The 57,671-nt window shown below is 42.0% G+C and carries 44 protein-coding genes and 1 tRNA gene (1 of these 45 running past the window's edge); 22 read left to right on the forward strand and 23 right to left on the reverse strand.

Features of this window, described 5'->3' with window-relative positions:
* From OFN67_RS06905 to OFN67_RS06945, 9 genes are all read right to left on the reverse strand, one after another.
* Window positions 1-4,695, reverse strand: a 4,695-nt coding sequence (locus OFN67_RS06905) for a hypothetical protein (protein ID WP_270868777.1), incomplete at its 3' end; no start/stop codon positions are given.
* Window positions 4,696-5,426: 731 nt separating this feature from the next.
* Window positions 5,427-5,993, reverse strand: a complete 567-nt coding sequence (locus OFN67_RS06910; RefSeq protein WP_270862991.1) for a PAS domain-containing protein — start codon at window positions 5,991-5,993, stop codon at window positions 5,427-5,429.
* Between the two features lie 96 nt (window positions 5,994-6,089).
* Entirely contained in the window at window positions 6,090-6,686 is a 597-nt protein-coding gene (locus tag OFN67_RS06915; protein ID WP_270868778.1) for an IMPACT family protein, read from the reverse strand.
* A 47-nt stretch (window positions 6,687-6,733) separates the two neighbouring features.
* Entirely contained in the window at window positions 6,734-7,537 is an 804-nt protein-coding gene (locus OFN67_RS06920; RefSeq protein WP_270868779.1) for a TPM domain-containing protein, read from the reverse strand.
* Window positions 7,534-8,142: a hypothetical protein gene (locus OFN67_RS06925; protein ID WP_270868780.1), complete on the reverse strand. Its 609-nt coding sequence runs from the start codon at window positions 8,140-8,142 to the stop codon at window positions 7,534-7,536. Before OFN67_RS06925 ends, OFN67_RS06920 begins: the two co-directional genes overlap by 4 nt.
* Entirely contained in the window at window positions 8,143-8,853 is a 711-nt protein-coding gene (locus OFN67_RS06930) for a LemA family protein (RefSeq protein WP_270868781.1), read from the reverse strand.
* Window positions 8,850-9,860, reverse strand: coding sequence for an alanine racemase (locus OFN67_RS06935; RefSeq protein WP_270868782.1), 1,011 nt, complete (start codon window positions 9,858-9,860; stop codon window positions 8,850-8,852). Before OFN67_RS06935 ends, OFN67_RS06930 begins: the two co-directional genes overlap by 4 nt.
* Window positions 9,853-10,089 (reverse strand): CmeU family protein, encoded by a 237-nt coding sequence (cmeU, locus tag OFN67_RS06940; RefSeq protein ID WP_270859962.1) that lies wholly within the window; start codon window positions 10,087-10,089, stop codon window positions 9,853-9,855. Before cmeU ends, OFN67_RS06935 begins: the two co-directional genes overlap by 8 nt.
* Window positions 10,089-11,453, reverse strand: a complete 1,365-nt coding sequence (locus OFN67_RS06945; protein ID WP_270868783.1) for a phosphomannomutase/phosphoglucomutase — start codon at window positions 11,451-11,453, stop codon at window positions 10,089-10,091. The genes cmeU and OFN67_RS06945 overlap by 1 nt, the downstream gene beginning before the upstream one ends.
* A gap of 73 nt (window positions 11,454-11,526) precedes the next feature.
* On the opposite strand from OFN67_RS06945, the gene OFN67_RS06950 reads away from it, so the two are divergent.
* The 13 genes from OFN67_RS06950 (at window position 11,527) to OFN67_RS07010 (ending at window position 27,383) form a co-directional block, all read left to right on the forward strand.
* Window positions 11,527-12,009, forward strand: coding sequence for a CreA family protein (locus tag OFN67_RS06950; protein WP_270868784.1), 483 nt, complete (start codon window positions 11,527-11,529; stop codon window positions 12,007-12,009).
* Window positions 12,010-12,479: 470 nt separating this feature from the next.
* On the forward strand, window positions 12,480-15,593 hold the full coding sequence (ccsA, locus tag OFN67_RS06955) for a cytochrome c biogenesis protein (protein WP_270868785.1): 3,114 nt from the start codon (window positions 12,480-12,482) through the stop codon (window positions 15,591-15,593).
* A 180-nt stretch (window positions 15,594-15,773) separates the two neighbouring features.
* Window positions 15,774-16,289 carry a ubiquinol-cytochrome c reductase iron-sulfur subunit gene (petA, locus tag OFN67_RS06960; protein WP_270859958.1) on the forward strand — a complete coding sequence of 172 codons (516 nt, stop codon included), beginning with the start codon at window positions 15,774-15,776 and terminating at the stop codon, window positions 16,287-16,289.
* Window positions 16,290-16,299: 10 nt separating this feature from the next.
* The gene (locus OFN67_RS06965) at window positions 16,300-17,559 is read left to right on the forward strand and encodes a cytochrome b (protein WP_270868786.1); all 1,260 of its coding nucleotides are present in this window, start codon (window positions 16,300-16,302) and stop codon (window positions 17,557-17,559) included.
* 1 nt (window position 17,560) lies between these two features.
* Window positions 17,561-18,586, forward strand: a complete 1,026-nt coding sequence (locus tag OFN67_RS06970; RefSeq protein ID WP_270868787.1) for a c-type cytochrome — start codon at window positions 17,561-17,563, stop codon at window positions 18,584-18,586.
* 243 nt (window positions 18,587-18,829) lie between these two features.
* Window positions 18,830-20,836: an FTR1 family iron permease gene (locus OFN67_RS06975; protein ID WP_270868788.1), complete on the forward strand. Its 2,007-nt coding sequence runs from the start codon at window positions 18,830-18,832 to the stop codon at window positions 20,834-20,836.
* Window positions 20,833-21,354, forward strand: a complete 522-nt coding sequence (locus OFN67_RS06980; protein ID WP_270859954.1) for an iron transporter — start codon at window positions 20,833-20,835, stop codon at window positions 21,352-21,354. The genes OFN67_RS06975 and OFN67_RS06980 overlap by 4 nt, the downstream gene beginning before the upstream one ends.
* A gap of 375 nt (window positions 21,355-21,729) precedes the next feature.
* Window positions 21,730-23,112: a Fe-S-containing protein gene (locus OFN67_RS06985; protein WP_270868789.1), complete on the forward strand. Its 1,383-nt coding sequence runs from the start codon at window positions 21,730-21,732 to the stop codon at window positions 23,110-23,112.
* Complete coding sequence (locus OFN67_RS06990; protein WP_270868790.1) at window positions 23,112-24,356, forward strand: ABC transporter permease; 1,245 nt, start codon at window positions 23,112-23,114, stop codon at window positions 24,354-24,356. Before OFN67_RS06985 ends, OFN67_RS06990 begins: the two co-directional genes overlap by 1 nt.
* The gene (locus OFN67_RS06995; protein WP_270868791.1) at window positions 24,343-25,479 is read left to right on the forward strand and encodes an ABC transporter permease; all 1,137 of its coding nucleotides are present in this window, start codon (window positions 24,343-24,345) and stop codon (window positions 25,477-25,479) included. Before OFN67_RS06990 ends, OFN67_RS06995 begins: the two co-directional genes overlap by 14 nt.
* A gap of 1 nt (window position 25,480) precedes the next feature.
* Entirely contained in the window at window positions 25,481-26,149 is a 669-nt protein-coding gene (locus tag OFN67_RS07000) for an ABC transporter ATP-binding protein (protein WP_270868792.1), read from the forward strand.
* On the forward strand, window positions 26,139-26,621 hold the full coding sequence (locus tag OFN67_RS07005; RefSeq protein ID WP_270868793.1) for a TlpA family protein disulfide reductase: 483 nt from the start codon (window positions 26,139-26,141) through the stop codon (window positions 26,619-26,621). The genes OFN67_RS07000 and OFN67_RS07005 overlap by 11 nt, the downstream gene beginning before the upstream one ends.
* A 75-nt stretch (window positions 26,622-26,696) precedes the next feature.
* Window positions 26,697-27,383: a tetratricopeptide repeat protein gene (locus OFN67_RS07010; protein ID WP_270868794.1), complete on the forward strand. Its 687-nt coding sequence runs from the start codon at window positions 26,697-26,699 to the stop codon at window positions 27,381-27,383.
* Between the two features lie 57 nt (window positions 27,384-27,440).
* Here OFN67_RS07010 and OFN67_RS07015 read toward each other — a convergent pair whose 3' ends face one another.
* The gene (locus OFN67_RS07015) at window positions 27,441-28,619 is read right to left on the reverse strand and encodes an NAD(P)/FAD-dependent oxidoreductase (protein ID WP_270868795.1); all 1,179 of its coding nucleotides are present in this window, start codon (window positions 28,617-28,619) and stop codon (window positions 27,441-27,443) included.
* A gap of 124 nt (window positions 28,620-28,743) precedes the next feature.
* On the opposite strand from OFN67_RS07015, the gene OFN67_RS07020 reads away from it, so the two are divergent.
* Window positions 28,744-29,847 (forward strand): MBL fold metallo-hydrolase, encoded by a 1,104-nt coding sequence (locus tag OFN67_RS07020; protein WP_270868796.1) that lies wholly within the window; start codon window positions 28,744-28,746, stop codon window positions 29,845-29,847.
* A 106-nt stretch (window positions 29,848-29,953) separates the two neighbouring features.
* Here OFN67_RS07020 and OFN67_RS07025 read toward each other — a convergent pair whose 3' ends face one another.
* The 6 genes from OFN67_RS07025 to OFN67_RS07050 form a co-directional block, all read right to left on the reverse strand.
* Window positions 29,954-30,847 (reverse strand): radical SAM protein, encoded by an 894-nt coding sequence (locus tag OFN67_RS07025; protein WP_270868797.1) that lies wholly within the window; start codon window positions 30,845-30,847, stop codon window positions 29,954-29,956.
* Window positions 30,847-31,869, reverse strand: coding sequence for a uroporphyrinogen decarboxylase (hemE, locus tag OFN67_RS07030; protein ID WP_270868798.1), 1,023 nt, complete (start codon window positions 31,867-31,869; stop codon window positions 30,847-30,849). The genes OFN67_RS07025 and hemE overlap by 1 nt, the downstream gene beginning before the upstream one ends.
* Before the next feature lie 77 nt (window positions 31,870-31,946).
* On the reverse strand, window positions 31,947-32,978 hold the full coding sequence (locus tag OFN67_RS07035) for an aspartate-semialdehyde dehydrogenase (RefSeq protein WP_270862114.1): 1,032 nt from the start codon (window positions 32,976-32,978) through the stop codon (window positions 31,947-31,949).
* Window positions 32,971-35,622 carry a DNA gyrase subunit A gene (gyrA, locus tag OFN67_RS07040; RefSeq protein WP_270874010.1) on the reverse strand — a complete coding sequence of 884 codons (2,652 nt, stop codon included), beginning with the start codon at window positions 35,620-35,622 and terminating at the stop codon, window positions 32,971-32,973. Before gyrA ends, OFN67_RS07035 begins: the two co-directional genes overlap by 8 nt.
* Before the next feature lie 79 nt (window positions 35,623-35,701).
* Complete coding sequence (locus tag OFN67_RS07045; protein ID WP_270868800.1) at window positions 35,702-36,313, reverse strand: ComF family protein; 612 nt, start codon at window positions 36,311-36,313, stop codon at window positions 35,702-35,704.
* Between the two features lie 7 nt (window positions 36,314-36,320).
* On the reverse strand, window positions 36,321-36,866 hold the full coding sequence (locus OFN67_RS07050) for a YajG family lipoprotein (RefSeq protein ID WP_270868801.1): 546 nt from the start codon (window positions 36,864-36,866) through the stop codon (window positions 36,321-36,323).
* Window positions 36,867-36,960: 94 nt separating this feature from the next.
* Here OFN67_RS07050 and OFN67_RS07055 point away from each other — a divergent pair, with 94 nt between their 5' ends.
* From OFN67_RS07055 to OFN67_RS07065, 3 genes are all read left to right on the forward strand, one after another.
* Window positions 36,961-38,715 (forward strand): DNA polymerase III subunit gamma/tau, encoded by a 1,755-nt coding sequence (locus tag OFN67_RS07055; protein ID WP_270868845.1) that lies wholly within the window; start codon window positions 36,961-36,963, stop codon window positions 38,713-38,715.
* A 57-nt stretch (window positions 38,716-38,772) separates the two neighbouring features.
* Window positions 38,773-39,702 (forward strand): ribose-phosphate pyrophosphokinase, encoded by a 930-nt coding sequence (locus OFN67_RS07060; protein WP_270859651.1) that lies wholly within the window; start codon window positions 38,773-38,775, stop codon window positions 39,700-39,702.
* Between the two features lie 132 nt (window positions 39,703-39,834).
* Window positions 39,835-40,644: a transporter substrate-binding domain-containing protein gene (locus OFN67_RS07065; protein ID WP_270868802.1), complete on the forward strand. Its 810-nt coding sequence runs from the start codon at window positions 39,835-39,837 to the stop codon at window positions 40,642-40,644.
* Window positions 40,645-41,482: 838 nt separating this feature from the next.
* Here the strand turns inward: OFN67_RS07065 and lepA are convergent.
* The 3 genes from lepA to serS form a co-directional block, all read right to left on the reverse strand.
* Window positions 41,483-43,273, reverse strand: a complete 1,791-nt coding sequence (gene lepA / locus OFN67_RS07070) for a translation elongation factor 4 (RefSeq protein WP_270868803.1) — start codon at window positions 43,271-43,273, stop codon at window positions 41,483-41,485.
* A 99-nt stretch (window positions 43,274-43,372) separates the two neighbouring features.
* Complete coding sequence (locus tag OFN67_RS07075; RefSeq protein ID WP_270868804.1) at window positions 43,373-48,862, reverse strand: hypothetical protein; 5,490 nt, start codon at window positions 48,860-48,862, stop codon at window positions 43,373-43,375.
* Window positions 48,863-50,808: 1,946 nt separating this feature from the next.
* The gene (gene serS / locus OFN67_RS07080) at window positions 50,809-52,062 is read right to left on the reverse strand and encodes a serine--tRNA ligase (RefSeq protein ID WP_270868806.1); all 1,254 of its coding nucleotides are present in this window, start codon (window positions 52,060-52,062) and stop codon (window positions 50,809-50,811) included.
* 166 nt (window positions 52,063-52,228) lie between these two features.
* On the opposite strand from serS, the gene OFN67_RS07085 reads away from it, so the two are divergent.
* The 5 genes from OFN67_RS07085 to OFN67_RS07105 all read left to right on the forward strand — a co-directional run bounded on the left by OFN67_RS07085 (window position 52,229) and on the right by OFN67_RS07105 (window position 55,681).
* Window positions 52,229-52,984 (forward strand): DUF4198 domain-containing protein, encoded by a 756-nt coding sequence (locus OFN67_RS07085; RefSeq protein WP_270868807.1) that lies wholly within the window; start codon window positions 52,229-52,231, stop codon window positions 52,982-52,984.
* 143 nt (window positions 52,985-53,127) lie between these two features.
* Window positions 53,128-53,718 (forward strand): cobalt transporter CbiM, encoded by a 591-nt coding sequence (cbiM, locus tag OFN67_RS07090; RefSeq protein WP_270868808.1) that lies wholly within the window; start codon window positions 53,128-53,130, stop codon window positions 53,716-53,718.
* Window positions 53,715-54,191, forward strand: a complete 477-nt coding sequence (locus OFN67_RS07095) for a hypothetical protein (RefSeq protein ID WP_270868809.1) — start codon at window positions 53,715-53,717, stop codon at window positions 54,189-54,191. The genes cbiM and OFN67_RS07095 overlap by 4 nt, the downstream gene beginning before the upstream one ends.
* 42 nt (window positions 54,192-54,233) lie before the next feature.
* Window positions 54,234-54,866, forward strand: a complete 633-nt coding sequence (locus tag OFN67_RS07100; protein ID WP_270868846.1) for an energy-coupling factor transporter transmembrane component T — start codon at window positions 54,234-54,236, stop codon at window positions 54,864-54,866.
* A 35-nt stretch (window positions 54,867-54,901) separates the two neighbouring features.
* Window positions 54,902-55,681: an energy-coupling factor ABC transporter ATP-binding protein gene (locus tag OFN67_RS07105; protein WP_270868810.1), complete on the forward strand. Its 780-nt coding sequence runs from the start codon at window positions 54,902-54,904 to the stop codon at window positions 55,679-55,681.
* On the opposite strand, the gene OFN67_RS07110 is transcribed toward OFN67_RS07105, so the two are convergent.
* From OFN67_RS07110 to OFN67_RS07125, 4 genes are all read right to left on the reverse strand, one after another.
* Window positions 55,660-55,736, reverse strand: a tRNA-Glu gene (locus OFN67_RS07110). The two genes, OFN67_RS07105 and OFN67_RS07110, sit on opposite strands and share 22 nt — an antisense overlap.
* 101 nt (window positions 55,737-55,837) lie before the next feature.
* On the reverse strand, window positions 55,838-56,299 hold the full coding sequence (locus OFN67_RS07115; protein ID WP_270868811.1) for a hypothetical protein: 462 nt from the start codon (window positions 56,297-56,299) through the stop codon (window positions 55,838-55,840).
* A 66-nt stretch (window positions 56,300-56,365) separates the two neighbouring features.
* The gene (kdsA, locus tag OFN67_RS07120; RefSeq protein WP_270868812.1) at window positions 56,366-57,172 is read right to left on the reverse strand and encodes a 3-deoxy-8-phosphooctulonate synthase; all 807 of its coding nucleotides are present in this window, start codon (window positions 57,170-57,172) and stop codon (window positions 56,366-56,368) included.
* Between the two features lie 57 nt (window positions 57,173-57,229).
* Window positions 57,230-57,671, reverse strand: the 3' portion of a protein-coding gene (locus OFN67_RS07125) for a transglycosylase SLT domain-containing protein (protein ID WP_270862130.1). The gene runs 146 nt beyond the window's last position; 442 of the gene's 588 nt are visible here — the last part of the coding sequence; its start codon lies off the right edge, out of view; it ends in the stop codon at window positions 57,230-57,232.

Here is a 57,671-nt window from a genome sequence, read left to right on the forward strand (position 1 = left end):
TGGTCTGCTTGAATTCTCGTCTCCGTTTTCATCATAGCTTACTAATGTGATAGTGCCGTTATTATCACCACCTAGTTTAACAGGAACTTTTAGATCATACCCAGTAGTCATTGTATCGGCATTGTATTCGCTAGCGATGATTACGCTTCCGTTTTTAGAAGTTACATTTGTATCTTTCGCGCTAAATTTAATGCCATACGCACTACTAGTTTCATTATTATCTTTGCTTAGCTCGACATACGAGATATCTACATTATCCCCAGCGATAAAGTCAAGACCAGTTTTATTATAATCCTCAGTGCCTACTGTGTGTTTGCCAAATGTAAGAGTTCCGTCTTTGTTTGTGCCAGTGCCATTTTTGTCTATACCCACAGACCAGATTGTGCCAGCACCGCTCACTGCTCGTTTTAGTTGAGCGACATTGACTGCGTCTGTGTCCTCGCTACCAGCGGCTAAGCCTGTGATTTGGCGAGTTACATTTTTATCTATATTTCCGACTGCGATAGCATTTGCTGTGCCAATCCATACAGCGTCATCAGGCATTTTTAAATTCTTATCGCCTGCTGTTTTTGTTTGAACATCGTAGCCTTTATAAGTTTTAGCAAGCCAAGTAGCGTTATTTTCGCCTAGATTATCTCTATTAGCCACTGAACCGCTACCAAGTGCTATGGTATCAGCCACAGATACAGTCGCACCCTTGCCGATAGCTGCTGAATTTACACCTTGAATTTGAACTTGACCGCCCAAAGCTCCGAGTGCGTTTGTCGCATATACCAACGAACTATCGCCAAAGGCTGTTGAATTTTGTGCAGGTAAAAGACCGCCGTTTTGATCTTTTATCCAGTTGTTAGCTGCATTTCTATCGGCTAAATCTTGAACCAAAATATTTCCGTGTTCGTCTATGACATAATAACTTCCAACTGCTCCGACAGGTTGATTATCGGTAGAAAGCAATACTTCTACCGTATCGCCATTAAGTTGCTGTAAGACTTTTGAGCTACTACCCCAAGCAACTGAATTCTCGCCGTCTGCTTGTGTATCAAAGCCAAAAGCAGTTGAACCGCCGCCGTTAGCGTGAGTTTGACTACCCCAAGCAGTCGCATTTTCGCCGTTTGCGTATGTATCATAACCAAAAGCGGTTGAATTTCTACCGTTTGCGTGAGTGCTTATACCAAAAGCAGTAGCTCTATCGCCGATTGCTTTTGTATCATGTCCGAAAGCAGTTGAATTTTTACCTTCTGCCACAGCTTTAAAACCAAATGCAGTTGAATTTTCACCACCGGCTTTGGCTTGATCGCCAAATGCGGTTGCATTAGTAGCATTTGCTTCTGAGCCTACGCCAAATGCGGTTGAATTTTGTCCGCTTGCGGTTGTTTTTTCGCCAAAAGCGATTGCATTTGTATTACTTGCTGTTGTGTAGTTACCAAAAGCGACTGAATTCATACCTTTTGGATAATATTCTACAACTGCACTATTGTCAATTTGCGTTTGCGTTTTGTCCTCTGTATGTCCGTCAGGGAAATATAAACGATAATAAGTCTGCCCGTTATATGTTACAAGCGAAAAGCTAGTCACTTCTCTACCTTGGTATGATTTTATCTCGCCTATTACTTGTTCGCTATCATCACCTACGGTTTTTGAGCCCGAACCAAAAGCGGTTGAATTTTTCGCACCTGCGATAGTATTTCTACCCCAAGCGGTTGATTCATCGGCTTGTGCTTGTGTGTTATAACCAAAAGCAGTAGCATTTTTACCAGTGATTTGTGTGGTAGTTTCCGTAGTCGTTCCCATAACGACACTTGCATCGTTTTGATATACTCTACCTGATGCAAGCGTAGGAAAATTAGCTCCCACACAAACACTAACACCAGTTGGTTTTCCTGTTGTTATATCAACGAAATTAAATGTTGCTGTGTTACAACTATTAGTCCTACCAAGTTTAAAATATCCTACCATAGTAGTATCACTAGCATCATAAGCATCTTTATCGCGATAATATAAATTATAAGTTTCAATTATAGGGACTTCGGTTGTAGTAGTTGTAACTCCTGCCGAGACATTTTCGCCCCAAGTCATAGCATTTTTACCATCTGCTGTCGTTCCCATTAAAGCAACTGAGTTATCACCATTAGCTTGTGAATTTGCACCAATTGCTACGGCGTTTGTGCCAGTAGCTTGTGCAAAAGTAACATTAGTCGCAGGGCCTACACCGTTTATGTGTATATATGGGCTTACTATTTTATCATCATCGATTCTTACGACTCTGTTGTCGCTAGTGATACTACCGCCACTTGGCAAATTCTCTATCACAGAGTATAGTTGGCTTCCATTTATTGCGTCTGTGCTATCAGCAGAGATCAGACCAGCGGCGACATTTTGGATTCTGCGTGGAGCTGTGGCGTTGCCTATGCTCACTACGCCAGTAGGTATAGCACCTGCAAAGCTTAATTTGTTTGCCGCAATCTTTCCTATCGCAACAGAATTTGTAGAGTATGTATCCATACTAGCCGAGGTATCACCTGTCACATACGCTGCACCATCTCCCAAAAAGACAGAATTTTCAATAGTAGTTTGGACATTATTACCCAAAATAAATGTTTTGTCGTCGCCGTCTTTGATTTTATTATTATTACCTATGGCATAGCTATCATTACCGTCGATATTGCTCGGATCACCAAACACACCTGAGCGATTGCCAGTTACGGTATTGCCAGTTCCCATAGCGATAGAGTTTTTACCACTTACTGTGTTGCCATAACCATGAGCGATACTCTCGACACCTGTTGCGGTTACATTGTTGTCCATACCGACTGAGAAAGATCTAGTAGCACTTGCGGTATTGCCAAAACCAAGCGCGGCTGATTTCTCGCCCTCGGCGACATTGCTCATACCGGCAGCGACAGAAAACTTAGCAGTAGTGTTGTTATCAGCACCCAAAGCCATAGAATTTGCAGCCTTAGCGTTATTTAAAGTTCCGATAGCTAGGGTATTATCCGCCATAGCATTGTTTTTCAAACCAAATGCGGTCGCATAATCGCCTTTTGCCACATTTAATCCACCCACAGCGATAGAGCCTTCGCCAAGAGCATAGTTGCTTAGACCCACAGCAGCAGCACTTGTGTTGTTTGCGTCGTTATATAAACCAACCGATATAGTATTATCAGCGTGGTTTTCGTTATAGTAACCAGCTGCGATAGAAAAATTGCTACCTTCGACAATGTTTCCATTACCAGTAGCCATAGCGTTTGTCGAGCCACCACTGATTGTATTGATTACACCGATTGCGGTAGAATTTACATCGACTATGGTATTTTCTGCACCCACAGCGGTCGAGCCGTGACCATCGACTACATTGTATGTTCCGATAGCACTAGCACCGATACCATTAGCTATATCCCTATAACCAAAAGCATTTGAGAAGGTATTGCTAGCTACTGAGCTTTGACCTACTGCCAAAGAGCCAAGGCCAGAAGCTTTTGTTGGTATGTATAGGTGACCATCAGTAGATGTATTATTATACTTATTATACTTAGTTCTTACAGCTTCTCTTTCATCTGGATCGGTTATCTCATTTATTTTATCGTTATTGAGAGTTAGCTTTCCACTACCAGCGGTTAAATATCCAGCAAATACACCTTTTAAAATTTCAATATGCTCACTAGCATACTCCTCACCACCGATGACATAGAGGTATTCATTAAGCTTTTCTAGTTTAGGAGCACTGGCTGCACCACCGATATCATCTCCACCTATTGAAATAGAGCCGTATCCGTTCGCGACAGTATTCGCACCCAGAGCCATTGCCTGACCGCCAGTTGCTTTTGCTCCCATACCGATAGCAGTGCTTTGTCCTGGTTTGTCATTTGGATCAAGAGTGCTCGCTTCGATAGCTTCTGCATAAGCACCGATAGCTATATTGCCTTGTGCATCTGGTTTTAGAGTGCTTGATTTTGCTTGGTAACCAATAGCGATAGTGCCATATCCTGCACTCGATGAGTCAGAACCGATAGAAATAGCAGCCGTTCCGTTTGCGTCTGCTCCTTTGCCATTTGAGCCACCTATCGCTATGGCACCGGCTGTGTGCGCATGAGTATTTTTGCCTATGGCTACGCTTCTACCGCCTAAGGCTTGTGCGTTCAGACCCAACGCGATAGTGCCACCGAAATCTCCGCTTGTCTCTTTACCCGCTACCGCTCCGTTACCAAACGCGATAGAATTATCACCCCTAGTTTCGGCTCCTACACCGATAGCATAGGTATTTGCTTTATGTGCTATTGCACCCATAAGTGCTAACGAATTTACTCCGTTTGCATGAGAATTATTGCCAAAAGCAGTAGAATAGTCGGCAACAGCAAATGAACTGCCCCAAGATATACCTGTTGTTACTGGCGTGGTATCCCCTGGACAACTATCTCCCGCTATATAATATATAGGAGCCAAAGCGCCATTGTGTGCTCTACATAATATAGCTGCTTCCGCCTCGCTTGGCATAAATGGCGCACTGATAGCCACTATCGTAGCTAGCGACATAGCCAGCCGTCCCAGAGCAGGCGCGCTCGCTATCTTGCCAATGCTTGAAAAAATCGTGCTACCGAACCCCTCGCGCACAGTTTTTTCGCCACTGTGACCTTTGGCTATCTCAGAGACGACCTTGACGCCGTGTGAGCTCCTTTTGAGCTTATAGACCTTGTTCATGAAAAACTCCTTTTTTTCTGCGAACTCAATCGCAAAATGTGATGAATAACTCCGTATTTTATCTCTTTAAAATTTAAAAAAAGTTTAATTACACATTTGTAAAGGATAAAATTTATCGCTGTTTTTTTTTTGCGCCGTTTTTGGGGAATTTGGGGGAATTTTTGAGGGTTGTGAGTGTGGAAATTTTCGCTAGTTATGTCATTTTTGGAATTCGCTAAATCTGTCATTGCGAGCGTAGCGAAGCAATCCAGAAAAATTTAGAAAGAATTTAAAATTTGTCAAAATTCATTTATTAATTTGAAATTTATATGTGAATTAAAATTTTTTAGAATTTCCCTAGATTGCTTCGTCGCTTCGCTCCTCGCAATGACAGATTAAGGCAAATTTGCTTCGCTATGCTCGCAATGACAAATCAAGGAAAATTTCCTCGCAATGACAATAGCATACAAAAATCTCGGGGCAGTGTTTAGAAGTTGCACTAGCGGAAAAATGCGAAATAAAAAAGCCTAGACGCAAGGTCTAGGCAAAGGGGGAAATGAAATTTAAATTTCAAACAAAATTTTAAACAAGATTTTAAATAATCAAAATTTCAATCATAAATTTAAATGACCAAAATTTTAAACCCAAAATTTAAAAACTAAAATTTCAAACCAAAAATTTAAAAAACCAAAATTTAAAAAACTAAAATTCACAATCCATGCAAATTTAAATCATCAAATTTCAAGCCAAATTTAGCCAAAAAGCTTCCTCATCGCCTTGAAAAACAGCGCAGTAATCGGGTTTGACTTGCCAGTAATGCGCACAATCCAGCTCTCATAAGTCTCGCCTTGTTTTTTGAGATACTCGTTTAGCAGCGCTTCGCTAGCCTCCATACCGCCTTGCTCCTCTGCGGCGCAAAGCTTTTTATACAGCGGTTCGACGATGTCGATAGCAGCGCGTGGCGGGGCTTTGCGGTAGGCTGTGTATTCGACAATCTCGCCTGTGGCGGGGTCTTTTTTAGGAATAAATTCGGTCATGACCCAGTAGTAACTGCCGTCTTTGGCCATATTTTTGACGACTGCGACGAAATCACGACCCTTTTGGATCGTATCCCACATGAGCTTAAACGCGATTTTTGGCATATCTGGGTGGCGGATTATGTTGTGTGGCTGACCGAGTAGCTCCTCGACGCTATACCCGCAAATAGCGCAAAAATACACATTGCCAAATGTGATGATACCCTTAGGATCGGTGCGCGAGACGATATATCTACCCGGATCTAACTTGATTTCGTTGTTTTTAGGGGTTGGTCTTGGCATTTTTTTCCTTTACGATAAAATTTCTCTCAATTTTACAAAGTGATTTATAAAATTTAACTTAAAATAAAAAAATAACAATAATATTATGTGGAAAATTTAAAATTCAGGCAGTTTGAGTATCTCAAACGGCGCGATGAAACCCTGCGCGAAATCCGCGAAAATCGCTGTTTGCGCCCGAGAAAGAGCGCACGAAAACACAGCCCCTGTGTCGGTGAAATTTAGCGTGTAAGCGAAATTTTGCTTTTTCATAAAATGTTCGAATTTCGCAATTTGCGCAAACGGCACGAAAAATTCGCAAGGCTTTTTAAGCTCGTATAATACTAGCTCGCTCGCATTTATCGCCAAATTTACAGCCCCGCCATACGCGCGCACTAGCCCGCCCGTGCCTAGCTTGATCCCGCCAAAATACCGCACCACAAGCACAGCTGTGTCGATAAGACCTGCACCACGAAGCGCATTTAGGCATGATGGCCCGCTCGTGGATTTAGGCTCGCCGTCGTCGCTTTGGTTTTCGACGATTTGGGAATACTCATTTAGCGCTCGATACGCCCAGACGATGTGGCGGGCTTTGGGGTGTTCGTATTTTAGCCGCTCACGCACGCGCTCAAACTCAGATAACGGCACCAAATGCGCGATGAAATTTGACTTTTTGACCTCTAAATTCGCGCTAAATTCGCGCTGTATGATATACATTTTCGCCTTTTGATTAAATTTAAAATTTGAATTTGAAATTTGCAGGCTTACCACCCACCGCTGGCACCGCCACCGCCAAATCCGCCTCCGCCACCGCGAAAGCCACCACCTCGCGAACTGCGCCCAAATCCACCAGAGCCACCGCCGAAACCACCGCCAAATCCGCCACCAAATCCGCCAGAACCGCCAAAGCCACCGCGCAAAATTTCATCAAGCCCGTCGCCTAAAATGATAGTGTTGCCATAATCCCCATGAGAGCGTGATTTGTTTCTCATCATCATAAAAAATACAAAGAAAAAGAAAAGCATAAAGATTATGAAATCAATGTCGATTTCCTCGCCCTGAACGCGCTCGATTTTGGCGAATTTTATGTCGCCACTCTCGATAAAATCGAGGATCGTAAGCACACCAGAAACTATCCCCCCCTCATAATCCCCAGCCCTAAAATGGGGCAAAATTTTATACTCAATTATGCGTTTTGACACGCCGTCAGTCAGCACTCCCTCCAAGCCATATCCGACCTCAATACGCACTCTGCGCTCGTTTGGCGCGACGAGCAAAAGCACGCCGTTATCATAGCCCTTCTGCCCTATGCCAAGCGCCCTAGCCTGCTCGTTCGCGACCTCTTCGATAGAGTAATCCCCGAGCGTTTTTAGGGTTACGACCATGATTTGATTGGTGGAATTTTCATCAAATTTAAGCAAAATTTCGTTTAACGCACCAGCCGTAGAGGCGCGCAAAATACCCGCCTCATCGATAATAGCCGTGTCGTTTGGCAATGCTAGATAGTCTGAAATTTTAGCCTGCGAAAAAGATAAAGCCAAAAATAAAAAAAGTAAAATTCTTCTCATTTTATTTCCACAATCTTTTCTTTTATTTCATCTTTATCGCCCATTTCATGGGGGATTTTCGCCATTATTAACGCGCAAAGCCTATCTATACCCACGCTCACAGCCTCGCCAAAATTCGCAGTTTTTGCCTGGACGCAAAATTCCTGCACAATCTGCAAAAATTCAGAATCATCAATCTTCGCGCTGATATTTTCGCCACAAACTATGTGCGCGATTTTTTCATTTTTACAAACACAAAAAATCACAGCGTTTGGGATTTTATCATATCCAAACAGCTCAAATTTACTCACGGCAAAGTCGTAAGTAAGCCTAAATTTAAAGAATTTAGGGATAAAAAATTCTAAAAATTTAGGAAATTTAGAAAAGAGAAATTTAAAGAGCAAAAATACAATCGCAATCAACTCAAACGCGCCTACTTTGCCTACTTGCTGGAAAAACATCAGCGCAGTGCCCACTACAAAGGCAATCGTGCAAGCCACGCCCCAGCTAAGGGGCTCTAAGTCCAAAGCCTCGCCACTTAGCACGCAGATGATTTCAGCGTCGCTCGCATCTTCGGCCTTTGAGATTTTATCCGTTATGGCGTCTTTGTAAATTTGCTCAATCATCTAAAACGAAACTTTTGGCGCGTTTTGATTGGCTTCGCCTGCGTTAAATACAGGCTTAGCTCCACCCTTGCCTACGAGTTTGGCGATGATATTTGTAGGGAAAACCCTAATCATCTTGTTATACTCTTGCACCACAGCGATATAGTCCTTGCGAGCCACAGCTATGCGGTTTTCGGTGCCTTCTAGCTGATTTTGCAAATCCGTGAAATTTGAGTTCGCTTTTAGCTCAGGGTATCGTTCTACAACCAGCATTAAGCGCGATAGAGCCGAGCTTAGCTCGCCTTGTGCGTTGTTAAACTGCGTAAAGGCTTCTGGGTTATTTGCGATATCGTTTGCGTCGATTTTCACACTCGTTGCCTTCGCGCGAGCCTCGATTACGCCTTCTAAGGTGCCTCTTTCATGGCTTGCGTATCCTTTGACGGTTTCGACGAAATTCGGGATCAAATCAGCGCGCCTTTGATATTGGTTTTGCACCTGCGCCCAGGCCGCATTGACATCTTCGTCTTTTAGGGTCAGTTTGTTATACACAGGCACGGCGAAAATCGCAAACACAGCCAAAATTATGCCAGCGATAATCAGCCATTTTAGCCAGCCTTTTGATGATTTTTTCTCGACATTAGCTGAGCCATTGTAAGTTTGGCTTTGCTCTGCACCTTTTGCGCCGTCATAGCCGATTTGTTCGGCGCCATTTTGGTTTTCTAACTCGTTCATACCACTCTCCTTGATATTTTTTCATGAAGTTTAACTAACACATCATACTCAATCGTGCCAAAAAATCTCGCCCACTCTCTGGCGTCATTTATCACGCACACTCGCTCGCCACCAAACTCAGCGCAAAAGCTATCCATGGACATTTTGCCAAGTAGCCTTTCGCCACTGGCTAATCGCAAATCCCCAATCCCAGCGTATCGCAAAAGCCCGTCCGCATAGCCTAAATCATAGGTGCCGATTTTCATATCGCACGGCGCGCAAAACACCCCGCCATAGCCTACCCTTTCGCCTTTTTTAAGCACTCTTTGGCTGATTAAATCAGCCCACAAGCTAAGCACAGGGCGCAAATTTAGGCTCTCATCAAACTGAGCGTATCCATACTGCGCCATACCCACACGCACAAACTCATCGTCAAACCCCGCTCTACGCTCGATCGCGGCTGAATTTGAGGAGTGGAAAATAAGCTCATTAAATCCAGCCTCATTTGCCTTAAATTTGGCGATTTTTTTAAATTCGGCGAAATTTTGCCTTTGCGCGTAAAAATCAGAGCTTAGCTCATCGCTGGCGCGGTAATGTGTCAAAAATCCGCGTAAATTTAGCGAGTGTTTTTTGCAAAGTGCCAAAGCTTCGCTTAAATCCTGCGCGCAAATGCCGTTTCTATGCATAGCTGTATCAGCCACGATATGGACTTTCGCGCCCCGTTTTAGGCGAGAGAAATAGCTCATATCATTTACGGCATAAATAAAATTTGGATTTTCGTTTCCGTTTGGAATATGCGATAAAATCAAAATTTCCTCGAAAAATTCTGAAATCTCGCGCGCTTCATCTAGCGTCCTAGTAACGGCTCTTTTGATACCAAACTCGCGCGCCAAACCCGCGATTTCGCGCATGCCATGCCCATAAGCGTTATCTTTGAGCACGAGCATAATGCGCTCTTTGGCTACTTTTTGCGAAATTTGCGAAAGATTGTGAAAATACGCTGATTTATCAATCAAAATTTCAGACATTAAAGCTCACTCCATACGCCTTGTATAAATACGGCAAAAGCTTGCGAATAGCGTAATCATAGCCGTAAAATTTGGCGTAAATTTCCTTTAAATTCGCCTCTTTTGCGTTTGCGAAATCAAACACATCTGTGCCCTCTATTTTTGGCACTTTTTCATCTAATAGCGCGAAAAATTCAGCCCTAGCGCCAAGAAGCTCTTTTATATTTTGCTCGACTAGCTCTTTTTCCATTATTTTGCAATCTCCTCTAATGCGCCCATTATCACCCTTTGCATTTCATCGCGAAATTCAGGGCTTTTAGCCTCAAATCTCGTTACGATTATCGGTGTTGTATTGCTAGCTCTCACCAAAGCCCAGCCATCATCAAACCTCAATCTAACCCCATCGATTTCTATCATATCGCGCACGGCTGGAAGCCCAGAAATGCCGTTTTTGGCTAAATTTTTAAATTTTTCAATTATCTCAAATTTTGCAGTGTCTGTGGTTTTAAATTTAATCTCATCGGTGCTGTGCATTACAGGAAGCGCGTCGAGCTCGGCGTCTAAATCAATGCCCTTTGCGACGAGTTCTAGCACTCTCATCATCGCATATACGCCATCATCGAAGCCAAAATATCGCTCCTTAAAATAAATATGCCCGCTCACCTCAGCCGCCAAATCAATGCCAAGCTCCTTCATAGCCTTTTTGATATTGCTATGGCCTGTTTTGCCCATAAAGCTCTTGCCGCGGCGGTTTATCTCATCATACATTACCTGCGAGCATTTCACCTCGCCCAAAATTTTCGGCTCTTTCATATTTAGCGATAAAAGGCAGGCTAGCTCATCGCCTTTGATATTTCGCTTCGCTGTTAGCACGGCGATTCTATCGGCGTCTCCGTCGAAACCAAAGCCCAAATTTAGCCCGTTTTCGCTAATTGCATTTTTTAAATCGACTAAATTTTTCTCTTCGCTTGGATCTGGGTGGTGGTTTGGGAAATTTCCGTCAGGTTCTGGAAATAAAATTTTAGCATTTAAGCCTAGTTTTTCTACGATTTTACACGCCGTAACACCTGCTGCGCCGTTTGCGCAATCAATCACAAATGGTGTTTTGAAATTTTTCAAATTTGCAAATTCTTTTTCAAAATAATCCAAATACTCGCCCAAAATATTATATTTTTCGCAAAATGTATTTGTTGGGATCTCCACGCCACTAGCCATAAATTCAGCCACTTGGCGGCCGAGTGTTTTAAGCTGTGCGCCAAAAAAACTATCCGTGCCAATTGTGATTTTAAAGCCGTTATAATTTTTCGGATTGTGCGAGCCTGTAATCATAATGTTTGCGTCAAATTTGTGCGTAAATACGCCAAAATACCCCACGGGCGTAGGCAAAAGACCAATATCAAAAATCCTAAGCCCAGCGTAATTAAGCCCACTTACTAGGTATTCAAACATATCTGGCGCGCTTAGCCTCGCATCATAGCCCACACTGATACGCTCACGGCCTAAATGGCGCAAATGCATACCAAAGGCAAAACCAATCGCCTTAACGCTCTCTTCGTTTAGATCCTCGCCCACGATTCCGCGGATATCGTATTCTCTAAAAATATCTTCAATCATAAAATTCCTTAACAAAAAAATTACAATATTTTAAATTATAAATGTTAAAATTTGTCAAATTTAAGGAGTCAAAATGAAAAAAATTTTTCTTATTTGTGCGATTTTGGGCGCAGTTTTTGCTAAGGATTATGAGGTGATTGATAGTGTAAATACTTCGTTTAGAATTTTTGGCAAAAACGATAGAATCGAGGTTATCAGCGTCAGCGACCCTAAAATCGACGGGGTTACATGCTTCATCTCATACGCCAAAAAAGGTGGCGCCAAAGAGATTGTTGGCGTCGAAGAAGACCGCTCAGAAGCCTCTGTTTCATGCAGCCAAACAGCCCCAAAAATCATAATCAAAGAAGAGCTTAAAAAAGAGGATATATTTGCGAAAAAATCCTCGCTAATCTTTAAAAAAACCCATGTCGTGCGTATGTTTGACGAAGCAAGCCAGAGCATAATTTATCTAGTGTATTCAGATAAAATCATCGACGGCTCGCCAGATAATTCTATCTCGGCAATTCCGTGCAATCAAGCCGTAGGCAAGGTGTGCGAATTTGCATATAAAAAATAAAATTTCACTGTCCGCAAGCATGAAATACTAACCCGAAATTTTGCTTTTAAGTGTCATTGCGAGCGAAGCGAAGCAATCGCCAAATTTTAAATTACCAACCGCCAAAATGGCAAAAAATTTTAAAATTTTAAATTCTATAAAATTTTAAAATTTTTTTAAATTTTTTGTAAGGGGGGAAGGGGGCTTGAATTGCGATGTCGCTCCCCTTCCCCCCTTACCAACCCCCTAACCCCCGACGACGCTTGCAGAGTGGCGTGCTACGCACGCGCTTATTTATAGAATTTTGCTTCGCAAAATTCTTTGCAATTATGCTTATAGGTAAAATTTAATGCAAAATTTCGCTAAATTTTGCATTGGTATCGATACGCTTTTTGCGATGATTTATTTATTGATTTATCGCAACGAATTTTTAAGAATTTTTTGATAAAATCCCAGCTCTTAATAAAATTTATCATTTAGCAAGGAAAAATATGAAATCTATTTTTAGCATGGAATCTGCCAGCATTATGCTTGCCCTGCTGGCTATCGCGTGCGCGGTGGCGACATTTGTGGAGACTGCATTTGGCACGCCAGTAGCGTGGGCGAGTGTGTATAATGCGTGGTGGTTCGGGCTGATAATGCTACTTTTGGGGCTAAATTTAGCCTACAATATCTACCGCTACCGCCTCGGCGATATCAAAAAGCTTCCGACCTTTATATTTCATTTAAGCTTTCTTTTTATTTTACTTGGGGCTGGGCTTACGAGATATTTTGGATTTGAGGGGAATTTGCACATTAGAGAGGGAGAGGAAAGCTCGCTGATTAGCACCAAGGACGAATTTGTGCAATTAATCAGCATAGGCGAGGATAAAAATTTCATCTCAGCCGATGAAAAAAACTACCTAAGCAGCGTGGGAAAGATGAAATTTGATCTAAATTTAGATGTAAATGGCAAAAACGCAAATTTGAAATTTAAAGAATTTATCCCACACGGCGAGCTAAAATGGGTCAAAGACGAGAGTCAAAGCGCACCCGCTAGAATCGAGTTTTTGTTCTCAAACGATACCCAAAAACAGCCCCTTTCGCTACTTTCTGGGCAGAGTATCGAGCTAGGCGAGGTTAGCATTAGCTTTAATACCATGCCAAAAACCAAATATTTCATCTATGTCAAAAACGATGCCGATAAATTCTATATAAACTCGAATTTCGACATAAACGCCACTAAAATGGGCACTAGCGAAAAAATCGCACTAAATAAAAACGAAGATAATCTAATCGATGATTTATCGCTTTATAGCTTTGAGGGGACGAATTTCGCCCCAGTTAGCCTGCTAAGCTCAGCTGTGGAAAAATTTGTGCCAGTAGAAGAAAATTTAGCTGGTATGGGTGGCATTATCGCAGATCTTAGCTATAACAACGAAAGCAAAGAGGTGCTAGTAATACAAGGCGAAAAAGGCCTTCAATACGAAGTCGGTGGCGCAAATTTTATCACGCTTTTGGGGCCAAAAATGGTAAATTTGCCGTTTAAATTAGCTTTGCGCGATTTCGTCATGGATCGCTACCCAGGCACAAACTCGCCCTCAGGATATAAAAGCGAAGTTACCGTCAAAGACGGCGCAAACAGCTATGATTACGATATTTATATGAACCATGTCCTAGATCACGGCGGATACAGATTTTTCCAAAGCTCGTATGATAGGGACGAGGGAGGCACTGTGCTATCTGTAAATCGCGATCCGGGCAAATTCCCGACATATCTAGGATATTTTCTACTCTGCCTTGGCATGTTTTTAAACTTTTTAAACCCAAATTCACGCTTTTTCAAGCTTTCTAAACTCATCAGCGAAAACACTCACCTAGCAAAAAGCGTGGCGATTTTGGCTATAATTTTCGCCTGTGTTGCGCCAAATTTAGCCCACGCAGAGGGAAATGAGAGTGTGAATTTAAATGAAATCAAGCTAAATTTGCCAAATTTTGATAAGGAATTTAGCAAAGAACTTGGCAAATTAGTCGTGCAAGGTTTCAATGGCCGTATGGAACCATTTGATACAGTTTCGCGCGAAATTTTGCACAAAATTTACCGCGGCGAAACCTACAAGGGCGAGGACGGGATTACGCTCAATCACAACGAAGCCTTGCTTTCGTTTATGCTAAATCAAGATTATTGGCGCACCGCCAAAATCATACGCATAGGCGATAAGGAACTACGCAAAATTCTAGGTTTAGATGAAAATCAAAAATACGCTTCGATGATGGATTTTTTCGAAATGAAGGATAATGAGAGCTTTTATAAGCTCGATAAATTAAGCGAGGAAATCAACCGCAAACCCCTTGGTAACCGCTCTACGCTCGATAAAGAAATCATCAAAGTAAATGAGAGAGTAAATGTGTTTTACGGCGCGATTATGGGCGAATACTTCCGCATAATCCCTACCGGAAAGTCAAACGATAGCACCTGGATTTCGCCGTTTGCAACCCTTGAAATGCTAGGCGAAAGTGAGCGAGATAAGGTGCGCGATATGAGCGCGATGTTTGCCACGGCTGTGATTTACGCCCAAAACAAAAACGACTGGCAAAGCGCAAACAAAATGCTAAACATTATCAAGGATTATCAAATCAAAAATGGTGGCGAGTTAGCACCTAGCGAGAGTGCGATAAAATATGAAATTTTATACAACAACGCGCATATTTTCAAACGACTTTTTTCGATTTATACAATCGCTGGATTTTTGCTTTTAATCTTTATTTTTATCCGTATGATGAAGCCAAATTTGGGCTTAAAATGGGCGTTTAATCTAGTTTGGTTTGTAAATGTAGTGGCGTTTTTGATCCACACTTTCGGACTTGCGCTTCGTGCGTATGTATCAGGACACGCGCCGTGGTCGAATTCGTATGAGTCGATGATTTATATCGCGTGGGCGCTAGCGCTTAGTGGAATTTTCTTTTCGCGCAAATCTGCGATTTCTTTGGCGCTAACGGCGATTATGGCGGGAATTACGCTAATGGTCGCGCATTTAAGTGATATGGATCCACAAATCACAAACCTACAACCAGTCCTTAAATCTCACTGGCTGACAATCCATGTCTCTGTAATCACCGCTAGCTACGGATTTTTGGGGCTTTGTATGTTGCTTGGAATTTTCACGCTTTTGATGTTTTGCTTCGGCAAAAACAACCCAGAAATCGCGCGCAATATCACAGAAGCCACTAGAATCAACGAAATGTCGATGATTCTTGGACTTTGTTTGCTAACAGCTGGAAACTTCCTAGGTGGCGTGTGGGCGAACGAGAGCTGGGGCAGGTATTGGGGCTGGGATCCAAAGGAAACTTGGGCTTTGATTACGATTTTTGTCTATGCGATTGTGGTGCATTTTAGATTTATGCCAAAGCTAAATTCACAATTTGCCTTCGCCGTAGCGTCGATGTTTGCGTATTTTAGCGTCATAATGACATATTTTGGAGTAAATTTTTATCTCACAGGCATGCACTCTTACGCAGCGGGCGAAAAAATCCCTGTGCCAAGCTGGGCATATATAATGACAGCTTCTATGTTTATTTTAGCAATCGTTGCATATTTTCGCTCGGGAAAATCGGCTAGATTGTAAAATTTATTATATGAAATTTAGAGTTTGTAAAAATAAAATTTCAAACTCTAAATTTTAAAATTTCATTAAATAATTCCCTTAAATAGGCATTTTAAGCCAAAATTCTTAACTCAAATCAATTAAATTTAATATTTATTTGGCTAGAATTACCCTTTTATTTCACAAAAAGAAAGGGTAAAGATGTCTGTTAAATCTGATTTTAGTGAAAATAGACGAGGCTTTATCGGACTTGCGTTTGGTGCGGTCGCTGCTGTGGGTGGCGTATTTGCATTAGGCGGTATGAAAAAAAGCTGGGATCCGCTTCCTAGCGTCAAAGCAGCCGGCGTAACGACTGTGGATTTAAGCCCGATTAAAGACGGAGAGCTATACAGGACAGAGTGGCGCAAAAAGCCAATATTTATTCTCAAAAAGACAGCCGATATGGGCAAAAACGATGAACGAGATGTCGTCGTAGGTGGCGCTAGATACACGCTTTGTATCGGTTTATGCACGCATTTGGGCTGTATCCCTAGCTACAAACCAGCTTCTAAACAATTCGTTTGCGCATGCCACGGAGGCGTTTTCAACACTGATGGCGTAGCTGTGTTTGGTCCGCCACCACGCGGTATGGATATACCTCCGTTTAAAATAGACGGAACTAAACTTGTCCTTGGCGAAGAAGGCCCTGAATATCAAGCTCTAATGGGCAAAGCGTAGGAGGATTGATATGCATGTAAGAAAATCAACAGGCATCTTGGATTGGTTAGATCAAAGACTTGCTGTTAATAAATTTATGAAAGTTATGATGACGGAGTATTGGATTCCGAAAAACATCAGCTTTTTATGGGCTATGGGCGTTATTTTGATGACGCTATTTATCGTGCTTTTTGTAAGCGGTTTAATGCTTGTAATGTATTACAAACCAGACGCTGCTTTGGCCTTTGATAGCGTAAATAAAACTATCATGCAAGAGGTAGAATATGGCTGGCTATGGCGACATATCCACGCAGTGGCTGCTTCGGTCGTGTTTTTGGTGATTTATATCCACACTTTTGCGGGACTTTACTATCGCTCATATAAGCAAGGTAGAGAGATGATTTGGGTCAGCGGTATGCTACTTTTCATACTTTTTTCAGCCGAAGCTTTTAGCGGATATATGCTTCCTTGGGGACAAATGAGCTACTGGGCGGCTATGGTTATTACAAATTTATTCGGTGGAATTCCAGTCATAGGACCAGCTGTGGTCGAGTGGATTAGAGGCGATTACGCTGTAAGCGATCCGACTTTGACAAGATTTTTTATGCTTCATGTCTGCTTGCTTCCGATAGTCGTAATCTCTGTCATCGCGTTTCACTTCTACGCGCTTCGCGTCCCTCATGTCAATAACCTAGACGGCGAAGAAATCGATTTTGAGGTAGAGAGCGAAAAATTCCTAAGTGGCGATACAAAAAATGCGAAAGTTATCCCATTTTGGCCAGGATTTTTATCAAAAGACTTCTTATATCTCTCAATCTTTATGATATTTTTCTTCTATTTGGTTGGATTTCAATTCAATTTCGCAATGGATCCGATAAATTTCGACCCTGCAAACAGCCTCAAAACACCAAACCATATCTACCCAGAGTGGTATTTCTTGTGGCAATATGAAATTTTACGCGGATTTTTCTTTGATGTTGGACCATTAAAGGCAGCAGATATCGGACTTATGGCGTTTGCGTTCGCTGGCGTTTCGCTAATGATAGTTCCATGGATGGATAGAAGCTCTGTCGTAGCCCCAGCTCACAGAAACAAAGCATATTTTATCTGGTTTTGGGTATTACTAATCGATATGATACTTTTAAGCCTATTTGGCAAACTCCCAGCAGACGGCGCAGAGCTTGGCATGCCAAATACATATTGGGGCTTTATTTTATCGATACTTTATATCGCATTGATAGTAGTTGTCTTGCCTTTGATAACAATCGCAGAAAGAAAGAAAAGAGGTTAAGATGAAAGAGATAAAAACATTAGCAATACTCGTTGTTTTAGTAGCGGTTTTATACTGGATGATTGAGCCTTTTGCTCATACTAGACTTAGCCCGCATGTCGATCCTGCTAATTATGACTTTGCAGCCGAGGATATCACGCTTGCTACTACAAATGTAGAAAAGGCGCAAAAAGCCCTAGAAACAGCCCAAAACTCAGGCGATGATGGTATGATCACAAGTGCGACTAGAACGCTTCAAGACGCGAAAAACCAACAAGACAAGGTTACGCTATTTTGGGACGAGATCAACAAAATCGACATTATCAAAGGTGATGCCACAAGAGGCGCTGATACCTTTATGAACGCAGGTTGTGTGGCATGCCACGGCGTAAGCAAGCTTGGCATGGACGCTCCAATGGACGCGACAAGCGCTAGCGAAGCTTATGGCGTAAATCCACCAGATCTTAGCAGTGCAGGATATCTATACTCACCAAAATTCCTAGCCGCTCTTATCAAAGATCCTGTAATGGCGATGAAGCTAGATCATAAATTTGGCGATGAAAACCCGCACCCAATGCCAGCATTTTACGGACTTGGCGATGATATAAACCAAGAAATCGCAGATATCGTAGCGTATCTACGCTCAATCGCACCAAGCGCAATGGAAAACGCGCAGGTTTTCGAGGACTCATGCCAAAGATGCCACGATGTCAAATATGCTGGTCGCAAAGTCACAAGCGATATGGAGAAAGTCGCAGCCTACATGGGCTCTACTCCGCCAGATTTATCAATGATGATTCGCTCGAAGTTGCCTGATTATTTGCACGAGTTTATCAACGATACACAAAAGAAACTCCCAGGCACATCTATGCCTCGCGTTGGCTTGACACAAGAAGCTGAAAATCAAGTCGTCGCCTACCTCGAAGAAGTCGGCGATAGCAAAAAAGATGAGCGCGAAAAAACAGCACTTTACATAATGCTATATTTCGCGATTTTATCAGTTTTCGCTGGACTTTGGAAAAGCAAAATTTGGTCGAAACTTCACTAAAACTAAGTAGTCGGTTCGCCGACTACTTTTAAATTTATCCCCTAAATTTCAATAAATTTTCTCAAATTTAACCTTTAAATTTCACTAAATTTCGATTTCAAATTCGCATAAATTTTGCCCTAAATTTGGCTAAATTTCGGCTATCATTTAGCCTTGTTTTTGATAAACATTTTTATTATAGTTTAAGTATTTTGCTGTATAATCCCAAACTGATTTTGAAACCAATTAGCAAAAAGGCAGGTTATGAAATTTATCCTAAAATCATCTTTTTTACTGATTTTTCTGTTTTTATCATCGCTTTTTGGCGCAGATTACCAAGTCCATGCCCAGGCGATAAAGGCTAAATTTGAGCAGGCTTTGAGCGCGTATGATAGCGGCGATAGCGCTAGTGCGCGCAAACTAACCCAAGAGGCGTATTTTAGCCATTTTGAAAATTTAGAAGCTGGAATTCGCATAAATTTAGGACAGAAAAAATCCTACGCTATGGAAAAGCAGTTTGGAAATATCCGCAAAGCCTTTAAAGCAGGCACTCCAAGGGGCGAAATCGAGGCTATGATAGCAAAGCTAAATAGCGAAATCACTGAAATTTTGCCAATCATCGAAAGCGGTCATAAACTAGTCGCACAATATCAAAACGAAGGCGAAGAACAGCCTCAAACTAGCACAAATCAAAGCGAAAATTCTGCTCCAAACGCTACGCAAAATTCTAGCGCAAATTCGGCTGCAAATTCGGCAAATCAAACCCCAAATTCCGACCCAAATTCTCCATGGCTTAGCGTTTATAATGATTTCATCACCGAGCTAAATAATGCAAAAACTGCCTTTGATAACAAAGACGAAACCGCGCTAAAATCGGCTCTAAACAAGGCTAAATTTGACATTTATCGCAACACTCGTCTCGAAGAGGTCGTGCGAAAATATGTTTCTAACAAAAACGACCAAATGATTCAACGCATTATCTCAAATTTATTGCGCGATAACCTAAATATGGACGAAGCGAAATTTAACCAATCTCTAAAAGATTTAGACGATTTGCTTCTTAGCGCCACGCAAAATTTGCCTAGCCAAACTTACGCCCTAGCCCCACAAAGCGCGCAAGAGGCTAGCGAAAGCGAAGTGGCGCAAAATGCAGATTTTAGCCAAACCGTAGCAAACATAAAATCCAAAATGGCGCAGGTTTTGGCTCTGTATGAGGCTGGCAAAACCGATGAGGCAATCGATGAGAGCGGAAATATCTACTTCGACGAATACGAAGAAAGTGGCATGGAAGCCCTCGTGGGTGCGAAAAACTCCCAACTCAAACTTGACACCGAGGCTAGCTTCAATAAAATTTCAGCCCTAATTAGCTCTGGCGCGCCAAAAGAGCAGATTATCGCAGCGCAAAACAAGCTTTTCACGCAACTTGAAGAGAGCCTAAATTTGACGCAAAATTCTAGTGCATGGGATCTGTTTTTATACTCGCTCATAATCATTTTGCGCGAGGGTATGGAAGCCCTAATAATCGTAGCTGCCGTCATCGCCCTACTTATCAAATCAGGTAACGAGGGCAAACTAAAAATCGTTTATAGCGCGCTTGTAATAGCGATTTTGCTTAGTTTCGCCACAGCGTGGGGCATAAGTGCGATTTTTGGCGCCGCAAAAGCAGGTCAAAGTCGCGAAATCCTAGAAGGCGCGGTCATGCTAGTAGCCGTGGGATTGCTGTTTTATGTCGGGTTTTGGCTACTTTCAAATGCAAATTCGAAAAAATGGAGCGCATATATCAGTGGAGCGATTTCGCAAAGCCTGAGCGAAAAAGACGGCAAAATGCTATGGTGGATGGTCTTTTTGGCAGTGTATCGCGAGGGGGCTGAGACGGTGCTATTTTATCTAGCGCTCATAATCGACGCTAAAACTCCGAGCGCGCTAGGTATGGTGGGTGCGGGATTTGTCGTAGGCGTAATCGCACTGCTCGTGGTTTATATCCTAATCAAAAAATTCTCGCTTCGTATCGCAATCAAGCCGTTTTTTATGATAACTTCGGCGATTATTTTTTATATGTCGATTGTCTTTGTCGGCAAGGGAATAATGGAGCTAGTCGAGGGCAAGGTATTTACACCAAGCATAATCGAGGGCTTGCCTACGATTACTTGGCTAGGATTTTACCCTTATAAAGAGAGCCTAATCCCGCAAGCTGCGCTAATCGTGGCTTTAATAGTTGGAATTTTGATAATCAAGCAAAAAAACAAATCTATTTCAAAGGAGAATTTATGAAAAAATTATTTTCATCAGTTTTGGCTTTAAGCCTTGCTTCAAGTATCGCCTTCGCTGGCGAGCAACCTATCGGTGAGCCTGTGGAGATGAACGGCATGGAGATTGCCGCTGTGTATCTACAACCAATCGATATGGAGCCAAAGGGCATTGATCTAGCCCCTAGCCTAGCCGATATTCACTTAGAGGCTGATATCCACGCAATCGAGGGTAACGCAAACGGCTTTGGCGAGGGCGAGTGGATCCCATACCTAAAAATCGGCTACGAGCTAAAAAACCTAGATAACGGCAAAATCCAAAAGGGAAATTTCATGCCAATGGTCGCAAGCGACGGCCCACACTATGGCGCAAATGTCAAAATGGAAAATGGCGTGGGAAATTATGAGCTGATTTTCCATATCGAAAACCCAGGCGCAAACGGCTTTGGTCGCCACGCTGACAAGGCCACAGGCGTGGGTAAATGGTGGGGTGCATTTGATGTGAAATACACATTTGCATACACTGGAACTCCAAAAGAATAACGAAATTTCACCCTTTTTGGGTGAAATTTTAGAAGTGTTTGAAAAAATTTTGTGAATTTAGCTAAAACGCGAAAGAAATGCGAAGTAATTTGCAAATTTGCTGTCATTGCGAGGAGCTGTGAAACAGCGACGAAGCAATCCAGTAAAATTTAATGCAAAATTCTACTTAAATTTTGCATTGAACGATTTTTTAAATTTTAAGCGAAATTTGAAATTCTCTGTAAGGGGGAGGGCGCGCTTTTTAGGAGACGCTACCCTCCCCCTTACCAACCCCCACCCCTGTAAAACCTTAGAGGTGGATAATTTTAAAGCTTCGCTTTAAAATTATCTGGCTTATTTCAAACAGCTCTAAAATTTCACATTTAGGTTGCAGTTTTGTCGATATTTTTTTACCATTTTGTTTTGGCATTTTTGCCACTATTTATCATCGTCGCGCACTTTGGCAAAAAAGATTTTGCATTTGCCTTTTTTGGAGCGTTGCTAGGAGGTGCCTGTTTTAGCGCACTAAATCATAGTCTAATCGCGCAAGAGGGCAAAATTTTCTTTGATATTTTAGCATTGATTGCGCTATTTTTACTGCCTTTTTGCGCTAAATTTTGCCTTTCAAAAATTGCCAAATTTTGCATTTTTGCCCTTGGCGTTTGCGCCTGTTTTGAGTATTTTTTAATCAGCGCAAATTTTAAAATTTTTAGCACCGAACTCCTTGATAGCGGGGCGATTCTCAACCTTTTTATGGTGATTTTGGCTCTTTCGTGCTTGGTTTTATTTTACCTGCTTTATAGCGAAATTTTAAAAAATCGTGCGCGCGCAAATTTTGTCGCCCTTGCCCTAACCTGCGCCCTCTTATTCATCGCTAAGCTCGGATTTGTGGGGCTAGGGATTAGGCAGGGCGGATACTTCGCAAATTTCGCCTCGCTAAAATTTATAAATTCGAGCGAATTTCTAAGCATAATCGCCAAAATCATCTACCACAACAATCAGCATTTAATATTGATTTTGTGCGCAATCGCCCTATTTATGGGGATTTTCTACCTAAATTTAGCCCCCAAAAAACTAGCGCGAGATGAAAATATCATCGCTTGGCGCATAAACAAAAGCGCAAGGTTTAAAATTTGGCGCACTTTCCTCTGCACACTCGCACTTTGCGCCCTATTTTGCGCTATTAGCCTCTATTATCTGCTAGTAGCCTCTCGCCCGCCTACGATCGATACACCCACACTCGTAGAGCCAGTAAATGGCGAGTTTGTCTTTGACGCGCAGGCTTTGCAAGACGGGCGTCTTCACAGATATGCCTATATCAGCGACGATGGGCATAAAATCCGCTTTTTTTTGCTAAATAAATTTAGCACTCATCTCTCGCCGGTTGCGGTGTTTGACGCCTGCTCGATTTGCGGAGATATGGGCTATGTCAAAAAGGGCGATGAGCTAATCTGCATAGCGTGCAATGTGCGAATTTTCTTGCCAAGTGTGGGTAAAATGGGTGGTTGCAACCCAATCCCTATGAAATTTGACTTTGACGGCGAGCGCGTGAAAATCGCGCTTAGCGAAATTTTAAGTGGGGCAAGCTATTTTAGCGAAATCGTCGAAAAACAGGTCATCGACCCCGTTTCGCGCGCGAGGATTTCAAATTCATCGAAATTTAGCTATTTGTATTATGGTAGGATTTATTTTTTCGAAAATGAAAAAAATGAAGAAATTTTCACTCAAAATCCGCAAAATTTCGTCGATGAAAACGGCACTTTAAAGGAGCTTAAATAATGTTTTTTAGAATTTTAAAAGCTTCGATTTTTGGGGCTAAGGAGTCGAAATTTTTAGCGTTTTTGACTATTTTTTTATCGGTTGGCTTAATCGCTTGCATGCTAAATATCACTCTTAAAATCGGCGACAAACTAGCAAGTGAGCTTGGAAGATATGGCGCAAATATCGTGGTTTTGCCTAGATCTGCCAACCTAAATATCGAAATTGCAGGGCGCGATTTTTCGCCACTTGCAAACGATGATTTTTTGTCCGAAAGCGATTTAGTCAAAATCAAAGAGATTTTTTGGCGCAACAATATCACAAGCTACGCGCCGTTTTTATCCGAGCAAATCGATGAATTTGAGGTCGTTGGGACATACTTCGACAGACCCGCAGGTGTGAGCGATGAGCCTGATTTTAGGGTCGGGGTAAGGCACCTTTATCCATTTTGGCGCGTGGAGGGCGAGTGGGCAAAGGACGGCGCAAATGATGAAGTCATCGCAGGCGAAAAGCTGGGTTTAAAAATCGGCGATGAGATTGATCTTGGCATTTACACCGTGCGCGTGGTGGGGATTTTGCACGATGCAGAGGAATACAGCGGTAAAATCATCGCAAATTTAGCCTTCGTGCAAAAGCTCACTCACCGCGAGGGTCAAATCGCCAAAGCAGAAGTATCTGCAATGACAATCCCAGAAGATGATTTATCGGTAAAAGCTAGGCGCAATTTAGACAGCCTAGACGCCGTCGAGCACGATACTTGGTATTGCTCAGCCTATGTTAGCTCCATAGCATACCAAATCGCCGAGGATTTCCCAAACGCAAGCGCCAAAGCAGTCCTTAGTGTGAGCGAAGCCCAGAGCGGAATCACCAAAAAAATCCAAGGCCTAATGGGCGTGGTGAGTATCCTCTCGCTCATCATTTCTAGCATTTGCATTGCAAGTTTGCTTAGCAACGAAACCTTCAAGCGCAAAAAGGAAATCGGGCTTTTAAAGGCGCTTGGGGCAAGCGGTTTGGCCATATATTTGCAATTCATCGCCGAAACCCTCGTCGTGTGCCTTTTCGCTTCGATTTTAGGGGCGAGCGCGGGATACTTAGCAAGCCAGATTATCGCTCAGCAAATCTTTGGCTCGTTTTTGGGCTTTGCTCTGCTAGTTTTGCCACTAAGCATTGCATTTGGGTTTGTAATCTGTCTAATCGGCTCGATTTTGCCACTTCGTAGCGCGCTAAAACTGCCACCAGCGGAGGTTTTATATGGTAGAAAATAATAAATTTTATCGCACGATAGTCTTAAAAAGCATTTTTGCCAACTCTTTGCGCTCGTTTGTGATTTTTATCGCAATCGCCCTTGGCTCGGCAGTTTGCGCGGCGTTTGTGAATATCTGGGCAGATATCGACAAAAAGGTCGCAGGAGAGCTAAACTCTTATGGGGCAAATTTGATAATCTCGCCAACCATGGCGCAAGAATTTCGCATTAGCGAAGATGAGCTAAAAGCGAAATTTCGTAGTATTCCAAATCTCAAAGCGCACAATAGCTATCTATTTAAAAGTGCGAATTTAGGGGTAAATTCGGCTGTGGTAATGGGCGTGGAGTTTTCAAATTTGGCAAAAACAATGCCATTTTTGCAACTCAAAGAGGGCGAGCTAATCAGAGTGGATTTCGACGATAAAAACGCCCTAATCGGCGAGGATTTAGCCAAAATTTTAGGCGTGAAGCTAGGCGATGAAATCGGCATTTCTCCGCACAACGCAAATGCAAATTTCACTCACAAAGTCCGCATAAAGGGCATTGTTTTTGACGGAGGCAAGGAAGATGGCTTGCTTTTAATCTCGCTAAATTTGGCGCAAAATATCTTTAATGCCAAAGGCGAAATCAACTACGCCGAAGCGATTGTAGATAGCGATTTTAAGGGTCTTAGCGAAATTTCACAAAATTTAAGCGATGAGAAAATGAGCTTTAATGTCGTGGGCAAAGTATCCAAAACACAAGGCATAATCCTTGATAAAATCAAGCTTTTAATGCTACTAAGCGGTTTTACGATTTTAGCCATAACCTCGATTTGCATAAACACAAGCCTAAGCCAAGTCCTACTCTCTCGCATTAAAGAATTCGCCCTGCTTCGCGCTATCGGCGCAAACAGAGCCAATATCTTTCACATAATTTTGGGCGAAATTTTGCTTTTGTGCGTTAGCGGGGCAGTATTTGGCGCGATAATCGGGTATTTTTTAGCCATAATTTTGGGTCAAATTTTATTTTCCAGCGGAGTGGATTTTAGATTTATAGGGCTTGTAATGGCGGTGATTTTATCGCTGATTTTCGCGCTTAGTGCGAGTTATTATCCCATAAAACGGGCGCTAAATCCAAATTTAGCAAATTTATTAAAGGAATAATATGGAAATTTTAAAATTTAATGGTATTTGTAAATATTTTGGCGATGTAAAGGCGCTAGATGATATTAGCTTTGGCGTGAAAAAGGGCGAGTGGGTGAGCATAATGGGGCCAAGCGGGAGTGGCAAAAGCACGCTTGTAAATATCCTTTCTTTGATGGATAACCCCACAAAGGGCGAGTATTTGCTAGGCGGAGATGATGCTAGCTCGCTAAATGAAGCGCAAATTTTGGAATTTCGTCGCAAAAAAATCGGCCTAGTTTTCCAGCAATTCCACCTCATACCATACCTAAACGCCATTGAAAATGTCATGCTAAATCAATACTATCACTCCTGTGTCGATGAAAAAAGCGCAAAAAGCGCGCTCGAAAGGGTTGGCCTAGCGCACAGGCTAGCGCATAGACCAAGCCAGCTAAGCGGTGGCGAACAGCAGCGGCTTTGTATCGCGCGCGCCCTAATCAACGAGCCTGATATCATCATCGCCGATGAGCCTACGGGCAATCTAGACGAGGCGAACGAGGCTGTGATTTTAGAGCTTTTTAAGGGACTGCGCGCCGAAGGAAAGAGCCTCATACTGGTCACGCACAACGAAGAATTAGGCAAATACGCCGATAAAATCGTGCGTTTAAGGCACGGAAAATTAGATAAAATCGAGGTTTTAAATGAAATTTAAAATTTTAAAATTTGCGCTAGCCCTAGCGTGCGCTTTAATACTTGGCGCATGCGATGGCGAAAAACGCCATTTAGCCCTAAATGGCGAGAGTATCGCGACGAAATTTGACCCTAAAACTCGCTCTTTTGGCGTGAGCGGAAACGACAAACCTGTGATTTTGTTTTTTTTCACGGCTTCGTGTGGGGCATGTGGGGCGCAAACCCCTATCCTAAATGAAATCCACGCCTCGCAAAAAGCCTTTGTAATCGGCGTTTTAGGCGGTGGTGGCGAGCTAGAAACAGATCTTAAAACCGCGCGCGAAAAAGGGGTAAAATTCCCTACGCTTAGCGCGCCAGCCTCTGTGAAATACCTATCAAATGTCGCTGGCGGGATATTTGGCACGCCAACCTCGCTTGTTTTTGATAAAAACGGCAAAATGGTAAAAAAACTAATCGGTCTGTATCCAAAAAGTGCGTTTGAAAATGAAATTTAAAAATTTAGTCTAAATTCAGTAATTATTTAAATTTTTCCACTAGAATTAGTAACTTTTTTATTTAAGGATAAGAAAATGACAAACCGCATACTAATCGCGATTTTCGCCCTATTTAGCGCACTTTGCGCCGAGCCGTATAGCGCGTATTCAAACGACGCTATAATGAAAAAAAATCCTAATGGTGGTGCGAACCTCGACATCGCCAAACTCTACGAATACTCCGACGCGCTGTGCAAACACGCCTGCGAGTATCCGCTGAAATTTGACAGCGAGGACGAAGCCGAGCAAGGATACAACGACTCCGTGCTCATGGCGAGCGTTTTTGAATATATAAACAAAGAGATCATCACCGATCAAATCGACGCCAAAGACCGCACGCAATTCGATATGAAATTCGCCCAAATTTATGTATCCCAACACAATTTCGATGTGCTAGGTGCGAAGGAAAAAGCCGACGCGATTTATGAGAGAATACTAGCGCGCGATAGCCAAAACACTGAGGTTTTAACGACTTATGGCGAGTTTTTGCTAAATTCCACTCGCACAGACAAGGCAAAAGAAATTTTATCTCGCGCCACAGCTCTTGGCGCAAAACGCCCGTATTTGGCACTCGCAGCAATCGAGCTAATGAATCAAAACAACGCCAAAGGGATTGAGTATTTGGAGATTTACTGCGCCGAGTTTAAAGACGACGAAAAGGCCAAAACCACGCTCGAAGGGCTAAAATCAGGCGATATCATAATCGAAAAAATTGAGCGATAATTTTGGGCTAAATTTGCGAAATTTGGCGAATTTTAAAATTTCTCAAATTTGCAAATTTTAGCCAAATTTGCCCAAATTTCGCGCGCTAAGTTTAGAATTTATCGCGCGTGCCACGCAAAGAGCGCTAGCAAAGGCAAAATGCAGATTATATCCCCCTAGCATTCCAGATGCGTCTATGCACTCGCCTGCAAAATACAGCCCGGGGATTTTTTTGCTTTCACAATCCGCGCCTAGCTCGTCCGTGCAAACGCCACCCGCGCTAATTTCGGCCTTTTCGAAGCCAAAAGTGCCAGCAGGGGCAAACTCGTAAGAAAAAATTCGCGCGATTTTTTCTAGCTCTGCGGGACTGTATTTTGAGAAAATTTTATCCTGCAAATTTTGCGAGCGCAAAAACTCCAAAACAAAGCGTTTTGGTAAAAATGGCAAACTCGAAAGCTGTTTTTTCCCGCCATTTAGGGCCTTTTCTAGGCTTTGCATATTGTGATTTGGGGCGAAATTTAGAGTGATTTTGCCACTTCTCCAAAACAGCGACGCATTTAAAATCGCTGGCCCACTAATGCCTCTGTGCGTAAATAGCGCCTCGCCTGCAATCTCGCGCCCTGCGAGCTTTGCGCGCACGCCAAGACTCACGCCACTTAGATTTTTGAACCAAAACTCGCTCTTTTGCACGCAAAGCCCCACGAGAGCTGGGCGAAATTTCTCGCACTTTATGCCAAAACTCACCGCAAAGCTTAGCGCACTATCACTTGCACCAAGCGCCCTAAAACTGGGCCCACCAGTGGCGATTATGAGATTTTTGGCGCAAAATTTCTCGCCTTTACTACTAAGCACATTAAAAATTTCACCACTCTTTGAAATTTCGCAAATTTCACAATTTGTGCGAATTTCGCAGCTCTTTTGCGCCATAGATAATAGTTTTTGCAATACTGCGCGCGAGTGGTTTTTGCAAAAATACTGAGCGTTTTTTTCTAAGCCAAATTCCAAAGGCGCAAACACGCTCAAAAGCTCATCTACGCTTAGTCGGCGCAGTATTTGCGAGATAAAATTTTCATCTCCTAAATAATTTTTCACACTCAAATTTGCATTTGTGATATTGCACCGCCCACCACCGCTGGCTAAGATTTTGCGCCCTGCCAAGGCGTTTTTCTCCACAATCAAAACGCTTTTTGCGCGCAAATTTATCGCGCTAAAAAGCCCAGCCGCACCCGCGCCCACAACAATCACATCGTAAATCAAAATTTCTCCTATTTTTGGGCGCATTTTACTAAAATTTGCAAAATTGGGCAATAAATTTGGAGAATTTGTCTAAGCAAAATTTCAAAATTTCGCTAATATAAACCAAAAATTTCAAAGGGAAAAAATGATTTTAAAATCGATTTTTTGGTTTTTTGCTACGGTTTTGTTTTTGGGCGCGCTCGTGCTTTGCTTCGTGAAATTTCACCCTGTTTTTGGCGGAGTGCCAGATGAGATTTCTATGGCGAAAATCCGCGCTAGCAAAGCATACAATGGCAAAACCTTCGAAAACGCCCAGCCTACGGTGCTTGCGACCAGCGATGAAATGCCAAGCATGCTAAGCTGGCTTTATGATATGATTTTTACACCCAAGGGCAAAAACCCCTCGCGCGCGCTTCCTAGCGTGAAATTCGAGCCTAGCACCCTCAAAAACGGCGACTTTGTCTGGTTTGGGCATTCGAGTGTGCTATTTCGCATAAATGATTTAAATGTCATCACCGACCCTGTATTTTACCGCGCCTCGCCGATTTTCGTGGGTGGTGCGCCATTTAAGTATGAGATAACGCCTAGGATTTCGGACCTGCCTGAAAAGCTATGCGTGGTAATCAGCCACGATCACTACGATCACCTCGATATGCGCGCTATCAGGGAGATTGACGCCAAAGCAGAGCGCTATATCGTGCCTCTTGGCGTGCGCGCCCACCTGCTTCGCTGGGGCGTAAGCAACGCGAAAATCACGGAACTAGATTTAGAAGAGAGCGCAAGCGTAAATGGCGTGAGTTTCACGCTCGAACGCGCTAGACATTTTAGCGGTAGATTTCACAAAAATACCACGCTGTGGGGCTCGTATGCGATTATCGCTGATGGGGCTAGGATTTTTTACGGGGGCGATAGCGGAGATGGCGAGCATTTCGCGCAAATCGCGCAAAAATACGGACACTTTGATATCGCCATGCTAGAAAACGGCGCCTACAACCGCGCCTGGGCGCAGATCCACTCCATGCCAGAGCAAAGCGCGAAAAACGCCAGCGTGCTTGGTGCGCGCGCGATTTTGCCGATACACTGGGCGAAATTTGATTTGGCGTATCATAAATGGAGCGAGCCTATGGAAAGATTGGTGCACGCCAGTAAGGAAGCTGGGGCGAAATACACTATCACAACGCCGCTTGTGGGGGAGGTTTTCAACCTATCAAATTTACCGCAAAACAGATGGTGGGAGAGTGTAAAATAGCGAAATTTGGCGTTAAATTTCGCTTTGAATTTTACTAGATTGCTTCGTCGTTTCACGCCTCGTAATGACAATAACAAGCAAATTTCAGGGCAGTATTTTGCAAAATTTATGAAATTTTATAAAATCCGTCTTTTAGAGTGATTTTTCCTAAATTTAGCAAATTTGCTAAATTTGCCTTTGAAAGTTCGCTAAATTTAGCCTCTACATCGCTTAGGCTTTGGGGACGGCGAACTAGCATAGATAGAATTTCATCTTCGCTAAAATCGAGCTTTTCGCTATCGTATTTTGGTTTTGCGACTATATTTACGCTTTGATTTTTCAAAAATTTGCTTAAAAATTCTAGCCTCTCAAAGCTTACTGGCTTAGCGTTTTTAAACGCAGGCGGACGATCAATCGTGCCTAAATCAATGCGAGCGGGATTTATTTTTTCAAGCACCGAATTTAGCGCTTCAAATTCGCTGACAGTATCATTAAGACCAGCAACAACCAAAATTTCAATAACTAATTCTCCCCTAAATTCAGAGCTAAATTTAATCAAATTTGAGATAATTTCGTCCAAATTTACACTATCATGCGGATTATCGATTTTTTTAAAAGTCGCGTAAATCACGCTATCAAGGGAAAATTTGCAAATATCGCATTTCAAAAACGCTTCGCGGTTTTGAGAAATTCTGCTCGAATTTGATAAAACTAGCAGTTTTTGTGGCAAATTTAACGCCTTAATCTCGCTTACAAGTTCGCCAAATTTAGGGTGAAGACTAGGTTCGCCATTAGCCGTAAGCGTGATGACTTGGGTATTTTTAAATTTAGCCAAAGCCGTTTTTAGCTCGTGGGTCACGGGCGAAATCTCGCAAATCTCGCTCATCTGCGAAATAGGCTTTTTTGCTTTTAACTCGCAATATGCACAGTTGAAGTTGCATTGCTTCGAATTTGGACTTAAATCAATCCCAAGGCTCTGCCCAAAACGGCGCGAACTTATGGGACCGAAAATGTATTTCATTATCTTGCGCTCATTTCATGCACTAAATTTATGAAATATTTCGCATTTTCCACAGGAATATCAGGCAGTATTCCGTGACCCAAATTAAAAATGTGATTTTTGCCTTTCATCACTTCTAAAATGTGCGAAACACCCTGTTTTGTGGCTCCTTTGTCATAAAGGCGGGTTGGCTCCATATTTCCTTGAAGCGTGTATTTTTCGCCAAGTTTTGCCGCAGCTAACTCTATCGGAGTGCTCCAATCCACGCCAAAAACATCGAAATTACCGCTAATCTTATCCAAATATCCGCTAATGCCTTTTGGAAAGACAATAATCGGCACTTGCGGAAATTTCGCCTTTAAATAGTCACAAATTTCTAAAATATATTTCCAGCTAAACTCGAAAAATGCGCTCTCTTCTAATGCACTCGCCCAGCTATCAAAAATCTGCACAGCATTTACGCCGTTTTTGATTTGGTTTTCAAGGTAAAGTTTGGTCGTCTCCGTAACGGCGCGTAAAATCTCGTGCAAAAGCTCAGGGTTAGAATACACCATTTTTTTGCAAATCGCATAAGTTTTTGTCGTGCCGCCTTCGATCATATATGTCGCCACCGTCCAAGGCGAACCACAAAAGCCAATCAACGCCTTATCATCGCTTAAATTCTGCCTTGTTAGTGCAACCGTATCATAGACATATTGCAGATTTTTCACGGCTTTTTCGGGACTTAAAGCCTTTAAATCTTCCAAATTTTTCAAAGGATTTTTAAATTTTGGTCCCTCGCCTGCGACAAATTCCAAATCAAGCCCCATTTCAAGCGGAACAACCAAAATATCGCTAAATAAAATCGCCGCATCGACGCCTAAAATCTCCACAGGCTGGATCGTAACCTCACTAGCCTTGCGAAAATCCTTGCAAAGCTCCAAAAATCCGCCCACGCTTTTTCGCACCGCCATGTATTCTGGCAAATAACGCCCAGCTTGTCTCATCATCCACACAGGCGTATAAGGTGTCGGTTTTTTCAAACATGCGTCGATAAAAATCATCATTGCTCCTTAAATAGGCTAAATTTAGTGAAATTTGTAAAATTTAAAATGGGCGCTTTAAATTTGCGCCCATAAATTTATTTGTTTTCTTGAAGTTCAATCCAATCAAGCGCGATTCTAACGGCATTTGTAGCCGCTCCGACGCGGATTTGATCGGCACTGCACCAAAGGTGCAAGATTTTATCATCATAAATATCGCGGCGGATTCTGCCTACGAAAGTCTCGTTCGTATCGGTAGCGACGATTGGCATAGGGTATTTTTTCTCGCTTGGATCATCGCAAAGCACGACGCTTTTTGCGTTTGCTAAAATTTCGCGCACCTTTTCAAGGGTGAAATCTTGTTTAAATTTAATCGTAATCGCCTCGCTGTGGCTTCTCATGACAGGCACACGCACGCAAGTGGCGGCTACTGGGAAGTTTTTGTGTAGGATTTTTTGCGTTTCATTTACCATTTTTAGCTCTTCTTTTGTAAAACCATTTTCGTTGAAAACATCGATGTGTGGGATTACATTCATTGCGATTTGGTGAGCGAAAACCTTTGGCTCGCACTCATCGAGCTTAAAGGCAAAAAACGCTTGAAGCTGTTCGACTAGCTCGCTCATACCCTCTTTACCTGCGCCACTTGTGGCTTGGTATGTGCTCACATCTACGCGCTCGATATCAAAAGCGTCGTTTAGTGGTTTTAGGATTTGCACCATTTGGATAGTTGAGCAGTTTGGATTGGCGATGATTCCTGTTTGCTCCCATAGCTCGATATCGCCAGGATTGCACTCAGGCACCACGAGAGGGACATCATCTTGCATTCTAAAATGGCTTGTATTGTCGATTACCACTGCGCCACTAGCCGCTGCAAGCGGTGCGAAATGCGCCGAAATACTGCCACCTGCGCTAAAAAACGCGATATCAATCTCGTTTTCTTCAAATGTAGTCTCAGTAAGCTCTTTTACCACATACTCTTTGCCCTCAAATTCTACGACCTCGCCAGCCGAGCGTGCGCTAGCTAGTGGCAAAATATCTGCTACTGGGAAATTTAACTCAGACAAAACTCTAAGTATCTCTTCGCCAACAGCGCCTGTTGCGCCAACGATTGCGATGTTATATCTATTCATCACCCTCTCCTTGTATGATTTGATTTTCGCTATTTTCTAAATTTAGGCTCTCGCCACCATTTTCTTCGCCCACTTCGCCCTCATCATCGCTTTCTGCTTTCGGGCAAGTAGCAATGCTAACCACATCATCGCCCTCGACATTTACCACGATGACGCCACTTGTGTTGCGTCCAGCCTTGCGTATGCTTTGGATATCTGTGCGAATCATCTTGCCACTTGTGGTTAGCGCCATGAGATCCATTTCCTCATCGACCATTACTACGCCCACCAAATCGCCGGTGCGGTTTGTGAGCTTCATGCAGATTACGCCCTTGCCACCGCGGTTTGTGAGGCGATATTCGCTAGCTGTGGTGCGTTTGCCAATGCCTTTTTGGCTCACGCTTAAAATTTCTAAATTATCATTTAAAATAAATGTCGCACCAATCACCTCATCGCCTGCTTCTTTAAATTTAAGCCCTCTCACGCCTCTGGCTACGCGTCCCATTTGGCGAACTTTACCGAGTTTAAATTTAACACACATACCCTTTTTAGTAGCGATGAAAATCATATTTTCGTTGATTTCGCTACTGTTTTCATCTAAAATTTCGCTCTCAACTTCTTCGATTTCTTGCGAAATTTCTAAATTTTGTCCATTTTCATCATCGCTCTCAATCGGTGCGCTCTCGCCTGCCTCATTTGGCACGATTAGCGCAGTTACTAGCGCGTCATCATCATCTAGGCTGATAGCCCTTACGCCAAGTGAGCGGATATTTGAAAACGCGCTTAAATTTGTGCGTTTTACGATACCATTTTTGGTGAAAAATACTAGCGATTTGCTATCTGAAAAATCGGTAGTCGGGATAATTGCCATGATTTTTTCATCGCCTACGAGTTTGATTAAATTTACAATAGCCTTGCCTTTGGCTGTGCGTGAGCCCTCTGGGATTTTATAGACTTTGAGCCAGTAAAGCTGTCCGCGATCAGTCACAAACATAAGCGTATCGTGGGTGTTGCTAGTGAAGAAATTTTCGATGAAATCATCATCGTATGTAGTCACGGCTACCCTGCCCTTGCCACCTCTTTTTTGCTTCTCGTAAGTCTTGCTTGGCACGCGTTTTATATATCCGCGGTGCGTGATAGTTACGACCATATTTTCGTTTGGTATAAGGTCCTCGATATCGATATCATCGTAGTCATCGACGATTTCTGTAATGCGCGGGCATTTAAATTTATCTTTGATTTCTAAGAGCTCATCTTTGATGATTTGCTCGATTAAATTTTCAGATTTTAGGATATTTTCAAGGCGTGAAATTTCAACCAAAAGCTCTTTTAGCTCGTTTTCGATTTTTTCGCGCTCTAAGCCAGTTAGCTTGCTTAGCCTCATATCCAAAATCGCGTTTGATTGAAGCTCACTTAGGCCAAATTTAGCCATTAAATTTTCCCTAGCTATCGCAGTATCGGCTGAATTTCTAATGATTTCGATCACTTCGTCAATATTATCAAGCGCGATTTTAAGACCCTCTAAAATGTGCGCCCTAGCGCGTGCCTTTTGAAGTTCGAAAATCGTGCGTCTAATGACGACGGTTTTTCTGTGATTTAAGAAAAGTTTAAGTAGCTCGATTAGTGAGAATACCTTTGGCTCTTTGCCGTCGATTGCTAGCATAATTACGCCAAAAGTGCCCTCCATAGTGGTTTGTTTGAAAAGATTATTTAGCACGATATCGCTCATAGCGTCGCGTTTGAGCTCGATTACGACGCGAATTCCCTCGAAATCGCTCTCATCGCGCACTTCGCTAATACCATCGATTTGCTTATCTTTGACCAAATCCGCGATTTGCTCGATAAGGCGGGCTTTGTTTGTCTGATATGGAAGCTCGTCGATGACGATGACATCTTTGTTGGCCTTTTTTTCGATATGCGTTTTGGCCCTGAGTTTGACCCTGCCACGCCCTGTGCGATAAGCATCAATAATGCCTTTTTTACCAAAAATAAGTCCGCCAGTTGGGAAATCTGGACCTTTGATGTATTGCATGACCTCTTCAAGGCTTGCGTTTTTATTGTCGATTAAAAGCAAAAGCCCTTCTACAAGCTCATCAAGGCTATGTGGCGGGATATTTGTCGCCATACCCACAGCGATACCGCTCGATCCGTTTAAAAGCAAATTTGGCACGCGCGCAGGAAGCACATCAGGCTCACTTAGGCTCTCATCGTAGTTTGGTATGAAATCGACCGTCTCTTTGTCTAAATCTTTCAAAAGCTCTTCGGCTAGTGGCGTCATTCTAGCCTCTGTATAACGCATAGCAGCCGCGCCATCTCCGTCAATCGAGCCGAAGTTTCCCTGACCATCGACGGTTGGAATTCTCATAGAAAAGCTTTGTGCCATACGCACTAGCGCATCATACACCGCTGTATCGCCGTGTGGGTGGTATTTACCGATGACATCGCCTACAATACGCGCTGATTTTTTATATGGTTGGCGAGAGCTAACTCCAAGGTCGTTCATAGCGTATAAAATTCGCCTATGCACAGGCTTCAAGCCGTCTCTGGCATCAGGTAAGGCGCGACCTATGATAACGCTCATCGAATAGTCTAAATAGCTTGTTTTTATTGATTCTTCAACATCTATGTCTATGATTTCTTGTGTGTCAAAAATACTTTCTTGCATATCTTTCCTTATTGCAAATTTAAACTTTTGATTTTAGCAAAAAAACCTTTTGAGTAACCTAAAATTCGCGTAAATTTGCTTAAATTTGTGCATTTGCCAAAACTATGCCAAAAACCACTCTAAATCCAGCCTTTTTTAAAACCTCCCTAGCCTCCAACATACTAAGCCCGGTTGTAACGATATCATCGACTAAAATCACGGGAAATTTTGGCTCTTTTGCAATTTTATAATCGCGCCTGTGTTTTAGGCGAAATTCCAAGGACTGACCTGCGTATTTGACCTTGTTTTGGGCTTTAATCACGCCATAAGCTGGCATTATTTCGCGCGATTTTAGCGCACGAGCAAGCACGGCAGTATGCGAAAAACCTGAACTGATATCATCATCTAGCGGGACAGCTTGAAATTTGAAATTTGGGATTTCGCGCGTCAAATTTGGCAAATTCTCATCTAAAAAAGCCTTAAATTCATTTGGAAATTTCGCCAGACTAAATTTAGCCAAGCGCGACAAAACCGCGCTTCCGTGCAAATGGTGCTTGGAGAGGATTAAATTTTTAACCTCCGAGTATCCGTAATAATAAAATACCACGAAATCCTCCACCACGCGCGCATTTAGGCGGTTTTGCGAGAGGGTGCGCGCACAAGAGGCGCAAAAAAGGCGCAGGGAAAATGCGCCACAATTAATGCAACGCATTTAAAATTTAGAGCGAAGAGACGATTTGATCGGCTGATTTTTTGATGATATCTCTTAGCATACTTTCGACGAAAGGCTCCATTGTGCGGGCATTGCGAAGGGCTGCAAACTCGCTTTGATCTTGGGCCACGCGCTTGGTAATCGTTCTGGTGCCATTTACGATAGTGATGAAAACTTCGGCTTTTGCGCTCATATTTTGTTTAGAATACCCCTCGATTGCGGCATTTAGGGTTTTGATATCCACGCTTATGTTAGCCCCACCTGCGCCTATGGCTACGCCACGCGCGCCAAGCTCGGTTTTAAGGGCATTTTCGAACCACGAACTCAAATCTGTTTTAAGCAAAACCTCGTCGATTAAATTTCCGCTATTATCGTTGATAGTGCCGATGATTAGGCTGTTTTGGCGAGAGTCTTTGATATTTAGCTCGCCAGCGCTTTTGGTTTTTGCTTGTGGCGCAACACCAGAAATATATGGACTAAGCCCCAAAACAGGCGTATTGCTCGAACACCCTGCGATTAAAAGTGCAAAGATTGCGACAAAAATTGATTTCATTTTGATCCTTTTTTGAAAAATTTGGCGTAATATAGCGATAAATTTTAAATTTATAGTTTTTTTTGTATTATTAAAGGTTTTAAATCAAGGAGAAATTTTGCAAGCACTCGCACTAAAATACAGACCCAAAAACTTCGACGCCCTAATCGGACAAAACGCAATCGCAAGCTCCCTAGCGCACGCACTCGACGGCGCAAGACTAGGGCATGCGTATCTTTTTAGCGGACTTAGAGGCTCTGGCAAGACCTCGACCGCGCGTATTTTCGCCAAAGCCCTGCTTTGCGATCACGGACCCACTTCGAAGCCTTGCGAGAGTTGCGATAACTGCATAATGGCAAACGAGGGTCGCCATATCGATATCATCGAAATGGACGCCGCAAGCCACCGCAAAATCGACGATATCAGGGAGCTAATCGAGCAGACCAAATACTCCCCGGCTAGTGCGAGATTTAAAATTTTTATCATTGACGAGGTTCATATGCTTACCAAAGAGGCTTCAAACGCCCTTTTAAAGACGCTTGAAGAACCGCCTGCGTATGTGAAATTTATCCTAGCTACCACAGACCCGCTCAAACTACCAGCGACCGTGCTTTCGCGCACGCAACACTTCCGCTTCAAACCAATCGCCCAATTAGCGATTATTTCGCACCTTGAAGCGATTTTGCAAAACGAGGGCATTTCTTACGAAAACGGCGCGCTCAAAATCCTAGCTAGAAGCGGTTCTGGCTCGCTCAGGGATACTCTCACGCTTTTAGATCAAGCCATAATTTATAGCGAAGAAAATGTCACGCAAACCGCAGTAGCCGATATGCTGGGGCTCCTAGATCCCGCCAAAATCAATGAAATTTTAGAAATCGTTTTGCGCCAAGACCGCGTGGGCGCTATCGAAATCGTCAAAGAGATCGAAAACTACAACGCTGAGACCATAATCGACGAGATGATTGCGAATTTAAAAGAGAAATTTTTGCGAAATGATACCAAATTTAGCATGCTAATTTATGAGCGATTTTTCCGAATTTTAGCCGGCGCAAAAAGTATGCTAGGCGTGAGTTCGGATAATACTTACTCGCTTTTGATGATGATATTTTTGATGATGGAAGCTGTGAATTTGCAAGAAATCGACGAGTTAATCGAAATTTCAAAATCCATTGGTGATAGTGGTGCAAGCGGGGCGAATTTGGGCTCTGCGCCAAATTTTGCTACGCCAAAAAGCGCGCAAGCAAATGCAAATTTCAGCGCACCGCGAAATGCGCCAAATTTAACGCAAAATTCAGCGCAAAATTCAGCCCCTGTGCAAAACAAAACTAGCCAAAAACTAAACGATTTAGAGCAAAAAGTAGCGCAAAAAACAGGCGCAGATACGCTAAGTGCGAATTCGGCGTATGATAAATTTCTCTCAAATTTATACGATAGAAGCTACGAGTTGGGCGAGAAATTTGATAATTGCATTGAATTTGTCAAATTCGAAAACTCCACTTTGTATCTGATTTCTCGCGCCAAAAACGAGGACAAAGAGTATTTGCGCGCCGCGTCAAGGGCGATAAATAGCGTTTTGAAAATGACTTTTGGCGAAAATGCTAAAATTTCAATCACCCAAAATGCCCCACTTCGCGAGGCGGAGCCAAAGCCGAATTTAACAACCCCGCCAAAGGATTTACCCAAGCCAAATTTGCTAAATCAGACAAATTTGAGCAATTACGAAATCAGCGCCGAAGCAGCCAAGCCTGATATGCAAAAAACTAAAAACGAGCTTGCCAAGCTTGCAAGCGAGGCTGTGAGCAAGGAAGAAATTTTAAAAACCGAGCTTGCAAATCTTTTCGGCGAACCGAGTAAAATCGTAGAAAATTAGCTTAAATTTATCAGCTTTGGTGTAAAATTAGGGCTCATCTTATCACAAAGGCAAAATATGCGTGGCTATAAAATCGTATCAGGAAGTGCCAATCCTGACTTCGCAAAAAAAATCTCAAAATACCTATCCTTGCCACTTAGCGAGTGCTCTATCAAGACATTTAGCGACGGCGAGATTAGCGTGCAAATCGGCGAAAGTGTGCGCGGCAAGGATGTTTTCGTCATACAACCGACCTGCGCTCCGGCTAACTCAAATTTAATGGAGCTTTTAATCCTAAGCGACGCGCTAAAAAGATCAAGCGCTAGATCAATCACAGCCGTGGTGCCGTATTTCGGATACGCTAGACAGGATCGCAAGGCAGCCCCAAGAGTGCCAATCAGCGCCAAACTCGTCGCAAATATGATGCAAACAGCGGGCATTGATAGAGTGGTGACAATGGATCTGCACGCTGGACAAATTCAGGGATTTTTCGATATTCCGGTAGATAATCTATATGGCTCTTTGGCGTTTTTGGACTATTTCAAAAACAAAAATTTAAAAAACCCTATCATCGCTAGCCCAGATGTCGGCGGTGTGGCGCGCGCAAGATCCTTTGCTAAAAAGTTAAATTTGGATATGGTTATTGTAGATAAAAGACGCGAAGAAGCCAACAAAAGCGAAGTTATGAATATCATCGGCGATGTAAATGGCAAAGATGTGATTTTGATCGACGATATGATCGATACAGCCGGCACTATCGTCAAAGCCGCCGCTGCGTTTAAAGAGCGAGGTGCGACTAGCGTTATGGCGTTTTGCACACACGCGGTTTTAAGCGGACCAGCTTATGAGAGGCTAAATGAGGGCGCGCTAGATGAGCTAATCGTCACAGATACGATTCCGTTGCGCCAAGAGTGCGATAAAATCAAAGTCATCTCGGTAACATCGCTATTTGGCGAGGTTATCCGTCGCGTATATCACGACGAGAGCGTAAATAGCCTTTTTGGTTAAAAATTTATACTAAAATTCTTCAAATTTACCCACATTTGCCGTGAAATTTAAATTTTATTTTAAAATTTCACGGTAAAATTACTCCTAATATATTTTTAAAAAAAACTAAAATTTCATTTATAGGAGTATATAATGAAAAAGTTTTTACTTTTATCACTTGGCTGTGCATGTGCATTTGGTGCCTCTTTGCAAGAAATTCAATCAAGCAAAAAGGTTAAAATCGGTGTGCGAGAAAACCTGCCTCCATTTAGCTCGCAAGCAAACGGCGAGAGTGAGGGGTTCGAGGTATCTTTGGCCAAAGAAATCGGCACAAAGCTAGTAGGAAGCGACGGCTCAATCGACTTAGTAGTCATCGAAGCAAAAGACAGACTTCCTATGCTTAAAAACGGCGATTTAGACCTAGTGGTCGGCAACTTTTCTGCCACACCAGCGCGCGCTAAGGAAGTGGATTTTTCAGTGCCATACCTAGCAGATGTGCAAGTCGTAGTCACCAGAAAAGCTGACGGGGTTACAAAACTATCTGATTTAAAAGGCAAAAAAATCATAGTCCAAAAGGGTACCACAAGCGATGATTGGCTCAAAACAAATGCACAAAAATACAGTTTTGATGTTTCTTACTGCGAACATGGCGTAGAGTGCGCGGAAAAAATGCTATCAAACGAAGTCGATGGCTACATGCATACAAATATCACAGCCGCCGCAGTTGTGATGAATAATCCTAGCTTAGAAACTGGCATCAAAAGCGTAGGCGAGATAGATTATATCTGTGTGGGCGCGCAAAAAGGCAACGCAGAGCTTATAAATTTCGTAAATAACGCGATTATTGAGCTAACAAAGGCGGAGTTTTTCCAACACGCATACACCGATACTTTCGAGAAATTTTACAAAGGCAGTATTGATAAAAAATACCTTCTGCTAGACGATTTCCTTAGCAATTTTTAAGCTAAATTCTACTTTATAAGCCCAAATTTGGGCTTATAAATTTCTATGATTTGTCATTTGCAAGCAAACGCAGCTAACATGCCAATCCATGGGATTTTCATTGACTTTTAATTTGTCATTGCGAGCCGTGCTTGCACGGCGTGGCAATCTACGACTTTAAAATTCCTTGCGCCAAATTTACTGTCATTGTGAGCCCAGCGTTGCAATCTAGGGAAATTCAAATAAATTTTAATTCGCAGAAAAATTTATCGGAATTTATATTTTATGGAATTTTAAAAAACTCACTCTAAATTTTACTGGATTGCTTCGACGGCGTTGCCGTCTCGCAATGACACGAATTAAAGCGTATGGTAGTTTGCACTCGTAGATTGCCACGAATTTTGCTAGCGCAAAATTCTCGCAATGACAGATTAGACAAATTTCCGTTTCAAATTCTCGCAATGACAAATTAAACAAAATTTGCTCGCTATTGTCATTGCGAGGCGCATAGCGCCGAAACAATCTACGATTTAAAATTACCGAACGCTAAATTTACTGTCATTGCGAGCCCAGCGTTGCAATCCAAGGAAATTCAAATAAATTTTAATTCGCAGAAAAATTTATCGGAATTTATATTTTATGGAATTTTAAAAAACTCACTCTAAATTTTACTGGATTGCTTCGACGGCGTTGCCGTCTCGCAATGACACGAATTACAGTGTCTTATAGTTTATGCTCGTAGATTGCTTCGCTTTCTACGAAAGCTCGCAATGACAAATTAAACAAATTTTACCCTCACAAAATTCTCACATGACAAATTAGGCGAAATCCGGGGCAGTATTCACCAAAAAGCCAAATTTTAATCAATCTTCAAAACGCTTAAAAACGCCTCACTAGGCAAATTCACCTTGCCGATAGCCTTCATGCGCTTTTTGCCCTCTTTTTGCTTTTCGAGCAACTTGCGCTTGCGCGTGATATCGCCACCGTAGCACTTGGCGGTTACATTTTTGCCCATGGCGCGGACATTTTCGCGGGCGATGATTTTGTTGCCGATACTAGCCTGAATCGCCACTTCAAAAAGCTGACGCGGGACGATTTCCTTCATCGCTTTTACCAGATCCCTGCCCTTAGACTGCGCCTTTTCTACCGGCACGATGATAGAGAGCGCATCGACAGCCTCGCCAGCGACGCGAATATCGAGTTTGACCAAATTTCCGCGCCTATAATCGCTAGGCTCGTAATCGAAACTCGCATAGCCTTTGGTGCAGGATTTGAGTTTGTCGTAAAAATCCATAATAATCTCATTTGTCGGCACATCGTATTCGAGCAAAACACGCTCTGGCGTGATATAGTCCATTTTGGTCTGCACGCCACGGCGAGAATTTAAAAGCGTGATTAAATTCCCCAAAAATTCACTCGGCGTAATAATTGTAGCGCGCACATAGGGCTCTTCGATATGATCTATATAATTTGGCTCAGGCAGTTCGCTAGGGCTGTGGATTCGCTTGATAGAGCCGTCTGTGAGATAGACCTCATAAGTAACAGTCGGCGCAGTAGCGATTAGATCGAGGTTAAATTCGCGCTCCAAACGCTCTTTGACAACCTCCATGTGCAAAAGGCCCAAAAACCCCACGCGAAAGCCAAATCCAAGCGCAAGCGAGGTCTCAGGCTCGTAGCTAAGTGAGCTATCATTTAGGCTGAGCTTATCTAGCGCGTCGCGGAGCTCTTCGAATTTATCGGTTTCGACAGGGTAAATTCCAGCAAACACAAAAGGCTTGGCCTTTTCAAAGCCACCGATTGGCTGGGAAGCTTGGTTGCGATAGAGCGTAATCGTATCGCCGACTTGCACATCGATGACATTTTTTAGCCCCATTACTACGATACCGACCTCGCCGCTTCGAACGGCGTTTGTTTTAATCGGCGCAAGAGGGTTTGGATACATGAGCCCTAGCACCTCGTGGCGACCGCCAGTGCCCATGACATAGACCTCATCGCCCTTTTTGACCACTCCGTCATAAATGCGCACAAGGGCGAGTGCGCCAAGATAGTTATCAAACCAGCTATCATAAATAAGCGCTTTTAATGGCTTGTTTTCATCGGTTTTAGGGGCTGGGATTTTCGTGATAATCGCCTCTAATAGCTCTTTTATGCCCTGCCCTGTTTTTGCGCTTACTTCGATTGCCTCTGAGCAATCAAGTCCGATTATATGCTCGATCTCGTCCTTGACGCGCGCAGGATCTGCTGATGGAAGGTCGATTTTGTTTAGCACTGGGATAATTTCTAGGTTGTGTTCGAGTGCGATATAGACATTTGCGATAGTTTGAGCCTGCACGCCCTGACTGGCATCGACGACAAGTATCGCGCCCTCGCAGCTAGCCAGACTTCTGCTCACTTCGTAGCTAAAATCCACATGGCCTGGGGTGTCGATGAGATTTAGGACATATTTTTCGCCACCAAGCTCGTATTCTAGGCGCACAGATTGAGCCTTGATAGTGATACCACGCTCTTTTTCGATATCCATAGTATCCATGATTTGCGAGCTCATTTGACGATCTTCGACCGCCTTACACTCGCTGATTAGTCTGTCTGCAAGGGTGCTTTTGCCGTGGTCTATGTGGGCAATAATGCTGAAATTTCGTATATTTTTCAAATGTCTTCCTAATTTAAATTTTACTATTTTTTTAAATTTGATTAAATTTAAAAAAGCCTAGCACCAAGGCTAGGCTTTAAAATTTAACTGGCGTGAAAGTTACCAGTTAATGCGGTTGTTGCGGTATGATCGTGCTTCATCATTAGTTTCGACACTGTTTCCAGAAGCACTAGTGTCATTACCACCGACGAAGTTACCTACATCATCTTCGCCATCTTTGATAGTGCCTTCACCGCCCCAAGCACCACCGAGACTAAATCTAACCTCGATAGGATTATAGTATTGTCTTACGCCACTATATCTATAAGCATACTCTGACGCGCTTGGTGTCTCATCTATATATACTTTATTGCCATGAATTCCATTATCTGGCGTATAAATAAGCCATGGATTTGTTAGTATCCTAATCGTATCGCTTCCTCTGGTAGCAGAAGTAACAGATATAGTCTGAACTCCGTCTTTAAAATTTGCTCCATTATTTTTGCCAGAAGGTATTATGGTTGCCTTACTAGTAGCATACCTAGACACAAAAACATCAGCTATATTGCTAGCGTCAATTCTTCCTGTGGAAAGCTTGTTTAAAACAAAATTATTATTTTCCATAGGTTCATATTCGCCGGCATCTTTAAGGGCTTTAAATATATTACTGCTAGGTTTTAAAAGCTCATAAGTAGTATTAGGAGCTAGTAAAGTAGAGCAATCATCTTCGCTCTTAGGACAATACAACGCCTCATAAACATCTATATTTACATTAGTTCTTACTGATGTGCGTTTGATATCGCCACCATTATCTACATCGTATGATTTACCATATATGAAATATGCATAGGTGCCAGTTCCACTAGGCAAGGCTGCGACACCACCAAGACTTGTTGCATAATCAGCGAAATTCTCGACTTTCATCTCCCTAACGCCACCCATTGGCTGTTTAGCAGATGAAATCTCGGTGGTTGCATAAGGTATAGTTGCATAATCTTTCTTGAATTTAGCCGGCAACATAGATGCTTTATCATCTATAAATTTAAAATTGCTTAGACTAAAATCAGTCGGATAAATCACCAAAGGCAAATGCGGATTTTTTTGCATTCTATCGAAGTTAAAATAGATAGTCGCACTAGGTGTTTGACCCTCTTTAAACGCACGAGACATCAAGATGAAATCTGGTTGTTTTGGATTCAAATACACGCCAGTTTTATTGCCATTAGAATCTTTTTTGTGGATAAAACCACTATTTAAACTCTTATCAGTATAGAAGCTAATCGCAGCACTTAAAGGAAATGCTTGTTGCTCATTAGCGACTTCTGATCTCGTTCCAGCCGCCCCTTGATTTTTGGTATTAAATTTATAACATCTACTATCATAATTTGCGCTAGCTTTACAAACATTATCGTTAAAATACTGCGTTCCACTAGGAATTTTGACCTCAAAATTAGGTTTATCTGGATATGGTTTATAATCTATCTCGCTAGTAGTAGTCAATGCGGTTTGTCCTTGAATACAACGAGCATCGGTAGAGTTTGTAGCACAATCATAATCAAATCCTACACTAAGCTCCATATCGCTAGCAAAACCACACAATGGTTGCATGGCCTCTCCTTCTTTTCCTTCTTTTGCTTTGTATGCTCTTCCGTCATAAAGTGTAGCAATGACATCGCTATATACTTCATCGCTCAAATATACCTTAGCATTTGCCTTTATCATAGCCAACTCACTCAACTGGCTAGTAACAGCTTTGTTTTTATCTGAGTCCGCAAGGGTTATAGTGACATTATTATCACCATAATAATCTATCGTTACATCATCTTCAACTTCTACTGAGTTAAAGTATGTAAAGCGGGTTTGATTTAGGTTTGAAACAACACCATTTGTATAATTACCTACAAGCACAGAAGCGTTAGCGTCATAATCACTTACATCTACGAGTTTGCCATCTTCTTTTCTGACAAACTTCCAACCAGCTCCATTTAAGCCGTTTTGCAATCCGATAGATGATACCTTAATGCGATCTGGTTTATATCTCAAAACCAATCCCAAGCTCTCATTGCTATCTTTTTTCTCGGCTCGTTTTATACTGATATCACAACCTACTCTACCTGTGCTATCAGGTTTATTTGTAGCAGAGTCGATGATACATTTAGTTCCCCAATACTTATCATCGCCGTCTTTTCTCTCATCATAGGTTTGATCGCCATTTTTATCAGTCCATGAGTTGTCATAAACATTTACTAGCACATCACCGACATTGTAGTAGTTAAAAATTTGACCTTTTAGGCTAGATTTACTTGCATCAGAATATAGCGTTTCGGTAGTCAATACTGCCGCTACATCTGCTTTTTCATTTGGCGCTAATCTACCTTGCACTATTAAATCATTTGTGCCAAATCTACTTTCTATCTTAGCAGCACCCTCTGAGAGATTTACACTTTTTACACCAAAATCTGCAAGCAAAGAAATAGCATCTTTATCCCAAATTTTATCATAATTAGTATAAAAATCTTTGCCATTGACCTTACAACCAGTATCTATTTTACCGAAATCATTATCTATCTCGTCAGTCTCTTTTTGTTTTTTCACCAACATGGTCAAATCATCTATCGTATATTTTCCGTCCTCAAATTTGAAGCCAGAGTAAGGCGAGCGAGTATTGCACTCTGTGCCAAGCGTAGATTTGACACCGGTTCTATCTTGCAATTCTTTTTCTACATAGTAAGCCTGACCAGATACAACTCCATAACAATCATTAGAGATAAATGGTTTTAGGTATGTTTTTTGCTCTCTAAATGCCACATTTGCATTTGCTTCATCTACGCTTAATGATTTAATCGTGTAGCTGTTTCTTTGAGCAAATCTTTTCTCGCCCAAATTTCCACCTAACACTGCATTATAGTTAGGCACCGGGTTACCTTTATAGCTTCTTGCATAAAATACTTCGGTTAATACATCATCATTATCTGAATATTTACCGCCTACGCGTAAATCACTAGTGGGGCTATTAACCAAAGCCTCAGTGATATCGCCGTCTTTATCAGGATCTACTAGTTTGGCGTATTTGCTAGTTTTTGCCATATCTACTTCGAAATATGCAGGTCTGATTACGAAATGATCGCTATCACATACATGGAAAGACCCGTCTGGTGACATTTCAGTTCCGAAATACGATCTCGCACTATCTAGCTCAGCTACAACAGCATTTTTCTCTTTTTCAAATTCTGCTCTTTCCTCGCTCGGAGTATTGCCTGTCATAGTATCCGCAAGCCACGCTAACTCTAATCTGCGTTTTTTAGCTTGGGCTTCCTCTACTGTCCTAGCACGATATTCAGATAGCCTAATCCTAAATCTATCTAAACTATACTCGTCCAAAATAGCCCTGACACTATCAGGTATATTCGCATCTTTATCTATATATTTCTCATACAAGCTCTCGATTTGATATCTCTTATAATACTCTGTTGAGTTTGTTATCAGCTCAGCTTCGGCATTTGGATTATCTACTGGATTATAATTATATAGTGCAGTAGCATTCATATCTAGTTTATCAAAGTCATTGTTAAGAGTTAGACCCCTAGGTCTATAACTAAACATAAATGTAACGCCACCGAAAGCATCTTCAAACTCAATTTTTTCGAGCGGAACTACTTTTTTCTTTGATTTTTCTTGTTCTTCTTTAAATCCTGTTTTGTAGTTAAATAACCTTTCATTCTTGCCATTTACCTTAAATGGTAACTTGTCATTATCGGTTATGTATTTACAACCACTACCAGTTCTGATAGCCGAAAGATACAAATCACCAGGAAGCGGGAAGTATTGCAAGCTACCGTCAAGCTCACCAGTGCTACATCCATCAGGACCATTTCCTGGCATACACACTCCCCACACATTACCTATTTTTTTATAGACTCTTGCGCGACACTCTCCCTTTTCATCAGCCGGCAAAAATATTCCAGCGTAGTTCTCACATAAATCAAAATCATCTGACTTATATTTACATTTACCATCTGTATCTCTACTGACACAATACTCATCAAAGATATCATTGATATCTGGCTTAAATATCATATTTACTTTAAACGGCGACTCGGCTATTTGAGTAAATAATCTATCGTCTTGGGCGAGAGTTTTGTTTTTATTACTTTTACTGCACTCATCATCATCATCGTCGTCGTCATCGTCGTCATCATCATCATCATCGCAATGATCTTTGAAATTTTGATTTACCACTTTAAGACCATTTAGAAGCACGATTTTTACATTTTTTTCTCCCTCTTTGCAACGATTCATTATAGCAGTAGGTCCTACTACTGGCTGACCAGCTAGCTCCATAGTATATCCCACTGTATAGCGGATAGGCGTATATGTAAAAGTCCTACCAACCGTAGCATTGTATTCCAAAAATACAGATTCGCCTATTTTTAGTTCGCCACCGACTGGCTCAGTTCCTGATAAACTACCAGCACCACGACCTACATAAAATTTAAGCTGATTATCTCTTAAAGAATTTAGCTGTTTTCCTGCATATACCGTATCAGTTACATCAGGGGTTCCACCAGCAGCTCTTTTTGCCTGAGTGGAGTATGCACCAGGTGTATTATCTTGCAAGAACACAAAATCCCTTCTGCCATCTAGACTAGCACCTTCTACGGGGACATTGTTTATACCAGATGAATTTGGCACATAGGTATTGCTTCTACCAGTATCTACTCTCACCCATACACCTTTTGCAACATTACCTTCATCACTTTTTTTATTTCTAATCTCGGTTCTATAATACAAATTCTCACCAGTTACGACAGTGACATCTTCCACATCTTTTGGTTCATCTATCGGGGTGCCATCTTGCTTGTAAAATCCCAACCAACCTTTTGTATCATACATTTTTTGCTCATAGCATAGTTGTGGAATATATAAATCGACAGACATTCCGATAAATGGAATAAAGGCGCGTTGGTGCCAGCCACCACCAGGATCTCCGTTCGGATCAAATTTAGATACATACGCCCTTAACGACAAAGAACTTTGTCCATTACCAAGAAATTTACTCTCGCTAGTGCTTGAAATATCGTATTCATCTAAATCGAAACCTTGATTATAGTTTCCATTACGATCCAAAACATCACTAATCGTAGGACCATCAAACACATACTCACCCTTGTCGCCGATTGTATATCTTGATATTGTTCCATTAAGCGGTGATCCATCATACGGATTAGCCGGATTTTTTAATCTCTTAGAAGGATGATCTACCATATCAAAATTGCCAGGCTCTCGTGATATATATAAACCTTCGCGCTTACCTAAAGTTGGATCTACATTGTGAGGACCCCACTCAGCACCACCTGATGCCCAGATTATCTTACCGTGCACCGGACCGTCTTCCGGAGTATAAAAACCATTTAATGTAAAATCGACCGTAACATTTTGAACATCACCAGTTGGTTGAATCTCCCCATAGCCATCATACAAAGTAACATTTTTAGCTTTGTAATACAAATCCAGCTCTTCTTGCGTCAATAATCCTGTTTGTTTTGCCTCTTCTCTGGCTTTCATAGTTTTATCATAAACTAGCGTTACATACCAACCGCCAAAAGGCAACTGATGGTTAGACTCTAAGCCCGAACCATTAAGACCACCCATAAAGCCACCTTCATAAGTATGAGCGTCATTAGCATCCGCTCTTGACCACACTTGGTTACCAGATAGATCGCCTGGATAATCGTGAGTTGGATCAAGATTTGTAGCCTTAACATTTCCTACGGTTATATCAAGGTCTGTGGTACCATCTATAAAATTTTCTTTTACTTCATCAATAATATCGATAGCACAGATATAGTTCATATTAAATCTTTGATTTTTAGCTTCTTGGGTAAAAAAAGATGAGTTATAAGAAAAAATTCCTTGACAAACACCGCCATTTTTTTCTATTGCTTCAATCTTGTCTTTTTGTGTCTTATCGACAGTAAGATTATAAACTTTATTTCCAACCTTTAATTTTACATCTTGGTAACCTTTTATTTCATCTATTTTAAGAACTTTTGGCATTCTTCTACAAGGCTTACCTTTTTTTGCAGCTTCTGCTTTATCTTTTTCATCGCAATTCATATCACCAAAACTATCTGTTAAACTATTATCCGGAAATAGATTACCAAACCAATAAAGTCGAGCAAAAGTTATGTCTTCTTTTTTAACACCTTTTGGAAGTTTAATAGTATCTGTGGTGCTATTAAAACCGCTTACCTTGCCGTCATTAAGAAAAGGGGCATTCCAACTTCTATCGGGCATAGGATTAAGCATGTTTCTACTTGACAAAGAAATATATGGACGATCCATAGCCTTTAAAACAGGACTTCCTCCCGTAACAATATCGCCAAATACATAACTACCAGGTCCACCAAATCTTAATTGTTGAGTGTGGGTAATATCATAAGAACCAATCTCCATAGTAGAAAAATTAACTACTTGTTTTTTTCCGTTTTCACCATACCAAGCATTTGGTTTGTAATTATCATCGCATTTACCATCGTTATATGTGCCATTGCCATCGGTATCACAAGGCAAAATACCACCAAACGCATTAACTCTCGTTCCCCGTCCACCGTATAGTATGATACCTATATGCTCACCTCTGGCATCAGAAGGAATTTCGCCATTATTTGGAACAACTGGATGAATTGTTTTAACATTAACAGGAAATTCCTTGGCATAGTGCGTATCATCTAACTCGTCCAAATTAATATCATCGCCGAACGCGCCAACGCTAACTCCAAACAAAATCAACATAGCAGATAACGCTCTGCTAAATACCTTTTCTTTTTTCATAATATGACCTCCATCATTTTATGTGTAAAAATTTTCTCTATTTTATTACTAAATCGCTTAAAATAAATATAAATTTAACCTTTGAAAATGTGAATAATCAAGGCATTTAGTGGATTTTTTATTTTTGTTATTTGGGTGGTTAAATTTGTTTGATTTATTTTTCTGAAAATTTGTCTAATTTGTCATTGCGAGAATTTACGAGCGTGAAATGCAAATTTAGCGCAAGGAATTTTAAAGTCGTAGATTGCTTCGTCGCTATGCTCCTCGCAATGACAATGGCGAGCAAATTTCGTTTAATTTGTCATTACGAGAATTTTGTGCCAGTAAAATTTGTTTAATCTGTCATTGCGAGGCGACGCAGTCGCCGTGGCAATCTACGAGCATAAACTACCAGACGCTATAATCCGTGTCATTGCGAGACGGCAACGCCAGGGGAGCAATCCAATAAAATTTAGGGAGAATTACAAAAATTTTATGAATTTTAAATTCCGATAAATTTTTCTGCGAATTAAAATTTTTTTGAATTTCCCCTGGATTGCTTCGCTACGCTCGCAATGACAGCAAATTTGGCGCAAGGAATTTTAAAATCGTAGATTGCTTCGCTCGTTACACTTGCTCGCAATGACAAAATAAAGTAAATTTTACTTCGCTTACAATGACAATAAGATTTCGGCGCAGTATTTCAGGGTGACAGATTATGTGTCATTGCGAAAAGCCAAAACCTACATATATTTTTCTAAAACTTTTGGGATTTCGATAGTGCCGTCAGCTCGTTGGTAGTTTTCCATGACAGCTATCAATGTCCGACCCACTGCCAAAGATGAGCCATTTAGCGTATGCACTAACGCATTTTTCTTATTTTCATCTTTATAGCGAATTTTCGCGCGTCTTGCCTGAAAATCACGACAATTTGAAATCGAACTAATCTCTCTATATTTATTTTGTCCCGGAAGCCATACTTCAAGATCGATTGTCTTGGCTGCACTAAATCCGAGATCTCCGCTACAAAGCACCATGTGGCGGTGCGGTAAGCCCAAAGAAGCCAGCAAATCACTAGCGCAAGAGACCATTTCATCTAGCATTTTTGCGCTATCTTCTGGCTTCGTAATCGCCACAAGCTCGACCTTTTCGAACTGATGCTGACGAATCATACCCCTAGTATCGCGCCCAGCACTCCCTGCTTCTTTGCGGAAGCAGTGGCTATAACTCGTAAGCTTTATCGGCAAATTCGCGCTTTCGATAATCTCATCGTTGAATAAATTCGTCGCCGTAACTTCGCTCGTAGGTATGAGATACAAATTTAGCTCGTCGCTATCTACTTTGTAAAGATCGTCTTTAAATTTCGGTAGCTGTCCTGTGCCGTAAAGTATCTCATCGCGCACCAAAAATGGCATATTTACAAGCTCAAAACCGCGACTATTATTAAAATCTATCATATAATTTATCAGCGCCATATTTAGCTTCGCACCCACGCCACGAAGTGCGGTAAAACGGCTACCGCTAAGCTTCACGCCACGCTCGAAATCTAGCCAACCAAGGCTCTCGCCAAGCTCGAAATGCTCTTTTGGCGTAAAGTCAAATTTACGCGGTTCTAGCACGGTTTTTACGCAGACATTTTCGTTTTCATCTGCGCCAAAAGGCACATCATCATCGATGATATTTGGCACGACGGCTGCCACACTATTTAGCTTTTCTTCGCACTCGCTGACCACTGCGCCGAGTTCTGCGATTTTTGCCTTGTTTGCGTCAAGTTCGGCTTTTAGGGCTTTCATGTCGCCACCATTTCGCGCGATTACGCCCATTTCTTTACTTTTGGCGTTTTGCACGGCTTGCAAATTTTCCAAATTTGTCTTTTTTTCTTTTAACTCATTATAAGCGTCAAGTAGGCTTTTTAGCGTGTCAGCGGGGACTTTTTTGGCGATTAGTTTTTTATTAAATTCGTCAAAATTTGTTTCGATTAGTCGTAGATTTATCATATCTTTCTCCGTGAAATAAAAATTTTTGGATTTTAGCGAAATTTTACTTTAAAAATATAAAGTGGGCAAATTTAAGCGAAATTTTATAATATCTAAAAATTTTTAGTGTTATTTTAAGCTAAATTCTGTAATATTACGAAACCGAAATTTTTCACAAGGAGCGAATATGAAATTTAAAATTTTATCCCTTCTAACCTGCGCCACAACAGCGTCATTTGCGCACTTTGGCGTAGTTTTGGCAGATAGTGATACTATCGAAGATGAGAGCAAAAACAAGCTAAATTTAGTTTATGAATTCACTCACCCTTTCGAGCAAAATCGTATGAATTTAGAAATTCCAAATCTGGCTGAAATTTGGATAAATGGCGAGAAAAAGCCGTTTTTACAAAATTTAAAAGCGCAAAAAGAGGGCGAAAACGCTTATTTCACAGCCGAATTTGAGGTAAAAGAACCGGGCGTTTATCAATTTTACTTCGATCCTAAGCCATATTTCGAACCAGCCGAAGAAAAATTTATCCGCCACCAGACAAAAACCGTAATCGACGCTTACGGATACGGCGAGGGCTGGGACGAGCCAGTGGGGCTAAAAGCCGAAATCGTGCCACTTACGCGCCCATTTGGGCTGTATGCGGGCAACTCATTTTGCGGGACAGTATTATACAAAAATGCCCCAGCTAAGGGCGTAGAAGTCGAGGTCGAATACTATAATAAATCAAACCTAAAAGCCCCTAGCGAGGATCATATCACGCAGGTTCTAAAAACTAATGCAAACGGGGAATTTTGCTTTACGATGCCTCTATCTGGGCATTGGGGCTTCGCGGCGCTAATAGATGATGACGAAAAAATCGCGCACGAGGGCAAGGAATACGGCGTCGAGCTTGGCGCGGTGCTTTGGGTGCAGACCAAAGACTACGAAAAATAGGGCTTTGCGCGTGAAATTCAGCGTAGAATTTGGAGCGAAATTCAGTATGAATTTAAGAAAGAAATTCGGCGCAAATTTTACCCATAAATTTAGCTCAAATTTGAGCTAAATTTCATTTAAAATTACGAAATTTAGGACATTAAATGCACATTAGCGAAGGCGTTTTACCAAGCGAAATTTTAATCTCAGGCTGGGCGATAAGTGCGCCCGTGGTGGCGTATCTCGCATACCGCTTAAAAGTGGAGAAAATCCCGCAAGTAGCGTGTATGAGCGCGATTTTTTTCATCGCTTCATTTATCCATTTGCCAGTGGGCGCAAGCTCCGTGCATTTGATTTTGGGCGGATTAATCGGCGCAGTATTGGGTGCTGACGCGATTTTAGCGATATTTGTGGGGCTCATGCTTCAAGGGGTTTTCTTTGGATTTGGCGGGATTACGATTTTGGGCGTAAATACCGCAATCATCGGCTTTCCAGCCGTTTTGGGCGCAGTGTTTGTGCGCGTGTGGAAAAATGCTAAAATGCCCGCTACGACGGCATTTTTCCTAGCAGGAGCGGTGCCGATACTCATCTCGACGCTACTTTTGGATTTAATCCTTTTCGCTAGTGGCAAGGAATTTTACACAATCATCACGCTAATCTCGCTAGAATCGGCAGTTTTGGCGGTTTTGGAGGGGATTATCGCGCTGTTTGCGCTGAAATTTATCGTGCGGGTAAAAAAGGAAATTTTGCTATGAAAAGGCTCATTTTTGCGCTGTTTGCGCTAGTTTTGGCGAATACTGCCCCGGCTCACTCGCTAAAAGCTTTTGCTAGCCAAGACGGAGAAAATGTGCGCATAAAAAGCTTTTTTTACGGCAATTCGCCCTGCCAAAACTGCGATGTGAAAATCAGCCAAAACGGCGCAGTATTACTGGAATCAAAAACCGATAAAACTGGCGTTTTGAGCCTAAATTTGGGCGCTGGGGAATACGAAATCGAAATTTACGGCGGCGCAGGTCATGCGAAAAAAATAAATTTTAAAGTAGAAAATTTAGGTGGAAATTCGCAAAATTTGCAAAGCCAAAATTTAGATCAAAATTCGAGCGAAATTTTGCAAAATTCGCTTGAACCAAAAAATTCATCAAACCAAAATTTATTAAATTTTGCGCTTAGTTTGGCTATAATTTTCGCGATTTTTGGCGCACTCTACGCCATAAAAAAACGCAAATAAGGATCAAAAATCAAAACTTTTAACCCATGCCAAAACGCCGCAATTAGCCTACTTTGCTTTGTGATTTATAGCTTTTTTGTCGCACTTGGGGGCAAAATTTATCTTAGCTATTTTTTGCCAGTTTTGGCTCTTTTGGCGCTAAATTTTGCCGATTTTAAAGAGATTTTTAAAAAACTTGCGATTTTAAATATTTTTGTATTTTTTATGATACTAAGCGCGCTAATAGCGCAAAATTCGCACTTTGCACTGCTTGTATTTTTTCGAGCAAATTTGATTATGCTTTTTGCGATTTTGATTTTTTGGAAGAGGGACGAGTATTTTTTGGCACGCGGGGTGCGAAATTTAGGGCTTGGGGATAAAATTTCATCGATTTTTTATTTTTGCGTGAAATTTATCGCGTTTTTGCGCGCGGAGTTAGAACGCCAAAAAACCGTGCTTTTGGTGCGTGGATTTAGGGCGAAAAGTTCGATTTTTAGCTACAAAACCTACGCAAACTGCGTCGCGCTACTGATTTTAGGGGCGTTAGGCAGGGCAGAAAATCTGCAAAACGCCCTGATTACGCGCGGATTTAGCGGGAAATTTTTCTTCGCCAAAGAGAAATTTGGCGCACTTGAAATTGGATTTTTATTTTTTGTATTAATTTGCCTTTTTGTAAGGCTTGGAGAGATGATTTGAGCTGTTCGGTAAAACTTAGAAATTTAAGCGCGAAAATGGGCGAGAGAGCCCTTTTTGCGGGGCTAAATTTAGATGTCGCGCACAAGGAAAAAATCGTAATCTTGGGCGAAAATGGTCGCGGAAAAACTACGCTTTTGGAGATTTTGTGCGGGTTAAGAGCGCCTAGTGACGGAGAGATCGAGATTTTTCACGAAAAAATTTCTAGCGTCAAAGAGTTTGCGAAATTTCGCCAAAATATCGGGTTTTTGTTTCAAAACTCCGACGAGCAATTCATCTGCGCCAATGTCTTTGACGATGTCGCATTTGGGCTTAGGGCGCGAAACGAAGCGATAAAAAAGGGGCGAAACGGGGGCGCAAAAAAGGCTAAAATTTTAAAATTTTTCCGTAAAAATTCAGGCGGAAATTTAGAGCAAAATTCCAGCGAAATTTTCACCACGCCGCACAATCACCACATAAAACCGCGAAAAATTTTAAGTGAAGACGAGATAAAAATCCAAGTTGATGAGATTTTGCAACGCTTCGGAATCTCGCATTTAAGGGACGCCGTGCCGTATCATCTAAGTGGCGGCGAGAAAAAACTCGTAGCACTTGCTGGGGTAATCGTGTGCGAGCCTGAGATAGTTTTGCTCGATGAGCCCACGACTGGGCTTGATTTTGCTATGCAATCGCGCGTCGCAAAAATCCTCAAAAACCTCAATCTTAGCGAGATTATCGTAAGCCATGATGAGAAATTTATAGGTGCCGTGGCGGATAAAATTTACACATTGGGCGAAGAGGGATTATTTAGCGCAAATGGCGAGCCTTGCGGGATTTGAACCACGCGTTTCTACACTGAGAATGTAGCGTCCTGGGCCGCTAGACGAAAAGCTCAAAAAATGTGAATTATACTATTTTTTTGCTAAATTTTGCTTTTACTCTAAATAAAATTAAAAATTTCGGCAAATTTAAAGGCGAAATTTACCGAAATTTAGCTATTTGCTGTGTAGTTGCGTCTCTATAATCTCTTTTTTACAAGTTTGCAAATCTACCCTATAAAGAAACGCCGTGTAAATCGGCGCATAGGTATATCCATTGAAAACAGTGCCATTTTCTTTTAAGCCATATTTGAAACATAAAGTCTCTCCTACTTTTGCCACGATTGTTTCGCCCCACTCAGGGATACCAACATAAATTTTTGTTTGTATATTTGCAGGAATTTCGACTTTTGCATACGCCCCGTTGCTTATCGTGCCGATTTCTTTCGCGCCATCTCCATTATCATAGTAAGCCGTAGTGCGCACCAACGCCCCCATAGCACTCGTTTGTCTATAAACATAAACTACGGCATTATTATTTTGGGGTTCGACAAAATGCTCAAATTTCGCGCCTTTTGCACCACAACCACTCAAAAAAATCGCAAAAAGTATAGAAAATAAACAAACTTTCTTAGACATTTTAATCCCTTATCACAAAACATATTCGCAAAATATTAAAAACTCAAAACCTTACCGCTAAATTCGTTAAATTTCAAAATTCAAAGCCCTTTTAATCGCCAAAATTTCGTTTATATTTTTTTCTAATTGGTCTAAATTTAGCATATTTGGACCATCACAAAGTGCTTCGCACGGATTTAAGTGAGTTTCGTAAAAAAATCCATCAACCCCCACGCTAGCAGCTGCGCGTGCTAGATATGGCACAAATCTCGCGTCTCCGCCACTTGTGGCGCCATTTGCGCTTGGCATTTGCACGCTGTGTGTCGCGTCGAAAATCACGGGCGCGAACTCACGCATTATCGGGAAACTTCGCATATCTACGACCAAATTTCCATATCCAAAAGTGCTTCCCCTCTCACACAGCCACACGCCGTTTTCTTTGGCAGCTGCGTAACCTGAGCTTTTTACGCCACGCGTTTCAAGGACTTTTTTTACGCTGTGATTCATCGCCTGCGGTGCGAGAAACTGCCCCTTTTTGATATTTACTATCGCCTTTGTTTTGGCGGCGGCTACGAGCAAATCAGTCTGACGGCACAAAAACGCCGGGATTTGCAACGCATCGGCGACCTCCGCCACAGGCGCAGCTTGGGTGCTTTCATGGATATCGGTTAAGATTTTAAATCCAAATTTTTCCTTCACTTCGGCTAATATTTCGCAACCCTTTTTAAGCCCCGGACCGCGAAAGCTTGCGATACTCGTGCGGTTTGCCTTATCAAAACTGCTTTTAAAATAAAAATCGATCCCGTCCATTTCGTGAAATTTGCGAAGCTTCTCAGCCACCGCGAAAATTAACTCTTTGCTTTCGATGACGCAAGGTCCTGCGATTAAAATCATTTTCTATCCTTTGTTTAAATTTCGGCTATTTTAACCAAATTTAATTAATAATTAATCTTAATACGGCTTGCCAAACATCTTCTCGTAATGCTCGTAAAATCGCTTGTAGTAGGGGTTGGAGTAGCGTTTGCGCATGCCGTAATTATAACACTCGATTGTGTCTTTTATGTTTTTGTTTTTGGCGTTCCAACATTTGCGCAGGATTTTGGCGCATTTTGTGAGATTATAAACGGGGTTGAAGATATAATCAATCTCGCTTTTGTCGAAATTTACGGCGTTTAACTGCCCAAGCCCCACATCGATAGGAAAGCCATCTTCGTAGAGTTCTTTTGCGATTTGGATTGCGTAGGCTTCATTTATTGGGTGGATTGCCACGACCCATTTGGAGCGATTTAGGCTGTAATTGCTCGTGCGAATTCTAGCATTTGGACTGCTTAGGGTGGCGAAATAATCGGCGTTTGCTTTATTTGTGAGAAATGAAATCGCAAAGGGGTTAAAA

It is taken from the genome of Campylobacter sp. JMF_11 EL3 (assembly GCF_027736965.1).
Taxonomy (GTDB): Bacteria; Campylobacterota; Campylobacteria; order Campylobacterales; family Campylobacteraceae; genus Campylobacter_B.

Coding starts and splice junctions, on each gene's coding strand:
- OFN67_RS06910 (WP_270862991.1), bottom strand. CDS start 5,993: ATGCCAAGACCAACCCCTAAAAACAACGAAATCAAGTTAGATCCGGGT.
- OFN67_RS06915 (WP_270868778.1), bottom strand. CDS start 6,686: ATGTATATCATACAGCGCGAATTTAGCGCGAATTTAGAGGTCAAAAAG.
- OFN67_RS06920 (WP_270868779.1), bottom strand. CDS start 7,537: ATGAGAAGAATTTTACTTTTTTTATTTTTGGCTTTATCTTTTTCGCAG.
- OFN67_RS06925 (WP_270868780.1), bottom strand. CDS start 8,142: ATGATTGAGCAAATTTACAAAGACGCCATAACGGATAAAATCTCAAAG.
- OFN67_RS06930 (WP_270868781.1), bottom strand. CDS start 8,853: ATGAACGAGTTAGAAAACCAAAATGGCGCCGAACAAATCGGCTATGAC.
- OFN67_RS06935 (WP_270868782.1), bottom strand. CDS start 9,860: ATGTCTGAAATTTTGATTGATAAATCAGCGTATTTTCACAATCTTTCG.
- cmeU (WP_270859962.1), bottom strand. CDS start 10,089: ATGGAAAAAGAGCTAGTCGAGCAAAATATAAAAGAGCTTCTTGGCGCT.
- OFN67_RS06945 (WP_270868783.1), bottom strand. CDS start 11,453: ATGATTGAAGATATTTTTAGAGAATACGATATCCGCGGAATCGTGGGC.
- OFN67_RS06950 (WP_270868784.1), top strand. CDS start 11,527: ATGAAAAAAATTTTTCTTATTTGTGCGATTTTGGGCGCAGTTTTTGCT.
- ccsA (WP_270868785.1), top strand. CDS start 12,480: ATGAAATCTATTTTTAGCATGGAATCTGCCAGCATTATGCTTGCCCTG.
- petA (WP_270859958.1), top strand. CDS start 15,774: ATGTCTGTTAAATCTGATTTTAGTGAAAATAGACGAGGCTTTATCGGA.
- OFN67_RS06965 (WP_270868786.1), top strand. CDS start 16,300: ATGCATGTAAGAAAATCAACAGGCATCTTGGATTGGTTAGATCAAAGA.
- OFN67_RS06970 (WP_270868787.1), top strand. CDS start 17,561: ATGAAAGAGATAAAAACATTAGCAATACTCGTTGTTTTAGTAGCGGTT.
- OFN67_RS06975 (WP_270868788.1), top strand. CDS start 18,830: ATGAAATTTATCCTAAAATCATCTTTTTTACTGATTTTTCTGTTTTTA.
- OFN67_RS06980 (WP_270859954.1), top strand. CDS start 20,833: ATGAAAAAATTATTTTCATCAGTTTTGGCTTTAAGCCTTGCTTCAAGT.
- OFN67_RS06990 (WP_270868790.1), top strand. CDS start 23,112: ATGTTTTTTAGAATTTTAAAAGCTTCGATTTTTGGGGCTAAGGAGTCG.
- OFN67_RS06995 (WP_270868791.1), top strand. CDS start 24,343: ATGGTAGAAAATAATAAATTTTATCGCACGATAGTCTTAAAAAGCATT.
- OFN67_RS07000 (WP_270868792.1), top strand. CDS start 25,481: ATGGAAATTTTAAAATTTAATGGTATTTGTAAATATTTTGGCGATGTA.
- OFN67_RS07005 (WP_270868793.1), top strand. CDS start 26,139: ATGAAATTTAAAATTTTAAAATTTGCGCTAGCCCTAGCGTGCGCTTTA.
- OFN67_RS07010 (WP_270868794.1), top strand. CDS start 26,697: ATGACAAACCGCATACTAATCGCGATTTTCGCCCTATTTAGCGCACTT.
- OFN67_RS07020 (WP_270868796.1), top strand. CDS start 28,744: ATGATTTTAAAATCGATTTTTTGGTTTTTTGCTACGGTTTTGTTTTTG.
- OFN67_RS07025 (WP_270868797.1), bottom strand. CDS start 30,847: ATGAAATACATTTTCGGTCCCATAAGTTCGCGCCGTTTTGGGCAGAGC.
- hemE (WP_270868798.1), bottom strand. CDS start 31,869: ATGATTTTTATCGACGCATGTTTGAAAAAACCGACACCTTATACGCCT.
- OFN67_RS07035 (WP_270862114.1), bottom strand. CDS start 32,978: ATGAATAGATATAACATCGCAATCGTTGGCGCAACAGGCGCTGTTGGC.
- gyrA (WP_270874010.1), bottom strand. CDS start 35,622: ATGCAAGAAAGTATTTTTGACACACAAGAAATCATAGACATAGATGTT.
- OFN67_RS07045 (WP_270868800.1), bottom strand. CDS start 36,313: ATGCGTTGCATTAATTGTGGCGCATTTTCCCTGCGCCTTTTTTGCGCC.
- OFN67_RS07050 (WP_270868801.1), bottom strand. CDS start 36,866: ATGAAATCAATTTTTGTCGCAATCTTTGCACTTTTAATCGCAGGGTGT.
- OFN67_RS07060 (WP_270859651.1), top strand. CDS start 38,773: ATGCGTGGCTATAAAATCGTATCAGGAAGTGCCAATCCTGACTTCGCA.
- OFN67_RS07065 (WP_270868802.1), top strand. CDS start 39,835: ATGAAAAAGTTTTTACTTTTATCACTTGGCTGTGCATGTGCATTTGGT.
- serS (WP_270868806.1), bottom strand. CDS start 52,062: ATGATAAATCTACGACTAATCGAAACAAATTTTGACGAATTTAATAAA.
- OFN67_RS07085 (WP_270868807.1), top strand. CDS start 52,229: ATGAAATTTAAAATTTTATCCCTTCTAACCTGCGCCACAACAGCGTCA.
- cbiM (WP_270868808.1), top strand. CDS start 53,128: ATGCACATTAGCGAAGGCGTTTTACCAAGCGAAATTTTAATCTCAGGC.
- OFN67_RS07095 (WP_270868809.1), top strand. CDS start 53,715: ATGAAAAGGCTCATTTTTGCGCTGTTTGCGCTAGTTTTGGCGAATACT.
- OFN67_RS07105 (WP_270868810.1), top strand. CDS start 54,902: ATGGGCGAGAGAGCCCTTTTTGCGGGGCTAAATTTAGATGTCGCGCAC.
- OFN67_RS07115 (WP_270868811.1), bottom strand. CDS start 56,299: ATGTCTAAGAAAGTTTGTTTATTTTCTATACTTTTTGCGATTTTTTTG.
- kdsA (WP_270868812.1), bottom strand. CDS start 57,172: ATGATTTTAATCGCAGGACCTTGCGTCATCGAAAGCAAAGAGTTAATT.